Genomic DNA, 57,671 nt, shown 5'->3' with positions numbered 1-57,671 from the left:
TTCGCCGGTGTACCTGCAACATGGCTGAAGTATTCTGTTCTTAGGCCCGCTACAGACTGTGTACCTGCACCCTGACTTTTATGTAAACTTCTGCTCAATCCGGCAAGCTCTCCATAACCCATGCCGAGCTGTGCATCATATTGTCCTACATTTACCTTTAACTGATTTTCTGAAATTGTGTTTACCGAGCCAAAACGAAATGTATTCCAAAGCAGCCTTTTGGGCTGCCATACCTCTACATACTTCAACTGCCCTGGAAACTTATTTTTATCGGCCGCAGCTGCGAAAGCTTTCTCTGCCACCACAGCAGATGCTGCATGCTGGCCATGGCCCGCGGCGGCAGTTGGCGGGAACCTGCAAATGATCACATCCGGACGGAACTTGCGGATGACCCACACCACGTCGGCTGTGATGCTGTCAGCATCCCATTGTTTAAAAGTATCTGTCGTATTTTTAGAAAAACCAAAATCAATAGCCCTGGTGAAAAATTGTTGAGCACCATCCAGTTTTCTGGCTTCCAGTAATTCGTGTGTACGGATTAAGCCCAAAGCAGCCCCTTGTTCAGCGCCCAGGAGGTTTTGCCCACCGTCGCCCCTGGTTAACGATAAATATCCTGTTTCTACATTCTGGTTATTGATGAGCCAGGAAAGCAAACCCGTATTTTCATCATCGGGATGAGCTGCCAGATAGAGTACTTTAGGAAGGTGTTTTAAGGTTTTTAAATCCCTGTAAATTTCTGAAGATTTAGAGGGACGAAGCTGTTGAGCCGCACCATAAAAACCCCAAAACCCCATTAACATCACTAAGGTTAGCTTTTTAAACATAATATTTGCTTTGTACAGCAAATATGCTCAAAATGCTTTTATTTCCTGAGCTAAGAAACGAAAAAGGTACAAACAAAGAACAGCGATTTATCCTTAATATTGCAACATAAATTACCCCTATGAACGGTACAGTACTCATCATTGACGATGAAAAGAAAATTAGTAGTCTGCTTTCCAGAATTATCGGATTAGAAGGTTTTACCACTTTGCAGGCAGAAACCGGAAAAGAAGGTTTGAAGCTTTTAAAAAACAATGATATTGATATCGTAATCAGCGATGTGAAACTGCCGGATGTAAATGGCGTTGCTTTGGTTAAGGATATTAAAATAGCTAAGCCTTATGTAGAAGTCATCAACCTGACCGCATATGGCACCATTGCAGATGGAGTTCTCGCGATCAAAAACGGGGGATTTGATTATCTGGTAAAGGGCGATGACAATGATAAAATTATTCCGCTGCTTTACAAAGCGATGGAAAAAGCAATCCTGCAAAAACAAAAATTCAACACCCAGGATCAACCCGCCCAGAAACATCAGTTTAATACCATTATAGGCAAATCAAAGGCGTTGAGGGAAGCCATAGAACTGGCAAAAAAAGTAAGTCAAACTGACACCACTGTGCTGCTTCTGGGCGAAACAGGAACAGGAAAGGAGGTGTTCGCGCAGGCGATCCATTATGAAAGTGCGCGGGCAGCTAAGGCCTTTGTGGCTTTAAACTGCAGCGGCTTTAGTCCTGAATTGTTGGAGAGTGAGCTTTTTGGATATAAGGCCGGTGCCTTTACAGGTGCGAATAAAGATAAAAAAGGATTGCTTGAAGAAGCTAATGGTGGAACACTTTTTCTGGATGAAATCGGTGAGATGAATCTGGACCTACAGGCTAAATTACTCCGGGTGTTGGAAAACCAGAGCTTTATCAAAGTTGGCGATACCATTACAAACAAAGTGAATGTCCGCATCCTTGCGGCAACCAACAAAGATTTGAAGGCTGATGCCATTGCCGGAAAGTTCAGGCCTGATCTGTATTACAGACTTTCAGTATTTACCATCTTACTACCCCCATTGCGTGAACGCCAATCCGATATTCCTGCTTTGGCAACACATTACCTGAAGGCCTTTTCTGGAAAAATAAACAAACCGGAAATAAAAATCGATGAAAAAATGCTTGATATTTTTCAAAAATATAGCTGGAAGGGGAATATAAGAGAGCTCAAAAACATCATCGAACGACTGGTAATTTTATCAGATGGCGACTTCTTAAGTATTTCCGCACTCCCACCAGATTTTTTTGAACTGGCACCCTTAGAAAACAACTACAACCTCCAGCAGGTAGAAAAACAACATATTCAAAAAGTATTACACCATACTAAAGGAAATAAAACAGAGACATCAAGATTGCTGGGAATTGGGTTAACTACACTATACAGAAAAATTGAAGAGTACCAGATCAATGAAATTTAATTGGAAAAGCCGCGTTCCTAAATAAACAAGATCAATTTTATCACAATTTATTATCTTCAAAGAAAAAACATATGCATAAATCTATTCTAACCACACTGCTCTTTCTCTTCTCCCTTTCGGCTTTTGCACAACAAAGCTATTTTCAACAACACCTGACCTATGATATTGATGTTACTTTAAATGATAAGGATAAATCACTGAAAGGATTCGAAACCATTACTTATAAGAATAATTCCTCAACGCCTCTTGATTTTATCTGGTTTCACATCTGGCCGAACGCCTACAAAAATGAATCGACAGCTTTGTTTCAGCAAATCAAAAATGATACTTCCCGGAAGGAAAAACTTAAAAACATTGCCTATGGAAATATAGAGGGTCTGAACTTTAAGATAAACGGTAAAGTGGCCAAAACCGAAGCGCACCCTAATCCACAATACATTGATATCGTAAAAGTTGTACTTCCATCCGAACTAAAGCCCGGAGATTCGATCAGTATTTCCACAGATTTCACCGTTAAACTACCAAGCTATTTCTCCCGTTCAGGTTATGCTGAAACTGAATTCATGATTACCCAGTGGTATCCTAAACCGGCAGTTTTCGATAAAGATGGCTGGCATGAATTCCCTTACCTGGACATGGGTGAATTTTACAGTGAATATGCGAACTATAAAGTAAACATTACCTTGCCATCAGCTTATGTAGTGGGCGCAACCGGCACCCTGCAAAATGCAGATGAACTGTCAGCCTATAAATCCATTGGTGCAAAAAATACCGCAGACCGGAACAAGCCAACGATCTATAGTCCTATCAGCAAATCGGCAACTAAAACGTTGACCTACTCCATTAATAATGTTCCTGATTTTGCCTGGTTTGCAGATAAAGACCTGGTGATTCAATACGATACGGTAAAATTAACATCAGGCAAAGTGGTTGATGCTTTCAGCTATTACCACAATAAGAAAAATACGCTGTGGGCAAATAGCATCGATTATATTAAAGATGCCACCAAAAAATACAGTAGCTGGATTGGAGAATATGAATATCCGGTAGTTCAAGCCATCGAGGGTCCGAAAAACAATGCCAGTGGTGGCATGGAATATCCGACGATTACCTTAATTACCAGTCCTGATGCAAAGAAGGAGACGCTGGACGGGGTTATTACCCACGAAGTGGGACACAACTGGTTTATGAGCATGCTTGGAAGCAATGAGCGGATGCACACCTGGCAGGATGAGGGTTTTAACACTTTCTTCCAGTTTAGGTACGAAGCGGAGAAATACAAATCGAATTCTATTTTCGGGGATGCCATTCCGGCCAAGATTAAAGAGTTGCCTACTGATAAGTTCTTAGCCAGCGTATATGGCGCCTTATCAAACGTACCCATGCAGTCGGCCATTGAGACCCCTGCAGCCGACTTCAAAACTTCAGAAGAGTATGGATTGATTTCTTATGCCAAAACAGCGCTATGGCTCTATCTTTTGGAATCCCAGATTGGTCAGGAAAAGTTCGACAAAGCTTTTCAGGCCTATTTTGCGGAATGGAAAAACCGGCATCCAACTCCGGCCGACTTCAAGGCTTCAATGGAAAAATCCCTGGGTACTAATCTGGATAAATACTTTAATCTTTTAAATCAGCAGGGTAAATTTTAAAATATACCCCACGGTCAAATTATGGAGTCTTAGCCAATAGCTAAGCTCCGAACCTGATCCATTTATCTCCTTCATGGCCAAAAATAAAGGAGCCGGGATGGAGCATTTCTGCAACATCTTCAATCAATGCTACAGCATTTTCGGCGCTGCGTACACGGTTAACATCATCATTCAGTAAAATAATCCGATTATTTTTAACCGCCTGCCATTCGGCATTGAGCAGTGAAGGAACCTCCCTCATCAAATCGGTCAGTGTTTTTCCAGGTTCATAGTAAATAATAAATGCAGCGCCCAGAATATCTGCTTCCAGCATTCCTCCTGCTAAAGCGATTTCACCTGCCAGCACATAATTTGGGTTGTTTGCTGCATCCAGACAGGCAACAGGCATTTTATCCATAAACTTAATCTTGTGTTCTACCAAATCCAAACGTTCCTGAAATTCTTCCTGCTGAGCGGCATCAAGGCCAATAAATAAATCGTTTAAAAAAGACATCTGCATTAAATTTATTAATTTGTGCAAAAATAACATTCCTCCCCTCATGCAAGGCTCATTTAAATATATATTTTGGATTTTTTGCTGTAGCATCATCTTTTCGTGCAGGAAAAACGCAACGGATAATGGTAAGAAAGTATTTAATATCAATCTTGATCAGGGCTTAACTTCTATGGATCCGGCCTTTGCACGCAACCAGAATGCCATCTGGATGACCAATCAGATTTTTAACGGCCTGGTTCAGATTAATGATTCTTTACAAACCGTTCCTTGTATTGCAAAAAGCTGGCAGGTTTCTGAAGATGCCCAGACTTACACATTCAACCTTCGCCATGATGTTTATTTTCATGACGACCCCATCTTTAAACATGGAAAAGGGAGAAAAGTAACTGCAAAGGATTTCGTATATAGTTTCTACCGGCTCATCGACCCTAAAGTTGCATCCTCAGGTGGATGGATTTTTAGTGACAAAGTAAAAGATGCACATAGTTTCATTGCTATAAATGATTCTACTTTTCAGATCAAACTGGTGAAACCCTTTCCACCTTTCATGAGTCTGCTTACCACCCAATATTGTTCGGTAGTACCAAAAGAAGTGGTTGAACATTATGGAAAAGATTTTAGAAGTCACCCTGTCGGCACCGGTCCTTTCAGATTTAAATACTGGAAAGAGGGCGAAATTCTGGTATTATTGAAGAACGACCATTATTTTGAACGTGATGTTAAGGGAATGCAGTTACCTTATTTAGATGCGGTGAAAGCTACGTTTATTACCGATAAGCAAAGTGGTTTTATGAGCTTTCTGAAAAAGGATCTTGATTTTTATTATAACGTAGACGGTAGTTACCGCGACGACATTTTAACGAAAAGCGGGAAAATGAGTGCTAAGTACAAAGGGAAATTCACCCTTACCAAAAGTCCTTATCTGTGTACCGAATATGTGGGGATTCTGGTCGACACCAATTTATCCATTGTGAAGAACTCACCGCTTAAAATTAAAAAGATCCGCCAGGCCATAAACTATGCCATTGACCGCGATAAGCTAATCAAATACCTGCGGAATGGAATTGGAATCGCTGCAACGTCAGGTTTTGTTCCTAAGGGCATGCCTGGATTTGACAGTACAAAAGTCCACGGATACGTTTACGATCAAAAAAAAGCGGCCCGTTTGTTAACAGAAGCTGGCTTTCCCGATGGTAAGGGGCTACCGGAAATTACACTGAATACCACTACTACCTATAAAGACCTGATCGAATTTATTCAGGGTGAACTTACAGCGATTGGCATCAAGGTGAAAATAGATGTAAGCCCAAGTTCAAGCCTCAGAGAGTTAATGGCAAAAAATCATGTGAACTTCTTTCGGGGGTCCTGGCTTGCTGATTATGCTGACGGCGAAAACTTCTTGTCCATGTTTTATTCAAAAAACAAAGTACCCAACGGACCAAATTATTTCGCTTTTTACAATAAGGATTTTGACCGGTTATTTGAACAAAGTTACTACGAAGCTGACAATGATAAACGTTTTGAACTTTACCGTAAAATGGATCAGATGGTGATGGATTTTTCGCCGGTAGTGCCACTGTTTTATGATCAATCTGTAGTGATGCTTCAAAATAATATCAGCGGATACGCTTTTAATCCGTTGAGTTTAATGATTTTGAAAAGAATCAAAAAAGGTTAATTGCCAAACAGTTTACGTTTAAGAAATTCTGCTGTTGCTTCACTTACCTTCACCCCGTTTGAAAACTTCATCCAGTGATGAGTATCATCAGGAATCACGAGAGATTCAAACTCAAAGTTTTTATCCTCAAATCTTTTTGCCAGGTCCGCACTCTGGCTAAAGGAAACATTCCGGTCGTCATCTGCATGAATAATCAGTGTTGGGGAGGTCCAGGTTTTTAAATAATTTACCGGTGAAGACTCCTGTGCAATTTTAGCAGCCAGGGTGGCATCGGGTGCTAGCGCTTTAGCCTCAAGTGCATTGGCACTAAATCTGTTATTTACCCCATGAATATCAACCCCGGCAGCAAACAGCTTCGAATCTCTTCCTAATGCCAAAGCCGTGAGATAACCCCCGTATGATCCACCATATATCCCTATGCGTTTAGGATCAACATGAGCCTGAGCGGAGAGCCACTCTCCCGCAGCTTTAATATCCTGGTATTCTGAAGCACCCTGAGCACCTGCATTTAGCGGTTTATGGAAGTCGTAACCATAGCCTAGTCCCAATCTGTAGTTGACCGATAAAACTGTAAATCCCAGGCTCACCAGATATTGATTAACTCCGTAGTCTATTGAATAGTAGTCCATAGGACTCCAGCCCAGATACATCTGCCTTTGCGGACCACCGTGAACATATAGAATTGCGGGATGGCTTTTAGCTGGATTTTTAGGAGTAAACAACTGACCATAAACGAGCTGTCCATCAGCCGCCCGGAAACTGACATGCTTCGGAATAACCATATTTTTGAGTGGAAAATCAGCAGGAATCAATTCTTCGCCGATCAGTCTGATTTTCCCTCCATCCTGCAAAACAGCAGGCAACAATGGCCTTTGCGCAGTGGCACTCAAACAATAAACCTGCTTTCCATCGCCGGCAATTACCGGATAGGCCTCAATGCCCAGGCCATCACTCAAAGGTTTCATATCATTCTGATCAACAGAAACTTTATAAATATGCCTCCTGTCCAGATCATCTTTGTCTTTACCTGTGTTAGCCGCAAAAATGATTGTCTTTTTATCCGTGCTAAGCTTTACATTTTCAACAACGAAATCACCGGGAGTAAGCAGCATCCTGTTTTTTCCTTTGCTATCCATTGAATATAGATGAGGCCAGCCATCTTCGTAGGAACTGAAGATGATACGCCCAGCTGCCCAGGCTAAATTTGCGCCACCTTCAATAGACGGATAAGAACCTTTGATTGTTAGGGGGGCTTTCCAAATCTGCTTACCTTCACCCGTATTGACATTCACAGTCCAGATTGCCCAGGGCTGATGTTTTTTCGCCAGAATGGAATCAGTCTCCATTCCCGAACCCTGGGTTCTGATGAAAGTAATTTCTGAACCATCGGGCGACCAGGCTGGCGAATGATCCCTTGCAAATGATGGCAACAACCATTGAACGGGTGTTGACTGATCTTTATACACCCCGATAAACGAATGGTCAGTTCTATTGCAAACAAAAACTATTTTAGTGCCGTCAGGAGACCATTTATATCCTGAATTATTTCCTTTTGCGTAAAACAGATTCTTTGCTGGAGCAGATCCATCTATTGTTGCAATTTTTATCTGACCTCCGCTGGAAAATATTAAATCTTTACTATTTGGAGCAATCACCGGATAATCACCTTCTCCAATTGTAACCGGTTTTCCACCTGCAAAAGGAATACTTAACACCTGCATTTTCGGGGCAACCGGAGAAGAACCGGCATTTACGGGACCTCCATCCCTTCCTCCGTGGTCGCCACCCCTGACAAATACAATCCACTTTCCATCATCGGAAACAGATAAACTGGTTAATTCCTGCCCGTCATCTTCGTTATAGCTGGTTAGCTTTACTACCTGATAATCCGGGGCTGTTGCAGTATAAATATTTCGTTTACCCTGTTCATTTACTGCCCAGGCAATTTTTGATCCGGAGGGAGAAGTAATCAGTTGAGAGGGGAACGGATAACTCAATACAGATTTTATCGGGAACGATTGACAGAAACCACGAACTGAAAAAAAAATAACATACAGTAATATAATCGCGGCTTTGTTCATGAGTGATGATTTATAGAAAGTTATGAAAAAAGCCCTTACCAATAAAGGAAAGGGCTTTTTATAATTCATTTTAATAAAATTGTTACTGATCCCACCAAAGTTTGGTTGTCCTGGGCACTTCTGTAGGGACGTTTGCCGCATTTTTGCTTTTTTCTCCCTGAGGATAATCTAACCGTCTGATAAAGGTTGGCAACGCTGCATTTGCCGGCATACCAAAGTCTTTATATTTGTAATCGAAACGGCGGGCATCATTCCAGGCTTCAGGATTTAAATATGTGGCGATATATTTTTCTTTAAAAATTAAATCTCTGGTAAGCGCTGCAGCGCCAACGGCGACCGTAGGTTGCGCCAGGTACAATTCCTTATCCGCAGCTGCCACCTGAAACTTATCCATATTGGCTCTTATCGCTGCTAAATATGCATTATAAGATCTTGTCCTGTCTGTATCAAAAGCAGCTTCAGCTTCTATAAATTTAAGTTCCGCATAGGTTACCAAAAAAATCGGAGATGTATTTCCGCTCCAGGGCGAGTTTTGGGAAATGTAGCATTCATCCTTTCGGGTATTAGCGCCGGGTAATCTATTGCCCGCCCCGTTTACCGTACCAATATAAATTCCGTCAACCGTTTTATCGGTAATTTTTGGCAGACGAGGGTCTTCGATACCGGGATATGTTTTTCCATTTAAAGCGTCTATCAATTGCTCAGATAACCATCCTCCTAATGACTGGTTGGCGTTATTAAGTGCAACAGTTGCCCAAAAGTTTCTTTCCCTGAAAGTCTGCATCCTCGCATCTTCATCGTTACTGGCAAAGGATTTACTCACTGCATCCAATACAGCTGCAGGATTGTAGGTGCTCGTTTTACTTACTTTGTTTAATAAACGTGCTTTTAATGCGTAGGCCATTTTTAACCAGTTGGCTCTTTCTGTCGAGGTGTTCGTTCCATAAATTAAATCACTGGCAGCTGCAAGTTTAACCGTAGAAGTGGTTTTGGCCAACTCTACGATGGCTTCATCTACCAGTGCCATAGATGATGTATATACATTCTGTTGCCTGTCATACTTTGGAACAAGGTTATTAATGTTGAATGCCTCCGAAAATGGTGCATCACCCCACAAATCGTTTACCATGATCAAATTATATGCAATAAGCAAATCTGCTACCCCCTTATATTCACTCGAATTTTGCACGACAGCGAGTTTTTTCATTTCATTCGCGTCAGCCATTGCAAAATATAGCGCATCCCAGGTGGAACTGAAATCAATCGACTGGTAGGTATCTCCTGCTCCACTGGCAGCAGGATTAGCGGTGTATTGAACATAAGGTAAAATGATACTTGCGACATTGTAATTGTTAAATCCTGCCTTATAGGTTGACGTAGCCAGCAACGCATTTAGGGTTGGAGCGGTTACCTGGTTTGGATTATCAGCTACCTTATCGAAGTAACTATCTTTACAGCTCTGGAATCCAAGGGCGGTAATTAAAGCTGAAAACAAAGTGTTTTTTATAATCTTTTGCATCTTTATTCCTTTTTAAAATCCAACATTAAGTGTAAACATAATTGTGCGGGCAGAAGGATAGGTAAATCCTGCTGAACCATCATTATTGCTTCCCGAATCGTACGAACTCGATTCCGGATCTACACCATAGTATTTAGTCCATAGCCAAAGGTTATTACCTGTAACAGATAATGAGGCATTTTTAATGGTTTTACTTGGCAACCACCTCTCCGGAAATTTATAAGATAGGCTAGCTGAACGCAAACGTACCCAGGACGCATCAGTTACAAATGGTTCTGAAACATTTCTATAGTAAATACGGTAATAACCATCGCCATAATCAACTCCATCAGGTGCTATCCTTTGCCCAAGCCAAACTTGCTTGGTATTTGGGGTTCCATTAGCCAGATTGCCTTCAAAAACTTTGAAACTTCTCCTATCGGTGGTGTAATCAGGCAAACCGAATGCAGAGTAAAAATCTTCTAACCAATTATATTTTTCAAAACCAAGCCGTGCATCAAACAACACGTTCAAGCTAAAATTTTTGTAATTAAATGTGTTACCTAAACCGACGATATAATTTGGCTGTGAATTCCCTAATAACCTTTGTGTTCCGCCTGAAATGATTGGAAAACCGTTGGCTCCGATCAGCAGAGGAAGGTCTTTATCCAATACATTTGGATCCTGAGCAGTTGGCGAATATCTCTGAAAATAACTTCCATAAATGTTACCATAAGGTTGTCCCTGAATCAGTTTCATCGTTACACCTGCATTACCATATCCTCTGGCGGCACCGTACACAATTTCGCTAATACCATTTGGCATAGAAAGAACCTTATTCCTGTTTGCTGAAAGGTTCAGGTTCACAGTCCAGTTAAAGTCTTTGCTTACGATTGGCTTACCATTAATGACAAGCTCAATACCACGATTTCTAATATCACCGGCGTTAATTGATTTTGTAACATATCCGACAGCCGATGAAATTTGCGTCTGAACAATCTGATCCTTGCTTAATGAGTAATAATAAGTAAAGTCAAAACCCAGACGATTTTTTAGAAACGACATCTCTAAACCTGCTTCATAAGTATTTGTAAATTCAGGACGCAGATCAGTATTTCCTAAGTTCGGAGCTATAGTTAAGCCACCTGTTCCGGTAGGTAATGAAGTATAAGGTATGTAGCCCGTAAAAGTAGCATATTCTGATGCATCTTTTCCGATTCTGGCGTACGACAGCCTTAACTTGGCCTGACTAATTACAGCAGGAAGTTTGAACTGATCAGAAAACACGTAACTTAAACTTGCTGAAGGATAGAAGAAAGATCTGCTTTCCTTGGGCAGCGTCGACGTAATATCATTTCTGCCTGTTACAGTCAAAAACACAAAATTTTTGTAGTCGAAAGTCGCTTCCCCAAAGTAACCCACTAATCGCTTTTGTCTGATAGACTGACTAGGTGTAAGCACCCCTGCATTCGCAAGATTAAAGAAATTGTAAATACCTAAAATACTTCCAAGCGTTCCAATGTCTTTTATCTTTCGATCGTAAAGTTCTTGTCCGATTCTTAAGGTACCTGTAATATCATCAGTGAGTTTTGTGTTGAACGTTGCAACGAAAGTACTGTTGATTGTCCTGAACTTGGTATTATATTCACCGTAATATCCCTGATCGTTATCATACATTGCCTCACCTGTGTACATTGGACCTCTCGCAGTACGGACACGATTATCGTTATAAGTGTCCACCCCAAAACGATAAGAAAAATTTAACCACTTTGTTGGATCATAACTCAAACTTGCGCCGGCTATAAACCTATTCACATCGCCCTTCAGTTTATTATTAGCCGTTCCCCAAATGGGATTATTTGTACCAATGTATTTTTGTGATCCGTCTGCATTTTCGTAATCGGCAACATCATACCTCGGCGACCAGTAAGCCAGACTTTCGCCAAACCGGTCTGCGCTGTACGTGTAGCCTCCTGAATTTGTAAAGTTCATATTGACAGACGCTTTTAACTTGGGACTGATCTTAAGGTCTGTATTCAATCTTGCAGACAGGTTTTTGTTATCTGTGTTCGGCATCATTCCTTTTTGATACAATTGAGAAACAGAGGAGAAAAATCTGACAACCTCACTACCTCCGGCTACTGAGACTGAATTTTTCACTTGCTGGCCTGTTCCGAATGCTTGTTCATAGTTATCAAAAAGTTCATCAGGATGTGTTGGATCTTTCAGTTTTGCTTCTGCTATGGTTGGACCCCATGCAGGTCCAATCCCCGTAGGTGGATTAGTGTAATCACCCAAAACACCTTGAGTGTACTCCTTTTGCACCTTTGGACTAATCAGAACCTGATCAAAGCCATAACTACTATTCAAATCAATCTGTAAACCATTTTGCTTCCCCCTTTTTGTTGTAATTACTACAACACCATTTGCTCCCCTTAATCCATATAATGCAGTTGCAGCCCCCCCCTTGAGTATATTAATGGTCTCAATATCTTCAGGATTAATATCTGAAGCACGGTTGGTTACCCCTCGCGCACCATAAGCTGTACCTCCTGGATTGGCTCCAACGGTAGAGGTGGAATTATCAATCTGTACACCATCAATTACATAGAGCGGATCACCTGAGATATTCGGATCTATTGAATTTACACCCCTTACTCTGATACTGGCGCCCTGACCCGGGCCACCGCCAGTACTGGAGATCGTTGCGCCGGCTACCTTTCCCTGCAATGCATTTATAAGATTTGGCTGATGGTTGAAGTTCAAATCCTCAGACTTTACCGTTTGCGCGGAATATCCTAAAGATTTAGCCTGTCTGGTAATCCCCAATGCAGTGGAAATCGTTACCTCCTGTAATTGCTGTGCATCAGGCGGTAAGGCACTATTGATCTCTGTTCTATCACCAACGGTAATTTCCTGAGTCTTATATCCAATCAAACTAATCACAATTACGGCGTTAGCACCAGGTACCTGAAGTGTAAATCTGCCATTTGCATCTGTTGATGTCCCCGTACCGGAACCCTTAATTTTGATACTCGCTCCGGGTAATGCCCCCCCATCGTCTGAAGCTGTAATTCTTCCGGAAATCATTTTCACCTGAGCGGTGGAGGATAGGCCGGATAGTAAAACACACAGAAAAGAGAGCAATGTAAAGACTTTTTTCATATCTCTATTTGTTTAGGTTAGTGTATTAGTTATATGCAATATATGCTTTTTAAAAGCAAAACACTATCCTTTGGAGGTGACAACATGTCCAATGAGATAAAATTTTTACGTAGATTCAGATAGAAACCAGCTTTTTACTGGAATTGAGGTACTAAAACACCTAAACGCGGATGATTCTAAGAAATAAAGCTAATTCAAAAATGAAATACCATGAATTCAACAAGAAGCATTGATCATACATGAAAAAAGCTCCCGGTTTTCACCAGAAGCTTTAGCATTTATATATTATAATTGGGTTTTACTGCTGTAATCCTCCGCCCATTCCACCACCTTGTTGCTGGTCTTGTTTAATATCGTCATTTTTAATCTTTTTCTTTTCCGTAAATTTCAGCTTACCAAATGAGTAACTAAAGTTTACGCCAAATGAACGAAGCGGGTAGTAAACATTTGTACTCTGGTAAAGCGTGGTTACTTTATTACCTACTGTGGTAACAGAATTATTTACAGTCTTGATATGCAGATCACGCGTAAAAGGATTTAAGGTATTGATACCAATTGATCCCTTTTTATTCAGGATATCTTTTTTAAATGATGCACCATAAAACACCATGGCATCAGTTTTACCCTGATAGGTTCTTCTTGGAGAGTTAACTACACCAAACAATTCAAAATTATATCCTTTACCGAAACCATAAGCAGAGCGGCCGAAGATATTATAGTTTAAAAATGTCCCTGTGCTTAAGCCTGTTTGCTCATTACTTACCTCATAAGTATTAACACCTAAATTGGTCATCAAAGTCCATTTTGGTTTTGGATTGTATGATGCGAAAACGTTTGCACCGTAAGTTTGCGCTGTACCAACATTCAGATAGGTAGACAATGTTTTATCAATACCGTTCTCTCTTAAAGGGGTAATGGAACTTTCTATAACCCCACCTGTGCGACGGTAAAATACGGAAGCATTGATAACCGATCCTTTTATAAAAGTAGAATATCCCAATTCAAAATTATCACTTAATTCAGGACTTAAGCCCGGTTCTCCCTGCCTAACATTAAACTGATCACTTTCATTACGAAATGGATTTAAATAGGCTAGAGTTGGCCTTTGTACCCTGCGGTTGTAGCTTAACTTTAAAGTGGCATTACCTTTCAGTGTTTGAGAGATAATGGCACTTGGAAAAAGGTTAAAGTAATCATTTTTCTGGATACCTTGTTTTTGAGTGTTGAAATCAATGGTTGTATACTCTGATCGTAAACCACCTTTGAAATTCAGCTTTTTGCTTAATTTAAAACTGATTACGCCATAGGCTGAGGCCACATTCTGGTTATATTCAAAGTCCTGAGCGGCATCATTGGAGAATTCACTGTTAATATTTCTGAAAATCCCTTTAGCACCAACCTCAAGAATAGTTGTTTTACTGAATGGATAAGTGTAATCCGTTTGTGCAGTATACTCTTTATTTTTACCCGTATTGCTGTTATTCACCGGAGGGAAGGTACTGCCAACAATTTCATTTTCAAAGTCGGTTGTGTTCCGTCCTGAAGATAACTGACCGGAGATGGTAAATTCTTCACCCTCTTTTTTTGAGGTGTGTTTATAATCCACATTCCAGTCCAGGTTGTTAAATCCCATATCCATATTACTGATATTTTTCAATGGTACACCATTTAAAATGTAATCAGCTTTACCAGGTCCTCCGTTGGAGAAGTTATTGTATTTGATTGTTGAGCTCAGATTATTATAAGCATTAAAATCGTAATCGGCACCAAAGCTACCGTTGTACCCATTACGGCTCCACTTAGAAACCCCATCCTGACGAATCGAATTGATGCTGGTTTTTGTTAGTGAGTCTATCCTGGTATTGTTTTCAAATAAAACCCTTGAATCTTGTGCATAGGCCAAATTGGTTCCTAAGCTCGTATTTACACTTAGGCGTCCCGTTTTAGCTGTCAGGTTAAAAGCCCCGTTATTCTGGCGGGTTCCTGCTGAAGCATTCACCGTTCCGCTTACCCCCTGGGCATTTGATTTTTTAGTGATGATATTGATGATACCTCCTGAACCCTCAGCATCATATTTTGCAGAAGGACTGGTAATCACCTCAACACTTTTAATTTGCTCTGCAGGAATCATTTTCAGCGCATCAGCCACACTGCTGGCCATGGTGCCTGATGGTTTACCATTAATCAATACACGAACTGCTCCACCCCTTAACTGAACGTTTCCATCTACATCAACAGATAACATGGGAACCTTACGCATCACATCAGTGGCATCACCACCGGCATTTGTACCGTCAGCTTCAGCGTTGTAAACCATTCTATCGATCTTGTTTTCGATTACGGCTTTTGTTCCCTGAACCTGCACATCGGCCAAAGTGTTTTCATTTGATGAGATATAAACCGTTCCTAAATTCTGATCTGGCTTAGATGGCGTTGTGACCACCTGGACAGTTTTGGTTTTATAGCCCATAAATCCAATCATGAGTTTATAGGTATCGGGAGTAACGTTCTGCAAAGTAATTTTGCCTTTTGGATCAGTTACTCCGCCGTTCATCGATTTATTATCTTTTACCCTGAGCAAGGATATAGTGGCATAATCTATTGGTTGCTTTGTAGCAGAGTCTAAAATTACGGCAGAAATTCTTCCGGCAACTGTGGATTTTTGTGCGCCACCAAAGCCACCGCCAAACTGTGCCTGTGCTTTAAAGAAAATACCAATAATAAAAGTTAAAAGTAGAAGTCGTTTCATGCTAATTTGTTAGTCTATGTTTATTAGTCTGCGCAAATTGCAATTTGTTACAATAGTGTAGAATACTTTTCACGCGAGCCAGTTAATTTGGTCGGCAAAAGTGCGACTTTTTTCGGTAAAAAGAGTGCAAGATCGAAAATGTATGTTAGCAGGCAGATCAAAGCCCATAAAAAAATGGATAACAAGCAATGCGCCTATTATCTATTCGTTATTTGCCTCTTCTCAAATTTCACCTCTCCGATTACCTTTCGGTATTATTAGGCCTGGTATAAACCAGCTGCATCACATTGATGTTCCGCATGGCAAAAGCAGCTTCACAGTAATTGAGATAATAGTTCCACTTTCTGATAAAGGTTTCATCAAAACCCAAAGCCTTCACCTTATCAAGATGTTTATTGAAGGCTACAAACCATAAATGTAATGTTTTAGCGTAATCCAGTCCCATGTCTTTCAAATCGACCAGCGTCAAATCGCCTGTATTGTTAATGGCCTTATTGATTGCGGCTACCGAAGGCAGCAGCGAACCTGGGAATATATGCTTCTGAATCCAGTCTACCCCTCCACGCAGTTGCTCGTACCGGCTGTCAGGCGAGGTAATCACCTGAAAAGCAAAAATTCCGTCCTTTTTAAGTAGCGACTGGCATTTCCCGAAATAAGTCTCCAGATACTGATGCCCTACGGCTTCCAGCATTTCAATGGAAACAATTTTATCAAAAGTCCCTTCAATTTTGCGATAATCCTGAATAATGACTGAAACACGATCCTGGAGCCCTTCCTCCCTAACCCTTTCAACAGCTAGTTTCTGCTGTTCCCTGGAAATGGTAACAGAGGTAACCTTACAGCCATAATTCTTTGCAAGAAAAATTGCATTACCACCCCAGCCGCTACCAATTTCCAATACATGATCAGTTGCTTTTACTTTTAGCTGTTTGGCCAACCGATCATATTTGGCATATTGAGCGTCTTCCAGACTGGTATGCTCATCCAGAAAATAACCGCTGGAATAAGTCATCGTCTTATCCAGAAATGTAGCAAAGAAGTCGTTATTAAGATCGTAGTGCTCTGAGATATTTTTTTGAGAACCAGCCAGGGTATTCGCCCTTCTTACATGCGTAATTTTATTTACAAACTTAAATAGGTTAAGTGCAATTGATTTTACCTTGCTTCCCGTAACCGATGGCGCATTTTCCACGTTTAAAAGTACCCAGTTAATGACATGGGTGATGTTCGAAGTATCCCACAAACCAGCAGTATAGCCTTCTCCAAAACCGATATCTCCATAGAGAGCAATGGATTTAAAAAAATCAGGATGGTTGACCTGGATATCAGCAGAAATTTTACCCTCCCCGTTTCCAAAGGTCATCACTTCGCCGTTTGGCAATGCTAATTCCAGTTTCCCTAAAGTCATTTTGGACAGGGCACTTAATACCACTTTTTCAAAAAAACCTGTTGATGTTTTGGTAGCGACAAGCGTATTCATAAAATTAATCTATTATGGTTTGGGTTTATATGGTTTATATACGTTACGTTGCAGCTCAGGGTTTTCAGCTTTAGGATGAAAGGGTATTTTTTTAATCCACAATTTAAATGCCTGCCAGTGAATCATGCCCATTACCTGTAAAGGAATTAAAGGAATCGACAGAAAATATCTGATCATGCTGGCATTTGATAATGTTTTTTTATTTCCATTTAATGTACTGATAAAAAAACGGTTACCCTGTTTATCAATGTCGTCGATTTTAATTTCAAGCCTGGCATCGGGTACGGTCAGATTGAAATCGAATGAATCATCATGATCAATAAATGGCGAAACGTAAAAATACTTTGTCGTAATTTTTTCAAAAGTATTTCCGTTTAGTTCTTCTTGTCCGAAGAAAAACAATTTCATTTCACGGTAAGTATTGCTGATTTCTGCCACACAGCAAACCGGATGGTCATTTTCATCAAAGCAAAAGTAAAAAGACACGGGATTAAAATTATAACCTAACACATTCAGATTCGTCAGTAACCTGATTTTTAAATCTGAATGTTCCACTCCGTTTTGCTTTATAAAGTCCTCCAGGTGCTGACGGGTATTTTTCGTCGTGTCCGGATTGTCCTTTGGTAATTGTAAATGCTCGGCATCCCTGAATGAAAAAAGGTTAAATTTATTTCTGCTGAACCACCTCAGCTTTTTGGCCAGCACATCAATTTCATCCAGATCAATATAAAACATATACACCCTGTACCAGAAAGAATGCTTTTTTGGCGCGAGCCGGTGATGCATCACCTTGGCGGTATAAATGGATGAGCTGAAAGGCGAGCCGGTATCTTTAACTGACATGATTAACAAGTTACAAAAAATATCCGTTCAGTTTACTACAACTCAACGGGCGTTAAAAGGCACTATAAATTCTTACATAAATCAACGGCACTCTTGTAGGCATCCTCATGAAAGCCATACTTAAAGTAACTGCCGCAATAATAAACTGGCCCTGTTTCATTTAATTGATGAAGCTGTTCCTGAGCTTGCATTGCCGGCACATCAAATAAAGGATGATGGTAATCAATTTCTTTAATGATCTTATCAGGATTTAAAGTAGTTGTGGGATTAATCGAAACAAAATAATTTGTTTTTTCAGATACGCCCTGCAAGCTATTCATCCAGTAGATTGTGCTCGGAAGCAATTTGTCCCCCTGCATTTCCACGCGATAGTTCCAGCTGCTCCAGGCCAGTCTGGCTTTTGGCATCTGCGCCTCATCAGTATGTACCACGGCTTTATTCAGCTGGTATTTAAATTTCGAAAGCAATTGAGTTTCTAAGGCTGTTTTATCTTTTACCATTTCAAAAGTTTCATCTGCATGGCTGGCCATAATCACCTTATCAAATTCAAACTTTTCACCTTTGGAGTTTTCCACTTCCACCTTTCCGTTTTCCAGTCGCCTAACACTAATCACTGTATTATTGATTTTGATCCTGTCGCGAAAGGGGGCGATTAGTTTTTCACGATAGGCCTGACTACCATTTTGAAGGGTATACCATTGGTGCTGGGTATCTAAGCCCAAAAAGCCATGATTTTTAAAAAACCTGATTAGCGTAACGGCGGGGAAATCCAGAATCTGTTCCATAGGCGCACTCCAAACCGCAGCGCTCATTGGAATGAGGTATTGCCAGAGCATATCCTCACTGTATCCAAACTCTTTAAAAAACCTGCCTATAGAGTAATCCTGGTACTCAGGTTTATCCAGGATTTCAACACTCTGCTTATTGAACCGGTTAATCTGCATCAACATCCTGAGGTAAGATATCTTAAACAGGTTTTTACGCTGGGCGAACAAATGGTTTAAACTTGATCCGCTATATTCTAATTTCTTTGGTAAAAACTGAACACTGAATGACATGTCTGTTTTAATAACCGGTGCATCTATTTCAGCAAACATTTCCGTCAGGTTCGGATAAGTCTGGTAATTAAAAACCATAAAACCAGTATCAAGATAAATGGATTTTCCGTCTTCTTCCAGCGTAATGGTATTGGTATGCCCGCCGATGTAATCAGCCTTCTCAAAAAAGGTAATGTCGTATTTATGCTGCAGTTTATGGGCACAGCCCATTCCTGCTATTCCTGAGCCAATGATGGCGAGTGTTTTCATGATGGATGATATTATTTAACCTTTTCGAATAAATAGTGACAAACCATCCATTCGTTTCCTTTATTATAGTTAAACAATTCTGCGCAAGACATATAAAACAAACGCCAGTAAACCCACCATTTTACCGCCTGATCCTGGCCATAAGTGTTTTCCAGGATTGGCATGATTTCTTTCTTATGCTTATCCATATTACTCAGCCAGGCTTCAGAAGTTTTGCCGTAGTTTGTTCCGTTAACCACCCAGTGTTTATCGATCTTCAAATCATCATTAAAATAAAAAAACAGATGATTAGACGGCATAATTCCCCCGGTAAAAAAATACTTGCTCATCCAATCGGTTTCATCAATTACCTCAAACTTATACGCCAGGGTTTTGTGCGTAAAAATATGAACGAACAATTTACCGTCTGGTTTTAAAAATCCTGCAACTTTGTTGAGCAGAAATTTGTAGTTGCGCATGTGCTCAAACATTTCAACAGAAACAATCCGGTCAAAAGAATCTGCAATATTGAAGGTGTTCATATCGGCAGTCAGCACCGTCAGGTTTTGTATCCCTCGTTGTTTGGCGGTATCGTCAATAAAGATTTTTTGTGTAGCCGAGTTCGAAACTACGGTGAAAGTACTATCCGGGAATTTGGCTGCCATATACAGCGAGAGCGAACCCCAGCCACAACCCAGTTCCAGCACATTCTGGCCATTTTGCAATTCCGCTCTTTTGCAGGTTAGCGCAAGCATATCATCTTCCGAAGTGTCGATATCCTTAACACCGGGTTTCCAATAGCCGCTACTATACTTTAAGTTTTTGCCCAGGCAGTATTGAAAAAATTCTGTTGGAAGTTCATAGTGCTGCTCATTGGCCTCTGCAGTATTCACTGCAATTGGCGATTGCTTTAGTTCGGCAACCAGATCCATGAATTTTTCCTGCTGCAATTCTTCATCACCAAGCGTCTCATCGTCTAAACGTTGCTTGCAAAGTTTTCTGATTCCCAAACGCAGTGCGGTATCAGGAAGTTTGTCGTTTTCTAAAAGTTTATCGTACCACATGTTAAGGTAGAAGGTTGAGGGTTGAAAAATTAAGGGACTTAATGCGTTTATATGTTCTTAAACCACGGAAAAAAGGCACTCGTGGTTTGCTGATATTTTTTGTAGGCCTCCGGTTTGCTCCGAAGGTTTTGTTCTTCATTGTTCGGCACTCCGGTTACTTTGGTTAGCAGATATAAAATGATAGCCGGGCTGATGATGGCCACTATGCCCCATGGTGAAGCCAGCGCAAAAACAAAATAGGCCATCCAGGTTAACCATTCAAAGAAATAGTTGGGATGACGACTATAATACCATAATCCTGTATCACAAACCTTTCCTTTATTTTCCGGATCTTTTTTGAACGCAGCGAGCTGTCGGTCGGCAATCAGCTCACCAACAAATGCAATTAGCCATATAGCCAATCCAATATATTCTAAAACAGAAATTTCAGTAGCGGTATTTGCGGTGATGATGAAAAACGGAATGGCCAGCAGTACATTGGATATGGCCTGAAACTGGAAAAATATGAAAAAATTGCGGTCTGCCTGATCTCCCCATTCGCTGCGAAGCTGCTGGTACCGGCCTTCTTCCTCATCCAGATGTCCGATTACACGCTGCCATAAATGAATACCCAGCCTTAACTCTGCCAATAAAAAAACAGCGCAGATTAAAATATTCCTGGTTAGAAACCCTTCAGCAAGAAAGAAGGTAATGATCGTAATCACTGGGAAATTCAACGCCCAGAACACATCCACAACACCGGCATTTTTAATCTTTTTCGCCCAGAGCCAAACCAAAACCATAATGGTACAGCAGGCAATTAATGAAATGAGGGCAATAAAAAGCAGATGTTGATAATCCATCGTAGGGTTCGGGGCTTAGGGTTAAAGGCTCGCATCTGTCGGGTTTTTCCTCAACATGTTGCTTAAATCCTATTTTTTAGTCAGCAATTCTTTAACACCCTCTCCTGGTTTTAGTTTGAATAAATGAACCAAAACGTAGGCCAGAGTGGCTATACTACCTAAACATACGAACAAAATTGTAATAGAGATTTTAAGAATAATACTTTTTTCCTTGTAAAACATCCACAGCGTGATTATCAGTATGTTAGCATAAAAATCCCATAATGTGGCGCGCATCCAGGGGATGCTACCCAAAAAATCCCATTGTTCAAACAGGTTGCTTTCCAAAGAGGTAGAGATCACCTTATAGCACATGAAGACCAAAAGTGCAGCGAACAGGATTTTGAGAAAATTAATCATTGAGGTTGTATATTTTCATCAATATACGACAACAATCGTCAACAGGATGTTTTAAAATGAAATTGGCAGGTAACAACAAAGCCCGTTAAAATTAACGGGCTTTGCTTTACGAAGTTATAAGCGATTCAATATCACGCTACTTGATATTCGATACTTACTACTTATTAAACCTTCCTGATTTTTATAATCCTCATCCAGTGTAACACTTTCATTACCGGATAGGTTGGATCAAATTCCCACCATTTGGTTGCAAAATTAGGGCTATTGGGTTTCTTGTGGTGATTATTCTGAAACAATTCACCCATTAACAGGAAATCCCATGGCAATGAGTTTTTGCTGTGATCTTCATTATCATGATTGGAATAACCATATTTGTGGCCACACCAGTTCACAATCGCGCCGTGTAATGGTCCCATCAAAAAGTGAATTGGCAATAGAATGTACAACCACCAGTGGTTGGCAAACATGATGTAGAAACCAATATAAAATAAGCCACAACCGATTCTCCATAACCACGAATCGCCAATGCGGTCGACCAATGGCCACTCCGGATAGTTCCCTCTGAATGCAGGTTCAGGTTCAATCTTAAAGTGAAGATAATTCATGTACATGTTTTTGGTGGCAATCATCATCCCGAAAACATCTTTGAAAAAATGCGGTGAATGCGGGTCCTTTTCTGTATCACTGTAAGCATGGTGCATTCTGTGCAGAATAGCATAAGCACGTGGATTTAAAAATGATGACCCCTGAGAAAATAAAAGGATTAAATAGAAAAACCGCTCCCAGAAAGGTTCCATTTTAAACATCTTATGAGATGAATAACGGTGGAGAAAAAAGGTCTGGCTAAAGAGAGAAGAAAACCAATGGCAGAGAAAAAAAATAAGAATTATCATGAATGTGTATATGCTTTAATAAACGGAATTAATTGACTTTTAGTTTTTTGCTGGTTAGTGATGTCAAAGAATACCGATAAAGCGAATGGTGTTTTATTTGAAAAAAGGCACAAGTGTTCGTCCAGTCGTGCCCTTTTCCATCAGGTGTTGAATATTTATTATCTGCCAAAATCGTCCTGAACGCGAACGATATCGCTTTCATCCGATGGGTTTGAAGCATCAGTATGTTGCCAGATCTCTGCAACCACACCCCAGTCATCTAACCCGATTAAGCGGTGGCGTTCGCCTTGCTGCAATTTGATCTGATCTTTTGGTGCATATTTTTTTACTTCACCTTCCTCGTCGGTTTCGCTGGTTTTGATACCAACAGTACCTGTTACCACTTGCCATATCTCGGCTCTGCGGTGGTGATATTGCCATGAAAGGCGAGTGTTTGGGGCTACAATTAAAATTTTAGGACTTAATTTACCACCAATTTTTAAGCTTTCTACATCTAATCCGTCAAAATAGGTATCAGCAAACTGTTGAGCCTGTGCTTCATCAATCACAAAAAAACCACCCCATGGGCGTGTTTCATCGCGGTTTACTACATTAAAACCCTCAATCTTTAAACGTTGTGCAACGTTGTCGAATATTTCGCTTTTGTCGTTTTCCATAATTGCCGTAAAAATAGCGCTTTGAAATGAAAAAAGAAGTTTCGGACAGCTTATTTTTTGGCGGGTAGTTACAGGGGGGAGGTTATTTTTCCTGGTAATAACCTATAAGGCCATAAAACCCTCTCCTACGCCCTGCTCGTCCATCCCTACAAAAGAATAATGTCTGGGTAAAAACCAGCCGATGGTTTGCATCACCCCTCTGTAAGTATCCTCATCGCTAAAATCTTTAGGGGTTATATTAAAAACCAGATCCTGAGAAGTGCCCTGCCCGTCTTGTTGTTCCCTTACCATTAATAACACTTTAGGTTGCTTTACGCCATTCAATTCCAGGAATTCGGCAATCACCTTTCTGGTTTGCAGCGGCAAGAGCGACTCAGATGGTTGCCCGATCATAATCTGCTCATTCTCAGCAATGGTTTCATCCGTTACTTTTTTCGAAAAGGGCGTTTCTGTATCCGTGTAAAAGGTTTGATTCAAATGGTAATTCACAATATCGCCATAGGTAAGCACCCAGTCGGCATGTGTTGACGAAGGATTTATGACCACACCATAACCGGCATCCAGCAGAAAGTCGTCTTTCATCTGATCGATAACATAACACTGAAAACTTTTATTAGGTTCGGGTAAAAACAACTGAAAATAGGGAAAGCCATCCGGCCCGGTGATGATTTGAGGTTCACCGCAGCGGAAACTGGCCTGCGCAATGTTCCCTAAAAATGCATCTACCCAAGCTGCATCCCGTTGTTCAGGTGCTACCTGAGTCAATTCATACAGCACACCTGTCTTGCTTAAATCTCCAAGATAGGGTTCTTTTGTCTGGCTTGCTTTGCCAACTTCCCGAGGTTCAATTTCCTCTTCCTTTTTCTTTAAAAAATCAAATATGCCCATTGAAATGCCAAGGTAAAAATTATAAACTGTATTAATAAACCTAACCGGGAAGAATTAATCCTCGACTTCTTTTTCTATTTTTTCCTGTGCCAGCGCCATATCTGCTGTATCTGCTACAGGTTTTTCATTCTCAGCAACAGCAGCAGGACTATATTGCAATTCTACACACATCGGAAAATGATCAGAACCGCAACTGCTTAGCCGCGTAATGCCACCAAGGGCAAAATCCTGCGAGCAGAAAATATGGTCGAGGGGAAAACGGAGAAAAAAATATTTTGCATTGAAGCTATTAAAAAAGCCCCTTCCGCGACGAGGATCAAGTAAGCCACTCACTTTACCAAATAACTCGGTGGTATAACTCCAGGCCACATCATTCAAATCGCCCATTACCACAACCGGACCGGCAATTTCTTTCGCTTTAGCGCCTACCAGCAGTATTTCCTTGTCCCTTTCAGTCGACCGTGGATTCTCCTGTGGGACAGGGGGCTCCGGGTGGAGGCAAAATAATTGTACACGCTGACCGGAGGGAAGAATTACCGTGGCTTCAATAGAGGGAATGTCTTCTTTGACCAAAAATTTAACTGATCCATCCACAATATGGAGGCGGGAATAAAACAGCATACCGTAGGTATTTTCCAAAGGCATACTCAAATGATGAGGGTAACGGTTTAAAAGCGGATCCATTTGCTTAGCCCACCAGCCATTGGTTTCCACCATCAGGATGACATCCGGATCGCATTCTTCGATTAGTTTATGGTAAGCAGTGTCATTGCGGTTATCCTGGAATACATTGGCGATAAAAAGCCTCAACCTTTGCGATTCATCAGGATTTTTCACTCCAACAATCTGCTTTTTACCCAGTTTGGTAAAAGGAAAAACAAGGTAAATCAGGTAAATGAGATTGACGGACAGCGCAGCAAGAAGGGCTATATCCCAAATGGACCCATGGGCGTACAAAAGACCAAAACAAACCAAGACCAGAAAGTTGATGACCAGTTTCTGCAGTCGGGGATATTCAAAAACCCGGAATATCCAAAAATCATGTCGGATAAAAGGAATAAGGGTAGCCAGAAGTAAAAACAGTCCGAGGCCAAAAAGAACGTCGTGCAGCATAGTATCAATACAGGTTTGGTTGTAAAATGATGGATACGACAAACCCATTGATCATCATATTGGCCTTTCAGGGCACTCTTTTCTTGTCGTTGGGAAAGGAACACCAAACCAGATTAAATGTTTGCTTCGAAAGGAAACATTATTTCAAAGCATGTATTACTGTACTAATTATTCTTGATTGGCAAAGGTGCCGGTGCAGTTGTAGGAATCATTTTCTCCCGTTCGTTTTCCTTTGGCTTAGGTAACCCTGAGTAATGGTAAGATTTTTCCGGATCTTCACAAACCGTATAAAAAACAGGCTTTGGCAGAATGTTACTGGTGATCACCGTGCCATTGGTTTTGGTTAGCTCTTGTTTTTGGAACCTACGTAAATAACGGTCATCACTAAAAGGACTACTTAAAAAGTATTCATCATTCTCTGGAGCGGTTTTACTGGTATACAGGTAGGTTGCCTGATCAAAATGATAATCGCCCTCATTTCTCAAAAAGGTTTGATAGTGCTTATTCGCTAATACACCATTTTGCGTAGCGATTTTTGATTGATGATACTGCTCCTTCATCTCCAGAATTTCCATCCATTGCTTCTGCTCATCTTCGTCAGCCTTATTTTTGAAGTATCCGGTGTCACCGCCATAGTTAGATAATTTGATTACTGCCAGCTTACCCTCCTTTGTAATTATCCCATTAAAATCTTCATTCTCTTTCTGACCAGGACTATATGCCAGGATGAAGTCATTATATCCATCACGGTTCTGATAGGTATAAGCTACCTTGTGACTATCGAGGTCCCTATTTACCTGCCCGTAAAGCGTAATGGTTGTAGCTTGATGAGGTAACTGATAAACGAAAGGCCCGTCGAAACAATTTGCATCTTCATTGAAAACCTGATGAATGCCATGCTCCGCAAAACGAATAAAAGTTGGGCTACGCCCGTCGAAACCCACAAAGTTGATTTTTGTACTGTCGCCGATAGATTTGTTCAATGTAGCATATACTTCGAATAGTTCAGATCTATCGGGATAAAAGTTTAACTCATTCTTATTAAAGCTATAACGGCCGAACACCGCAGTTGCATAGCCGTATAACATAAATTCGCCATCCTCGAAGAGACAAATCCCCTCATTACTTCCATACCTTCCTGAAACCTCTTTATAATCCATTTCTTTGTTACTACTTTGTGCAAAAGACAATTTTATTGCCATCAAGGCAATAAAAGCGAAAGCAAATATTTTTTTCATACTTGATAAAGATCCTGTTTAAGATTGAATATCACACGAATATAAACAATTATATCACCGATCGGTGTACTGACTAACATACGATTCTATTGCCTAAACATTTCTCGGACAAATCTGATCTGTTTTGCACCATTTTAGCGTTACCTGGGTTGAGATTCGGCTCTTCATTTACAGGGCATTTACAGGGCATTTACAGGGCATCTACAGGGGGTTATCAGGGAATTGCCCCTACTAACCCCCTACTACTCCCCTGTCAATCCCGCATCAAGCCCCTGTTAAAATAACTCCCTGGCTAAAAAAAATTCTGATCCAAACTCTCTTAAATATTATTGGTACTGCTTTGGATTTTATGTCACTTTGAGATCACCATATCTGATGAACTGGATGCAGATACCGCTTTAATTGCGCCAGTGTTCCTTCAGCCATTTGTAGAAAACGCTATTGAACACGGGTCGCACGGGCAGATTATCTGGAACAGAATTCAACCCATCCAGACGTATCGCATTAAAAAGTCTGGAGTTCATAGAAATCGTTTTGATAGAAGATATTCTTTACTGCCAGAGCGACAAAGGTTATATCTGCTGGCCAAGGCAACAGTATGGGCAGCAACCGAAATTCAATGTGCCAACCAGGCCTTCAACATTTCCAATGCCGATCTGTTTCGGTGGAATGAGCTTTGGCCAAAAATAGCAGCATATTTTGGTCTGCAAGTTGCGCCCCCATTCCACAAGTCGTTACAGACGGTGATGGCAGACAAGGAATTGCTCTGGACAGAAATGTCCAAAAAATATAGCCTCAAAAGTACATATGGTACGCTATCTTCATGGCCATTCGGAGATGCAGTGTTCTCGTGGGATTATGATTTTTTTGCTGATGGTACCAAAGCACGTCGGTTCGGTTTTCAAGAATTCATTGATACAGAAAAGATTTTTTATAGTCTTTTTGATGGGATGAAAGCAAACAAAATTATTCCCTGATGATATTTGGCCTGCACAATTAATTGCCGAATAAAAAGGCCAGCTTAACGTTTGTGAGGCTGGCTTTCGCTGTTGACTTACCTCAACATCCCCAAGAGTAAATCCCCTATACAAAACAAATGCAGGCAACATCCGTCAACCTGCATTGTCATCACTAACTAGTATTTAATTACACTTTCTTACAATAAGTTTTCTTTTTTCAACCACCCATCAATTGTGGTAAAAACTTCGGGAGTAATTGCTTCTTTTATCTGGCTATATTCTTGCTGCTCACAGGTAATGCAATGTTGCAGCAAATGATTCATCCCCGCTATCTGCTTGATGGTGACGTCCTTGTTGCCACCTTTTAAAGGCAAGTTTTTCCAATTGTCCAGGTTTACTTCAGATCTGACCATTAAATCCTTATCACCGTTTATGGCCAGGATTGGCACCCGTACTTTCGGAAGAAAATTAACGGGATCAAACTTCAGGAAATACCTATACCAGGGCTTCACTGCGTTCATGACATAGCTGTAAACCGGAAACCGAAAATGGTCAAATTCAATATTCAGGGTCTTGAAATAAACATCGTCTTTTTTCTTCCACTCATTGTAGGTATCATTTAATTTCTGCTCCATGTTTGCAGAATCGACGTACTGATAAGCCGTTTTGAACATCAGATTATTGATCTCATTAGAACGCTTTTTATCCACGTCACTGATCTTCGCGCTTGCCACAAGATCTTCGTTTTGAAACTTCAGGGAAGATTGTCCATCTAATGCCAAACCGGCCAGGCTAATAATGAAAGCAACATCTTTTGACTTCGACGCGGCAATGGCGCTTGCAGCCCCACCTTCACTGTGTCCAACCAAACCAATGCGTTTTAACTTTAAATCCTTGCGCGATTTCAGATACGCAATTGCTGATAGTGCATCATCAGCAAAATCGGCAGTCGTGGCAAGATCATACTGCCCTGTGGTTTTACCTATTCCCCGGTCATCCATCCTCAATACCGTTAAACCCTTCGCATTAAAATAGTCGGCCAGTAATTTAAAATAAGGGTGGCCGGCCATTTTGCCGTCACGGTCCTGAACACCGCCGCCCGAAACAAGAACAACCGCATTTCCACTAGTATTTCCCTTTGGCAGGGATACCGTGGCCCCGATTGTAATACTTTTATCTGCATTCTTAAATAATACCTCTTCCTCTTGCGCAAACAAATTTACAGATGTTAACACCAGGGCAACCAGCAATAATTTTTTCATCTTATTCTCCTTTACGTGCCAGTTCCACCATCATACTGATTTCATCAACCAATTCAGAAGGACTACCCATGTAGCCTACTTCAGAAAAGCGCAGCATTCCGTCTTTATCAATTACCATTTTATGCGGAATAGCACCCACTCCGAAACTTTTCGAAAAGTTCGCATTTGCATCAAATAAAACATTGAAATCATAATTGTTGTCTTTCAGATATTTGGTTACATATGCTTCATAATCTTTAATCCTTTCCTGCGTATCAACAAAATAGAAAACCACATCTTTATCGTTTTTGTACTTCTCTACAGCCATTTTCATTCCTGGAAAAGCAGCTTTACAAGGTGCGCACCATGAAGCCCAAAAATCCAAAACAATTACCTTACCTTTCAGGTCGCTGAGTTTTACCATCTTTCCCTGATTGCTTTTCACGTTAAAACCTGGAACTGCCTTTTTAATCATCGACTTTCTTACTTTGTTCTCCAGTGCTGAATCAAGTTTCACATCTTTTAAACTAGCTAAATAGCTATCATAGCCATTTTCACTTTTGTTCACCGAAATGTAGTTTTTCTTCAACATCTCCAGCATGAGTGGAGTCATCTGATTTTTCTTCATGCTGCTTTCCAGTGTAAACTTTAATTTATCGGACTGTCCGTTTCGCTCCTGTAAAATCGCGGTGACTTCATTGAGCGGGGAATTTCCGAATTCATACTTCTGTTGCGCTGCGTTAGCGAAGCCTAAAGCGTCTTCATCCTTTTTCAAATGCATCAGTATGTCGGCATAAACTCCGGCATTGTTCATGTAAACATCCATGAAACCGTCTGGTTTCATTTCACTGAATTGCAGTAGTCTACCCATAATCGGCCTTGCGAATACATAGGCTTCCTGCGCATTAAAGGTTTTAAGGGATACATAAGGAACATACATGCTCTTATAAAAGATATTTGCCAGACTGGCAAATGGCGCCAGAGCTACATACTTTTTGAAGGTTACCGAATCTCTGTCAACTGATGCCATAATGGCGATCGAACTGTAAAATTTGGAGTAATCAATCCAGTTCGCCTGATCAAAGGCCCTGTCGGCTTTATCCATTGGGTAACGCTCAAGGAAACTGATCATCGCCGGCAACAATTTTTTATAATCCCGTTCGCCATTCAGTGCTTTAGCGGCCGCTAATTTTTCAGGATTGAGGCGCTTAATCGCCGCAGAATCAATCCCTGCAATTACCCTGGCCATGGAGTCTGCGGCGGTTCGGTTATTAAGAACTTCCGCATAAACCTTTTTCATATTATTCAGGTCTTTCAGATTCTTATCCGGCAGGGAATTTATCAATGCAATATCTTTAGCTGCTAACGCTTTTGCCTTTTCCTGATCTACCTCTTTCAACACTTTCGAATGCGCATAGAAGATATCCCGCTTGCTTGACGGGACATAACGCAGTTGCTGCTGCATCCAGTATACCACAACATCATTACCGATGAGAAATTTATCTTTTGTGAAATCCGGAAACATCTCAGGCACTGTAGCGTTTCTTAAAAAAGCCCATCCAGCATATGCACCAGGCATATTTTTCCCTTCTTTATCAAACAGCAGCCATGCATAGGGCATGGTTTGCCCAATATCTGCTGTTGACCCGCTTTTAAACCTGAATGCCACCAGTGCAGCATTTTTTGGCAGGTTATAGTTTGCGGTCCAAAGGCTGTCTTTCTTTTCTAAAGCAAGTTCATTTTTGATCCATTTATAATCGCAGAACTGATAAACTGTTGCGGTTACATTTTTCTTTCCCTCCAGTACAGTGCCTTTAGGATTATAACTAACCCCAACCTGTTCACCTGCTACCGGTTTCTCTGTGCTCAGTTTAAAGTTTTTGTCTTGTGCAAAAACCGAAGCAATATTGATTGCAAGCGCCAGGGCGCCCGCAATGATCATTTTTTTCATAGTGATAAAAGTGTATTGTATTTGTGTGTTAAAAATATTAAAGGTTATAAGTTACCTGCACCTCTTGGCTTGGCAGATACGTCTGTTATCTTGCCAAATCCATCAAACCTGTTCAATGGATTAGGGTTAATGACTGCAGTTGTCGGATTGATGGACAGCTCATATAAACGGCCCTGTGTTCCATCCCAGGTTGCTACATACAGTAACCTTCCGTCTGCATCAGTGAGGTTAAAATTGGGTGTCGGTTTATAGACTTTCATACAAGTAATGGTTTCCCCGGCAGGCACCTGAAATCCAACCGTTGGGGTATTCTGTGTAGTGTAATCATACAGATATACCTTCGATGCGGTAGCATAATAGCAGATATTTGATGATTTATTTGCCTGATAGAATAAGGCGTTAGAAATCTCAGGCAGGTTAGTCATATCATAGCGGCCCACACCCAGTAAACCATCGTCAGACTTATTGAAGTTGATTACATATAAAGACCTTCCGGTTCCGGTTTTATCCTTAAAAAAGGCAAGGGTATAATTGGTAATTCCCCTATCCATTCCAACCATATCTTTACCAATACTGGTCAGGTTAAATGGCTGTCCGGCGTTGGCTGGCACCCTGAAATCGGTTATGGTACCTGCAGTAGCAGAGGCAGGCCTGATGAAACGGCCGTTCTTTTGGTCGTATCCAACTGATATCAGCGAACCTGATGCACCGCTTACTGTGAACGGTGCAAGATAATAGTCTCCTGTCAGCGCAGCTGAGTAAGAGGCCACCAACTGATCAGAGGCATTGGTGATGTACATTTTTCCATCATTAATCAGCGTTTCATAGGAACTGAGATCGCTCAGGTTATGGGCTTGCGGATTAATAAGTGTTCCTGGTCTTAAAAAGAGCGATTCATTATCCCTTAAAAAGGTAAAGTCATTTCCACTTACCCGCTGTAACTGGGAACTGGTGCCCACGGTAACCCAATTGGTTACAATTGCTGTAAAACTGGTTCTTCTGCTCGCGCTGATAAATCTACCCTCACCAGCCAGCGGGCTTCCCGTTGCCGTTAGGTATAAGTTTTTCAATCTTTTTTCGGGTACGCTCGCAATCGGCACCGCATTCCTGGTTACCAAAAAGTCTACATCACTGGTGGCGCCTTTACTATGAAGTACAAGCAAACCATATTCCATTCCTGCAGATACGCTCAGGTTAAAAACAATATTCGCCTTTGCTGCATTCTTCTTATCCGTTACAATAAGTTCTACAAAGTACAAGCCTAAAGGATCACCGATCGACACATTCAGTCTCCTGAGGCTGGAAATTTCTCTTGGGGTGTTCACCTGCCCGGTGGCAACGGTCTGTTTATAAATAATCCATTTGTAGCTCAATGAAGTGGTATCAATACCATTCATTTTGATTTTCGGTTCAATAACCAGATTGGCGTATCGTTCAATGGAATAACTTGCAGCAACTTTGGTGGTATCCAAAACCGGGGTATTTACGATTGTATAATCATAGTTACCCAAATCCTTTTTACATGACACGACTAAAGCGAGCAAAAAGCCCACACATATAAATAAGTATACTCTAAATGTCTTCATCTTTGTATTCTGTTAATTTGGAAAAGTTACCAGCACACCATTTTCATCCGTTAATGGAGTGGCGTGGCTCGAGTTATATGCGGCCAAGGCATCCTTTACACGCAGCTTAATATCATTCATCATGCTGTTGCTATATTCACCAGGATTAAGGGGTACCCTGCCGCTTTGCTGTAATGGAAAGTCGGCAATGCCGGTAACGTCGATAATGAACCGGAATTTAGTTTTACTATAGGTTCCAAAATAAAACGTCAGGCTGATCAAGCCATCCCAGTTGGCGGGCTTTACAATGTCATCGCTCCAGTTAAGGGTGAAAGCCTGATCTTCTACTACTCCCACTTTAAAGTCCTGAGAATCGGCTATGGTCAGATTAAGGGTTAAGCTGGCAGACTTTATTTTTGCTGTACGATAGAGCACCACAGGAAGCAAACCCTCTACCTGTCCTGCTTTAATTTTACCGTCGATAAAAGCATAATCCGTACCTTCTACGGCAGTAGTACCCTGCTTAATTGTTGCGCCTCTGAACACCCGGTCGGTAGCTGTTGCCAGCCCCATCGTTTTTACTTTAATCTTTATGGTATCTGTAACGATTGAAGATGCCAACGGAACAAAAGAAAAAGATTTCGACGTAATTCTGGTTTGAAGCAAATCAGTCCCCCGTTCAAAGAAATACAATCTTGGATCATTGGTATAGGTATCTACCTCCTTTTCGCAGGAGCTGAATAAGATTGCCATCAACGTGACAATTAATATTGAAAATGTCTTGGATTTAGTCATTGTTATATGAGATTATCTGTTTCCATACTGAATTTCCTGATCTGGTTTAGGGAACACGTAAAGCGCATTATTCCCTATTGTATTGGTGTAGGCAATGGTGCTTGCATTCACTCTTTTGTAGTAGTAAAAAAGCTGACCTTCACAGATAAACTCCCTGCGGTATTCTTTGAATATTTCGTTCTGAATCTGGGCGGGGGTGCTTGAAGAGGCTATTACCGTTGTTTGCCCCCTATTTGTCCTCACGTAATTCAAATAATCTACAGACGCCTGGGGATTGCTTGCTTTCAGGCATTCTGCTGCGATGTAGTACATTTCCGATGCCCTGATAATGGGCATTTTATTGCCGTAGATTACTGGTGCATTCGCATTGGGGATTAATTTTGTAGGGAATAGAATCGAGGTTACATCAGCAGTTCCTGTTAAGTAGAGCAAACGATAATCTGTTGAGGAATTATCCATTTCTGCACTGTAATTAACAGCACTTTTTCCTAGTAAACTGGTTGCAGTTCTGGTAAAGTAATTACTGGCATTGGTGGCAAGGGTATTGATGTTTAATGAAAAAATAATTTCATCCTGGAATAACCTGTCGTTGCCATTAATGATGTTTGCAGACTGGGCAGCAGGATATCTTCCAGAATTGATGACCTCCCGGGCGCAAATCAGGGCATTGGCCTGATCGCCGGCATATAAATATACCCTTGCCTGAAGTGCTTTTACGGCATAATAATTAAATTTATATATCCGGTCTCTGAGGTATCCGGTTGACGTTTTTCCCTGTAAAATGGGGTCTACACTTTTTAACGCTTCTGCTGCCACATTTAAATCAAGCTGAATCTGAGCCAGCACTTCACTCACTGAGGAAGTTGGCGTTGCCTTTGGGTCTATCGTTTTAACATAAGGAATCGCTGCTGCATTTGCTCCACCGGCAGATGCAGGAGCTGGAGCATATAGCCTTAGTAAATCGAAGTGCAGAAATGCCCTTAATCCATAGGCTTCACCTCTGATGATGTTCCGTGTGGATCCGGCGAATATGGAAGGATCAGCGGTATCAATGTTGGTAATAAGGCTATTGGTATTGGCCACGGCAGAATACAATCCTGTCCAGAAGTTATCCAGTCTGGTTTTTAATTCGAGCTGTGCATAATTATAGTTATAGCCCTCAAAACTCGCGTAAGGAGTACCCGAAATATTGGTGTATTGTTTGGCAAGAACATCTAAAGTTCCAAATGTTAATTCCTGTCCGTAAAGGCTATTTCCTGTCAGTTGCAGATAAACGCCTGTAAGCGCATCTTTAAACCCTTGCTCATTTCTAAAAGCAACGGTCGATTCCACTTCTGTTTTTGGCTTAACATCAAGCCATTTTTTACAGGAAGAAACTGATAATAATGCAATAAGCATTAAAACCATATAAATATTTTTTATCATCTTCATAATCTAAATCTTAAAAATTAGCCTGGACAGACATTGATACCGTGCGTGCATAAGGGTAATCCAAACCCCGTTCTGTTTTAACTGTTGCAATCCTTGCAATATCATTCAGGTTTAGGGCAACGCTGATCCTGCTCTTATTTCCAGGTCCGAGAAACTTGAGTTTATTGAAGTCATAAGCGATACTCACGGATGAAAAATTCAGTTCACTCAGGTTCTGAACAAATCTGGAGGTTGGTTTGGTGGGGGTAATATCAGCGATATCTTTATAAATTGCTGCCTGACCAGGAACTGACCAGCGTTGTTGTAAAGCACGTATATCTACATTGTAAATGAAGTCGGCATTTTCAACTTTTTGTACCAGGCTGGTATTATAGGCCTGTCCGCCAAGTCTAAAGGCAAAGGCGAAATTTACAGTCAGGTCTTTATAGCGTACGTTACTTCCAAATGTACCGTTCATATAAGGGTTGGTATCCCCCCCAGCCACATAATCCGCCGCAGACCAGATGTAAGTTTGTGAGCCATCTCTTTTTAGAAAGATTTCCTTTCCGTTGGAAGGATCAATACCCAATGAGGGAACAACCCAAATGGTAGACATCGATTGACCTGGTACATAACGTGTTGAGGGATTTTGTCTTAAAGCGCGCTCTTCGGCATTGGTACCGGTATTCAGTTTATTGGCATCTTCTGCAGTGTTCAGTTGCTCCAGAGAGCTGGATACCTTTCTTATCTTATTGGTATTATGTGCTGCATTTACAAAAACATTAACAAATGTCCTGGAGGCAGTGTTATTGTATACCCTTAAATTGGCACCAATCTGGAATCCCTGATTCCTCACTTCGCCTATATTCTCTTTGTAACTTGTAAAACCTGTCGACAATGGCAAAATTTGATCAGACAACAGATTCTGCGTATCCTTGATATAAAAATCGAAGCGCAGGCTTAAGCGCTGAAAAATACCAAGGTCCAAGCCTACGTTCTTGTCCATTACTTTTTGCCAGCGCAAATCCGGATTGGCCAAAGAAATGAGGTTAAAACCAACATCGCCGTTATAATTTTGTGTGGTGTTGTAACGATATGAAGTTAAGGCTTCATAAGCACTGAAATTCTGCGTACCGGTACTTCCTATACTCGCTCTTAACTTAAGCATATCCACTTTGCCTTTCAGGTTTTTCAGGAAGGATTCATTATGCACATTCCATCCTAAACCTGCCGACCAGAAACTTCCCCAGCGGTTATTGGCACCAAACTGCGAGCTGGCATTTGCCCTGTAACTCAAGTCGGTTAAAAACCGGTTGTCATAAGCATAGTTCACAGCCGTGGTTACCGCCATTGTACGGGCAGTGTTTTCCGACCCTGTAGGTTTAGATCCCGCAGCAAATCCACCTCCTGCAGAGATAAAATCCAGATTATCGTTAGGAAAACCAACTGCTGTCATCCCATTGATGTTGGTAATGTTCTGCGTGATGGAATAAATGGCATTTGCAATCGCCTGATGCTTCCCCTTGTTCAGGGTGTATGCCGCACCAATATCACTGCTCACCCCAGAATTTCTGCCATTGGTAATGGTATACTGTCCCCTTTGCTGATACAAATCTGAGTTAACAGGGATGGAAGCATAACGGGTATTGTTAGCAGAAATGTAATTATCGGAGCTGTTATTCTGCAGATTAATCCCTACCCGACCCGTAAATCTCAGTACTGCTGATGGCCGCCATTCAGTATAAAAATTCTCTACAATATTCGTGTATTTGCTGTTGTCTTTAGAATTCAGTTCACCATTGTAAAGCGGGTTATATACTGTTGTCCCAAAATTGGTATAGGTAGGAATCAGTCGCCCAAATTCATCTCGGATTCTCCAGTATGGGTTCATTTTGGCATATTCGGCGAAAGATCCGTAAGGTGAATTATTGGCATTGTTACGATCTATCGTCAGGATATTATTAAAGGAAAACTTCTCTTTGACATAAGATAAATTAACCGAACCACTAATGGTTTCCCGGTTTGACCCCTTCATTACACCAATGTTATTGTTGTAACTCATGTTTGCTGAGTATCTCAATGACTGATCACCACCATCTACCATTACGCTGTGGCGTTGGCCATAACCATTCTGCAGAGGCTGGGAAAGCCAGTAAGAGTCCACTCCTTCCAGTGCAGCCTTCTGGTTGATGGCATACTGCGCTGTGAGGGTTGATTCATTGACCGGGTTCGCAGAGATATATCTTCCGGCGAGCGTTTCTGCCTGGATCTTCTCTGCTGAATTGGTGAGTTTATAACTGGATAAATCAGGAGCGGTAAAGTTCAAACTTCCAGAGTAAGATACCCGAAGCGCGCCGGGTTCAGGCTTTATGGTTTCTACGACTACCACACCATTACCAGCCTTCGACCCATAAATGGCTTTTGCAGAAGCATCTTTTAATAAGGTTACGCTTTTGATCAGGTTAATATTTAGGTCGTAGATTCTTTGTAAAGTCGTTTCGAAACCATCCAGGATAAAAAGCGGTAAATTTGGCGCATTCGCAAATTCGTCGCCCACGTTTGGAAAACCGGTTTGTCCGCGCATCTGCACATCTGGTAAATTATTGGGATTAGATCCGAGGTTATTATTTTCCACAATCACAAAAGACGGATCTAAAATGGCCAGACCCGCGATCAGGTTTTGATTGGTAACCACCTTTAGCTGAGCATTGTTAAAAGTAGACGTAGCCCCGGTCGAGGTTCCGACCTTGCGGTCGAATAGCCCGTTATTGATCACCACTTCATCCAGGTTTTGCTGGTCTACCTCCAGCTGGATAAATCTGAATCCACCAGACCGAACCGTTACCCGTCTGGTTTTATAGCCCACAAATCTGATTTCCAGCACTGCGTTCGAGTCTGGAACAATGAGTGAGAAATTTCCGACACTATTGGTCATCGAACTGATTTTTGTTCCGACAACCCAAACACTCGCGCCTGGAATTGCCACTTTCTTTTCATCAGTTACTTTACCCGAAATCTGGATCTCCTGGTTAGTAAATCCTGTAGGGACCATGGGATTAGCGTTGTTAAGCTGACCCGCCCTAACTGGTACTTTTTTAGTGATTACTATATGCCGGTCGATCTGTTTATAAGTTAAATTCGAGTTCGCCAACAGTGCCGATAGCAGCCTGTCGAGGGTAGTGGTGGTTTCACTTAAGTTCAATAATGGGATTTCACGAATTTCCTCATCGCGATAAATAAAATGGAAAGGTGTTTGTTTTTCTATTTTTTCGAGTGCCTGCGAAAGGCCCTCCCTGTTTAATTTCAGTTTTACGCGTACCTCTTCCATTTGCTGTCCTCTAACGGATGACGCAACCAGCATTTGTGCTGATATGGTGAGGACAAGGATGATAAACGAAGTGATACGCATAAAATCAATTAGTAGTTTTTTATGGATACATTGGACATAGCAGTCCCTGTACTTTACTGCAATTGCAGAAAAATTCATATATTCGAATGTTGGTGTGATTTAAATACCTTATGAGAATTACATTAAAACAGGCCTATCATCCAATCTGGGATGGCCTGGGAGGGTTCTGCACTAGTTCCATACAGCGAATATGTAACTAAAGCAGGGCCTTTTTACTTAAGAGGGTACAGGTTGGTTCATTTTAGTTTTTTGGTTTTATAGTTACAAGTTTGGTTGATTCGTTGAAAGTGTACTCAGCGTTATTAAAATCACAGATCAAGGTTAGGATCTCTGTTAGGTTCTGATTTTCAAAAAGTTTGGTTGTGAACTGCTGCTTGGCTAACTCCTCGTCTTTTACGATAATTTTGACATTGAACCGCTGCTGCAAGAAATTTGCTGCATGGCCAACTGTGATGTTTGTAAACACCAGGTCGCCATTACTCCATGAACTGGTTTTCTTTGCATTAATCTGATGGATGGTCGACTCATCTCTGGATTCATCATAAATAACCTGTTTGTCAGGCGTTAACATCCCGAGCTGTTTTCCATTCCTTGTTACCCCTACCTTTCCTCGGGCAACGGTCACAATGATTTTACCACCGTTCGCATTCACCTCGAATGCGGTTCCCAGCACCTGGGTGATAACAGACTGCGTTTTAACCCTGAAAGGGTGGTGATCAATATGTTTGACATCGAAAAAAGCCTTTCCTTTTAAATTCACCTCCCGAACAGGTACTTTACCTGGAATTGAGCGATAGGACATGGTACTTCCCGCGCTCAGAATTACCGTACTGCCATCTGGCAGCTGAATCAGTTCATTAGTATTGGTTGATGAGTGGTAGGTATAATTCGCGGCATTTTGAACAACCTGATGATTTACCCTGAAAAGCCAGAATGCAACAACCGCTACAACGAGTATCGCAGCAATGGAAGCTACCCATTTGAAATCAAACCGGAGTCGTTTAACGGGAACCGGAGCAGCAATGGATTGATCGATTGCGGCAAATAGTAATTTCCCACGGGCCTGTTCATCACCCATCTCCGTTTCATTCCATGTTTTGCTGGTTTGGAAAGAATTGAAATACCTGATATAAAGTGCCAGTTCCGCCTCATTGGCGGATCCATCCTTAATTTTGTCCGTTAGTTGAAAAAATTCCTCTTTTTGCATTTGAAAGCCGCTATAAACGATAACTAAATGAGCTTTAGTAACCGTCATTTAACATTAAGGCGTTCAATTACAGGCAAACCCCACAAACAAAGCAGGAAAAAGTTTTAAATATTTTATTTTTTTTCTCTGAAGCAAAGAAAAGACTAAAATAAAGCGATAAAAATATGGTATGAAGTACCTATTGACGACTTGAAACGCTTTAATGCTATAGTCATTTGTCTTTCTACAGCCTTTTCTGTTATACCTAACCGCAAAGCAATTTCTTTATTCGACAGGTGATGGTTTCTGCTTAAATCGAAAACTTCCCTGCATCTGTCGGGAAGATCGGCAATAAACTGGATGATAATTTTTCTGAGTTCCTTTACTTCGATGTCGCTGGTCACATTATCGAAAGATGCTTCAGCCTTCTCCAGGTGATCGAGAAACACCTTGCCAACTTTAACTTTACGGATAACATCAGTTACTTTGTATCTTACTGCCGAGATGAGGTACGATTTCAGTGATACAATCTTCAGCTCTCCCCTTTTGGTCCATAACCAGGTAAAAATATCCTGGTTAATATCCATACAGGCATCATGATCTTTAAGGATATTAAATGAGGCAACATACATTGCAGACCAGTGCCTACGGTATATTTCATCAAGCGCGGCTTTATCGCCATCGTTCAACAGGTCGATTAATTTTTCATCAGGAAAGTCTGTAAATAAGTTTGTCAAACCTTGCAATCAGTTATGGGAATCATCCCGGTTGATATCTTTCTACTGCTGAAGCGGGCACCGCGGATCGTATTCTCACTTCTTCTGCTAAACTAATAATAATTGTTAATAAATCATGCATTAGCCCCATTAGATCAGATATTATAGCTGAAAAGCACCTGTCTTTCCTGAGCATGCTACTGACAACCGGATCAGTTACCAGTAGCAAACACCAGGAGACATATTAATTTGCGGATGATTTTTTCGCTTTTTCGATACTGAAATCACCTTTGATCAGCATTTCGATAACCGGTTCAGTAATCATATCCGGAGAGGTTTGCCAAAGCAGCTTGTTTCCCTTTATTACGAAGGTTTGGGGTATAGCATTCACGCCTGCCGGCTTAATCCATTCCTGTTCAAAGGCACTGCCTTTTCCTCCGCCCAAGGCAACGTCAAAACTCATCATTTTATCATTGGCTTTCACGAAATCAAATACTTTTTGACGGTCATCTTCCATCACGTCTTGCGCTATAAACACTACTCCCCGGTTTTTAAACTTCGATGCCATAGCATTAAAATGGGGCATTGCGGCAATACAGGGCTTACACCATGTAGCCCAAAGATCTATAATGTATATTTTGGATGGATCAAACTTTATAACGGCATTTCCCTTAATCCATTCCACCTTTGGATAGGTGTTAATGGTATCTCCGACATCCAGATATTCCCGTTTTGGAGATTGGGCATATACATTCATGATCATAATTACCATAAATGCAATTATCAATATTACTTTTCTTTTCATTTTTATTTGATTAACTGCATAAGTTCCTGACCCAAACCGGTATCATTTAATTTAAGCTGGCTTGCCAGTATCTTACCATCCTCCCCAACAAGCAGTGCACTAGGCATGGTATAGTATGTCAAACCGTAAGCTTTTGCCGTTGGGCTCACACTTCCCGCATTGTTCACACCTCCGATATCATTCAGGTTCATCCAGTTAAAGTTCGATCTTTTTATTGTTTCCATCCAGTATGAATCCGGCCTGTCGTCATAACTATAATAAACAGTTACCATTACCGTATTTTTGTCTTTCAAGGCCCTATTAATACGGCCGAGGTTAAATGCAAAAGCATCATAGTTCATAAAATCAGGCGTATAAAAGCAAACGAATACATTCTTTCCCTGAAGTGAGGAAAGCGAAATTTCTTTGCCTGCTGTGTCCTTAAGTTTGAATTCAGGTGCAGGTTGTCCGGGCACAAGTTTTTTCGCTAAATCAAACTTCGCCTGTATCTCCTTACCGGCAAAGGTATTTCTAACCGCAGGGCTGAATTTTTGGAACTCTGGCTCAAAGTTAGAACGAAGGGTTCCCCGATGCTTTGATCTCCAGATGTCCAGGGAGAGAAAGCTGTTAGGGTTATCTTTAATGAAATTGCTGTCGATTTTCCCTGTTTTGGCGAATTCTGCATTCATCTCCAGTCTGGCAGCATCCATTGCTTTATTATCTCCTTTTTCCTTATAACCGGCGATCAATGTATTCAGTGAATCAACACGGGCCTGCACCGGCTTGTAAAGCTCGAACCTTCTCTGATAATCGGCCTGTGTTTTCCCGCCTTTGATGACAGCTGTTTTTGCGCCTGCAGATCCCGTGATCAGGATCTCGCCGGCATCGATAAAAAAGTCGCGAACGTCAAGACTCTTCACATTTTGCATGGTCGTCATGGCAGGTGGATCTACACTGATCCGCGCATAGGCCGGATCTCCGATCAGCCCCTTAAAAGTAAATTTACCCATTTCAGCTTTGGTGGAATCTTCTACACTTACGCCATTGTTCTTGTAGGATAGCAAAACTTTTTTACCATTAATCTCCGGCGAAAGCTGCCCTTTGATGGTAAATTTGTTCTGTGAAAAGGAAGCTACTGAAAACAGTAGCAAACTGAAGGTAATCGCTAAGCGCATATTAATTTTTAGAATATTCATGATCATGATTTAAGGATTATTGGTAAAGCCCGGATTGGCATTCATTACGATTGGCGGTAGCCTTAGCGTAAGCCTTTCCTTAGGCAGATTAAAACTGGTAATATTGCTAGAAGTCTCGTCATTATAAATGATATGAGAGAATGTCTCGCCTGAGAAAATAGGATCGATGGAGCAGCGTCGCATATCAAACCATCGGTATCCTTCCATTGCGAATTCCCTTGTACGCTCCTGGAAGATAAACCTGATCAGTGACTCTTTATTGGAAACAGCCTGAGCGGGAACACTGGCAACATTTACCGGCATTCGGTTTCTGCGAAGCAACTCCACATCAGAAACTGCGGCTGCAAGATTATTCAACCTCGCATTTGCTTCCGCCCTTAGCAGATATAATTCAGCCAGTTGCAATCCAAATTTTGAATAATTAACTGAATACTTGGATAGCCTGCCCGAAGGGTTAGGTGTGGAATACGGAAAAAATGCGCCATAAAAGTTCAGTCTCAAATCACCCGGAGCAAAAAGGGCCTGTGCCTTCGGAGATAGTACAACAAAATCATTCCCAAACTCGTTTCCACTATAAGGTCCATTGTAAAATGTTTTCGCCAGCACTGATTCTGTTACGTCGTCATAGTTTATCCCAGGAGAATTATTCGGGCCATTGTAGCCAATTGGATCAAACTTTCCGCCCGAAGCAAACTCCACATTATAATCGTAGAGTTTAGCAGGCACGGCCTGGGCGGAAGCATCAGTCAAAGCGGCATTAAACATTGCCAGGGCCTCCGCATTTCTACCCATGTAGAGATAAACCTTAGCCAGCATACCTTCCGCAGCGGGCCTTGAAAAACGCTGGGCGAATTTATTGTTCTGGGGCACTTTACCGATGGCGTCGTTGAAATCCTGAATGATAAACGCATAAACTTCAGCAACACTGTTTCTGACATGTCCACTTAAATTGATATCGGCTTCCCGTATGATCGGAAATCCAGGATCCTGTGCAGCGGTAGCCGGATTGTAAGGCTTTGCATATATATTGATAAGCTGGAAATAAATCCATGCCCGGTTAGCCAGCGCTTCTGCTTTCAATGCCATCTTCTGTTCGGCGCTACCCCCGGTAGATTCCCCGATCTCGTTTATCACCTTATTTACCGTATACAGGTTGCTGCTGTAAACTTTAAAATCAAAGGTATTATCCTGTGCCCTGAAAATATCTGCTTTATAATTGAATGCATTCTGGCTCATTGGTGAAGCTGATGAGAAGTAACTGCCTTCTGCAGCTACATCGTCGCCCATAAGCACCATCGATTGCCAGCCACCTGCAAAAGAGTAAAGATATAGATCCGGAGCGTTCATGATCTTCTCATAATCGTCGGTTGTGCGGGCCACTAACAGGCCTTTGGGAACTACCTCAAGAAAAGATTTTTTACATCCTGCTATCAAGATCAGCAACAGGAAGCAAGATATATATTGGTATATTTTCATCATCGTAAAATTAAAAGGTAAGGTTTGCACCGAAACTGAAACTGTGCTTAAAGGCAGGCATATTTCGTCCTCCCTGATTGAACGATTGGTATTCAGGATCTATACCGAAATCATTTGCTTTCCAGATCATGAAGTTTCCGGTCTGTGCGAAAAGCGATAAAGACGCTACATGCAGGCGGTTCAATAATTTTGGTCCCACCATGTAATTCAGCGTAACATCTCTGAGTTTGATATAAGATGCACTCACCACATTGATATCAGCATAGGTGTAATAATCAATATTTCTCCTGCTCACATTTACGCCTGCACTGGCCACATACGAGGGGATATTAGTCAGCAATTCATCCCCCGGTTTTTTCCATCTTTCCAGAAACTCCGGGCTCAGGTTACCTCCAAAACTACCAGTGCCGTAATCGATTCGTCCATAAAAATAACGGTTAACGTCCTTTCGCATCAAGTTGCCGAAATTATAGATCATGTTTGCGGTAAGTGAAAGGTTCTTATATCGAAAGCTATTACTCAATCCACCATTAAATTTTGGAATAGTAGTACCCATATATATCAGATCGTCGGCCGTAGCAACTTCAGGGTCTTTAGTTACGGTTCCATTTGCCAAACGGATTTGCGGATCACCAAGTGCGTCCAATCCGGCAAACTGGTAGGCAAACAAGGGTTGTATGCCGTAGCCAACTACATAATTACTATTAATTCTACCATTGGTGGTAAGCTGAGTAGGCTGGGGAGTTGAATAATTGAGCAGGCGATTTCTATTCAAACTGAAGGTTAATCCTGTAGTCCAGCTAAAATCTTTAAGCTGCAAATTTCTCGAATTCACAGCAACTTCCAATCCGCGGTTGTTCATGTTTCCAAGGTTACCACGAATGATAGATGCGCCGTTGACCGGATTGAGATCTACCTGCCCAAGAATATCAGTGGTTTTCTTATTATACAAATCAATACTTCCGCTAATCGCGTTCTGCAGCACACTAAAATCTACCCCAATGTTAACCGTCGCCGTTTTTTCAAAGGTAAGCTGGTTATTGGCCAGGCCGATCAGCGAGTAATAGTCACCAGTTACATTGTTGCGTCCAATCTGAATCACATCTCTCGATGAACCGGCACCGATGAATGGCGAATTACCAGTAATCCCATACGTGGTGCGAAGTGCCAGATTATTGATCCAGGTACGCTTCTCAAGGAAGCTTTCTTTACTGATCAGCCATTTAGTACCCACGCTGAAGGTTGGTTTACGTTGCTTGCCTTTTTCGGAACCAAACAGATTGCTGTAATCCCTCCTGATGCTGGCATCCAGCATGTACTTTTCGTTCAGGGTGTAATTAAATAATCCGAAAAAGGATTCATTCCGGTTAAGCTGCTCAAAAGTCTCAAATGGTTTTTCGTTAAAAGTACTTCTGAAAGATGATACTGCACCAAAAATTCCCTGGCTCAGGGCCAAATAGTTTACGCTCCCGGAAGTCAACAGATCAAGATCATAACCCCGGGCAATAGTTGTTTTGTTGGTTGCCAGTTGCTCGAGCGCTTCATGGCCGATCTGAACATTCATCCTGTCCCGTCTATCCCTTAGCGCCATTGTATAAATCAGCTGGTTTCGTAGCGTATAATTTCGCTGATCAATATTTACTGTTTTATAGGTTCCTCCAGACGTAGGTAAATAATATACGGGAACATCGTTCGCAGTCCTTGCAACAGTGAAGCCCAGCAGTTCCCTTCTGAGTTCGTAGGTTTTACTATCATTATAAAGGTGGCTTGTGGAGGGAGCTTTCTGATAGCTGTATGTACCGTCAAAGCTTAGTCCTTTCCAAATTTTTAAATTTACATTCCCGGTGAGATTCACTGATAGGGCATTTCCCTTTATAAATCCCATACTGACTTCGTCCAAAGGCGAGTAATCCAGATTGATCCGGCTTCTGGTCTGGTAATCTTTTCTTACCTCTGGTGAAAGTCCCTGAACATAATTCATTTGCAGGTTGTTCCCTGCGTCATTCTGAAAGAGCTGATAAGGAATAAAATTGCTTCCGATTACAATACTTTTATCGCTACTGGTTATGGTATTGTTTAATGCGGTGTTCAGACTAATCCGAAGGCTGCTGATGGGCATAAAAGTTTGGTTGATGTTTAGCCGATATGCACCATTCTGATCTCCCGGATGGCTACTGGTGGTATTAGTATAAGAACCAGAAGCATAGAAATTGTAGGCTGATGTCCCACCCGAGGCAGAAAGCGTATGGTTGGTGGTGAAAGCATTCCGAAACAACAAATCCCGTATCTGATCTTTGTTGTTAATATTGCTCAGACTATCCAGACTGCGCTGTGCCTGAGCCGCAGTGATCAAACCCCGGTTCTGGTTATAGAGGATTTGTTCGTGTGGTGCGATTACCGAGGTGCCAATGGCTGCATATGGAAACGCAGCGGGATTAAACAGCTCCCTTGCCGTTTGTATGTATTGAGCACTGTTCATCATTGGAACATACTCAAGATCCGGTTTACCGAACAGCGATATGTTGCCTGAATAGCTGATTTTTATGGGTGTGCCCGCAGAAGCCTTCTTCGTTGTAATTACGATTACACCGTTTGAAGCCTTTACGCCCCAGATCGAAGCTGCTGAGGCATCTTTCAATACCGAAATATCCTGCACGTCATCCGGATTGATCACCGACAGGTCAGTCACTGGCACCCCGTTCACCACGTAAAGCGGATCGGAATTTGCCTGAACAGTCGATCTACCCCTGATGATACTTTGTTGGGTGTTCCCGCCCCCAAACTGTCTGTTTCCTGTCACACCTTTCGGCCCGGCAATTACCGTTACTCCGGCAACTAACCCGTCCAGCCTGGAAACCAGGTCTTGCGTGGCCACCCTGTTCTGATAAATCTGCATATCCGGTTTTCCAAAAGATCCCGTTGCCCGTTCACGGGAAAGGGTTTGGTAACCGGTAGAAACAACGGAAACCTCATCTATCATGTTGATTTGCTGATTCAGCATGACTACAATTTCGGACGCTGACTTAACCGTCAGTGTATCAGACCTGTAACCGACATAGGAAACCACAACACTTGCATCCCTCGGAATCCTCGAAAACACGAACTCACCGTTCGTATCGGTAAATCCCATCAGGCCTGCCTCTTTTGAGGTTACACTGGCGCTGGGTAATACCCCGCCTTTTTGATCCTGTACCCGGATTTTAAGGTCAATTAAGAAGGCTTTATTTTCTGTTTTAACCCGGTTAATTACTACGATAATCCTGTTTTCTATGCTATAGTCGAACGGCTGACCGCGAAAACATTCATCCAGAACTGTTTTTAAACCGGCATCTTTAATCTGAATGTTTACCCGTTTCGAGCGCGCTACCTGCTCACGGTTGATCACAAAATCAAATCCAGTCTGCTTGCGGATGTCCCTTAGTACCTCACTCAGGGGAGCGTCTTTTTTTGATAAGCTTACACGCTCGTTCTGCGCAAAAGACCATGCCGGAAGCAGCAGAAAAATGAACAATAAACAATATAGCCAGGAAGATAAAGATCCCGGGGCTACGCCTGCATCATGACGGATCTTTTGAAATAAGGAACCTGACTGATGGACATGATTAGTTGGATCATACCCATTTCCATGGTATTTTTTATACATTTGTTTGGTTGGTTTTAGTTGATAATAGTGTTTGAACAATTACTCATCTGTACCGGCCTTAAACCGGGGGCGCCTCCAACGCTCCCGCTTTTTACCAGTCCAGGAATATTCCATTATGGCATAACAGTTACCCTCCTTCCTTCCAGTTTAAAGTGTATACCCTGATTCATGGTTAGCGCTTTCAATATTTCGGAAAGCTTTTTCCTTCTTGAGATGGTACTATAAAATGCTGCATTATCCTGCTCCCCATCATATACTACCTCTACGTCATACCACCTTGCTACCTGCCTCATTACTGTGTGCAGATCTTCGCCGTTAAATACAAAGTCATCATTTATCCAGGCATTTGCCTGTTCTTTATCAGCCTGCGAAACGGTAATTCCATTTGTATCAAAATCTGCCTGTTCTCCAGGTTTAAGTATTTTAGCAACTGTTGTATTGCCAGAGATGCGTACCGAACCCGATAATAGCGTTGTCCTGATGTGCTTTTCATTAGGATAGGCTTGAATATTGAAATGTGTTCCCAATACCTGCACAGTTTGCCTTTGAGAATTCACCAGAAACGGGTGTGCCTTATCGTGTGCCACTTCGAAATACCCCTCCCCTGATAAGGTCACTATACGTTTTTCTTTGTTCCTGAATGAGAGCGGATAGGTTAGCCTGGATGCTGCGTTAAGCCAGGCTTTTGTCCCATCAGGAAGAACGATCGAAAACTTCCCGCCATTTGGTGTTTCAAGTGTGTTGGTTGCATCCGTTGCCTCCCGACCCGCAGAAACTTTGTACACCACCATACCATTCGGCGATTTTGATATTTCAACGCCGGGCTGGGCAATACCGCCTTGTTGTAAATGATCCAGGCTAATCTTTTTCCCATCAGCAAGTGTGAGATAAGCCTTTTCCCCTCCAGGGTCGATATCATTCTTGTATACGCTTCCTACCTGACCGGAAAGGGGTGCCTTGTTCTGCATAAAATAGAGTCCACCCAACGCCAACAGTACGATTGCGGCAGCAGCAGCAATTTTAGCTTTCAGCGAAATAACCCGGGGTTTATTGGCTTGCAATGACGGCTCTACCTTACTCCATATCTCTTCTGAAATTTTTTCAAGATCGGCCGATGAGTACTTCCCGGCCGTTTCTGAGCGGTAGTAATAGAGCCAATAGCGAATGGCTTCCATTTCGGATGCATTGCAGGTTCCATTTTTAAACTTCTCAAACAATTCTTCAGCTTCGCTTTTTTGCATTCTCGTGTAATTCTATACCATACATTACACGTTACTTTGGGTAATCGGGTAGAGAAGGAGAAAAAAAATTAAAGATTGATGAAATAAACTGAAAAAATAGCAGCCCCAAGTCTTTTCCGAAGAATTTTTAATGCATTTTTCATCTGCGTAGCAACGGTATGCTCTGATAGATTAAGTTTTAAGGCAATTTCTTTGTTGCTTAAATACATTTTGCGCCGCAATTCAAAAACTTCCCGCATTTTATCAGGTAAGTTTGAAATTTCCATTTCTATCATTGCAGAAATATCTTTTTCGCGAATCAGATGGTCAGCAGAAAGATTGGATTGTCTGTTTAATGAATGCTGCAAAGAATTGATATATTCATCAGTGACGCCCTTTCCACGGAAAATGTTGAGCACTTTATTCAAAACTGACCGATATAGATAAGGCGCAAGGGGGGCACTTTCGATAAGTGTGGCCCTGTTGTTCCACAAGGAGATAAACACTTCCTGAACAATATCTTTCGAAGCTTCCTCATCCTGAAGCTTTTTCACCGCAAATAGAAAGAGTAGTGCTTGGTAACGACCATATATTTCCCCAAATGCTTCCTTACTATCCTGCTTCAGGAGTAAAACTAATTGCTGATCATTGTATGGAATATTTGCTGACATGTGTGGCGATGACGTGCGAATCTACAAAATAAATCAATCTGAAATATTAATTGGTTGGATTGAAAGGAATAGATAGACAATTTTAGCCGTATTATAAAGAAAAAAAGCAGATCAGCTTTTCCCCTCTGCATAAAATTTACCGATCATACTTGGCAGCACAATAAGCAGCAATGGCAAGGCTACGATAAAACCACCGATCACCGCAATTGCCAAAGGCTGATGGAGCTGTGCGCCAGCACCTATTCCCAATGCCAGTGGCATCAGGGCAATTATAGCACCCAGCGCAGTCATCAGTTTCGGCCTAAGCCGGGTGGAGATGGCAAAAGTAATGGAATCATCTACCGATTTATGTATGAGCGACTCTTTGAACTGCAGGAAAGTAAATATGGCGTTCTCGCCAATGATTCCTACAATCATGATCAGCCCGGTATAACTGCCTACATTTAGTGGCGTATTTGTTAGAAACATCGCCACATAGCTACCTGAAATACCCAAAACAGCAATCAGCAGGATCAGGAAAGCAATTTTAAAATCTTTAAAAAGAAATAGGATCACACTAAACACCAGCAAACTGGAAGCAATCAATATCGTCAGCAACTGAGAAAATGATTGCTGCTGTTCTTTATAAGCACCACCATATTCAATATGATAGCCTGAGGGCAGGTTTACTTTAGCGTTGACGGCGGCCTGGATGTCTTTCATCACACTGCCCAAATCCCGGTTATCCAGCCTGGCTGTAATGGCACCGATCGTTTGCAGATTCTCCCGTTCCACCTCTGCGCTGCCTTCTTTTAAATCTACTTTAGCCAGGTTGTGAATGGGGATTGCAGATCCGTTGGGCAAGAAAACCTTCTGTCTGGAAATGTCAGCAATACTAAACTTCCGGCTTCCAGGATAAACCATTCTGATGGATGAAAGCTGCTGCTTATCATAAAGATCCCCGATCAGGTTTCCCTGCATCGCCGTTTGCACCTGTAGTTGAAAAGAAGCCGGAGTGATCCCATATTGGGCAAGGAGGCTAAAATCAGGTTGTATATTTACCGTCGGACCTGAAAGTACGATGCCATCAAAAACATCGGCCGTGCCACTTACTTTGGACACCAAATCTGCTACCTGCCTGGACAGGCCTTGTAGTTTCGTTTGGTCGTTTCCAAAAATCTTGATCTCAATGGGTTGGGTAGCACTCATCAAATCACCCAGCATATCGCCTATCACCTGACCAAAATCAACTACTAGTGCTGGTTGCGTGCTTTCGATATGTGTTCTGATATCCGCAATCACCTCATCTGTCGTTTTCTTTCTGTCTGGTTTTAATTGGATCAGGTAATCTCCGGTATTCGGTTCCGTGATAAAGAAGCCCATCTGTGTGCCGGTTCTCCTTGAATACGCCTGAACGTCGGGAATCTTCACTATTTCTTTTTCTACCTCCTTCAACATCCTGTCGGTCTCTTCCAGTGAGGTTCCCGGCGGAGAAGCATAGTCGAGCACAATGCTGCCCTCATCCATTTCAGGCAGAAAGCCGGTTTGTAAGCGAGGCAAGACCAGGAAAATGGAGGCAATGAGCACCAGGATAAAGATTAAACTGATATACGGCCGTTGAATAAAGTAACGAACCCAATTTTGGGGCTTTACTTCATGCACAAGTGCTTGTTTTCCTGATGCGTTTTTGTGCGCATCCCTGGTGAGAAGCAAGTAGATCACGGGAAGTCCGATCCAGGTGACAAAAAATGAGCAGACCAGGGTAATGATCATGGTATTGGTCATCACCTGAAAATAGGAACCCGCAACGCCTGTCATCAATATGAAAGGCACAAAGATCACAATGGTACTGATTGATGAGCCAAGCATAGCTGGAAAAAGGTAGTGAATTGCCCTGCCAAGTAAAGGCACAGTAGGCTCATCAGGATGCTCTTCATGTATTCGGTGAATCTGCTCCACCACTACAATGGCATCATCAATAATTAACCCTATCGCAGCAGCAATGGCACCCAGCGTCATAATATTCAGCGAATAACCAATAAAGTAAAGCACGATTACCGTTAAACACAGCGTTACAGGGATGGTGAGGAGAATTGTTGCACTGGCTTTAAAAGACTTTAAGAAGATAATGGCCACGATAATCGCAAGCACAAGCCCGATCCACAGGCTATCGCGAACGCTTTTCACCGATTCATTTACAAAATCTGCCTGAACGTAGTAAGGCTTAACAGCTACACCTGCAGGAAGAATAGCGGCAAGCTGTTTTACTTTTGCTGCCATTTGACTTGAAAGGTCGACCAGGTTGGCGTTAGGCTGTTTAATAACGGCGATCAGAATACCATCCCTTCCATTGGCATTGATTCTGGTGTATTCTACGCTTTGCTGAATACTCACCTTAGCCACATCACTTACTTTTACCGTACGGTTCCCCTTTCTGGCCAAAACCAGTTCTTCCAGATCAGCCTTAGTTTTTACTGTTGCATCTGTAACCGATAGATACAGATAATTGTGATCTGATAAGTAGCCATTTGATTTTATAAAGTTGGTTTGCGAAAGTACAGCACTGATCTGATCGGGAGTAATGCCCAGTGTTTGCATTTTCTCAACATCGGGTTCCAGCCAGTATTCTTTATTTTTTCCACCGATTACCCGGATTTCCGACACGCCCTCCACCTGAGAAAGGAAAGGCTTAACGGTATAGGTCGCTATCTTTTTCAACTCTGCAGCCGAATAGTTATGACTTTCCAAACTGTATCCACTTACGGGCAATATGGAAGGATTCATTTTTTCGACCGATATATTTACCCCTGCCGGAAGCGTAGCACTAATTTTCGCAATCTGCGCTTCTATCCGCTGCTGGCTCAGATTGATGTCGGCACCAGGATTCATGTAAGCAGAGAGTTCGCAACTTCCCCTGCTGGTGGTACTTCGAACCAATTTCAGATCGGGCACCTGTTTCACTGCATTTTCAAGTGGACGCGTTACCGTAACCACCATTTTATCAACGGGCTGAAGTTCAGCGTCGGCAATAATCTTGATCTTCGGAAAGGTGATTTCGGGAAATAATCCCGTTTTCAACTGCTGAAAAGAATACATGCCGCCTGCCAGGATAATCACCAGTACCGCGAGGATCGGGTTTCGATGGGAAATGAAAAAATTCTTCATTGCTATTGCTGTATTTTAACCTTTGCAGTATCCGCAATCCCGTAGTTTCCGGAAGTGATAATCCGGTCTGATTTTGAAAATCTGGGGCTTAAAACTTCAGTTATCCTGCTGTTCTCAATACCTTTTTTAACCTTTACTTTTACTGCCGTTGAATCGTTGATAAGCTTCATTACCCAGAATTCATCTTCAGTCTCATTGGCAAGAATGGCAGATTTCGGCAGTACCTGGGCATTGGAATGGCTAAGCTTGCTTAGCGTTACTTTCGCAATCAATCCTTCGGGGATATCCTTTCCAGCAGGCACTTTGATAATATAACGTTGGGTCTGTGCTAACGAATCCACTGCTGGCATCGTGCCTGATACTGCGCCAGGAAGCGAAGTTCCATCCGGCAGCATCACGGTTAGGTTTCCATTCTGTTTAATGATCTGGTTTAGCTCATAAGGAAGATCCAATAAAAACACAAGGCTATTGCGGTTACTGATGGTGGCAAGGGCTTCACCATCCTGTACATAGTCCCCTTTCTGGTGATTCACCTGAACGATAATTCCGCCCTGTTCTGCCCTGATGATCGAGATTCCGGAAAACTTAAAGCCCGGGTCGAGCTTATTCACAGTATTGCCTATTGACCTTGCTTCTTTGGTAATCAAGGTAAAGAGTTTTTGACCGCCACCTACTTTTTGCCCTGTAGTTGTATTGGCCTTTTCGATGTACCCATTGATATTGGCCTTAACAAAACTCTTTTCCAGATAGGCAGATACTGCCGAAAGTTCCACATATTCTGATAGCGAACTGTCAGCAACATGGGTTACCTGCACCGGCGTAACCGGTGATGGGACATCCGTTTCTGCGTCCGGATCGGCGTTGCAGGAAGTAAGGGTGATCAGGGCAGCCAGGCCACCATAAATCAATTTGAAATATTTATTCATTATCGGTTCCAGTAGTTGAATTGATTGATCAGTTTTAACCGGTTGATGGTGGTTTGCCTGAGCAGATTCTGAGCAGACATATAGTTGTTGATGGCGATTACGAAATCAGCAACACGCAAATCTCCGGTATGCATCAGTCTGGCATCCACATCGATAAGTCCTTTGCTGAAACGGATCTGGTCATTAATCTTCGCAAATAGCGCATCGGTTTGGGTAATCTGTTGACTAATCAGAATAAGCTGTTGTGTTTGTTGCCGCCTAAAAAAGTCGCGGTAATTATTTATCGTCTGTGATGCCAGATCAAGTTTACTGTACTGCATCTTTTTTTGATGTCCATCGTATATGGGAACGGAGAAGGTAAAGCCTACGCTAGCCCCGAAATTCTTGTAAGGCTGCAATACCAGTGAAGAACTATAGCCTCCATTCGCGTACACGCCTAGTTTTGGTTTATAATTCAGGTCTATTGCACTTCGCTGGTTTTCGTTTTTTAAACTGTCGAGCTCAAATTTCCGCTTAAAAAAACTGGTTTGCGCATATAGGCCATCCGCATCAAGCTTAGGCTGATCCAGCCTAACCGATGAAGTATCGGAAATGCCAGCAAGATAATTTAATGTGGCAAGATCATTTTTAAACTGTAAAGAGGCCTGTTTCAGGCTCAATTCCTGCTGCTGCAGGGTAACCAGAAAGGTTAAATAATCAGATTGCCTATAAACATTACTTCTGGTCAGGGTTTTGAGTATGGTTTCTTCCTTTTGCAGTAGTTTAACCACCTCGCTATTAAAGTCTACCTGATCCTGACTGGCAAAAGCCAGAATATATTGATCTGCTATAGAACGGTTTAAATCAAAAGTCGATAGCTGTGTAGCGTACCTGATGGAATCAACCTGGATTTTAACGGCTTGTAACTGATTTTGTATCCGCTTTTTGTTCAACAGATCGTAGTTCACGTTCAATAATGCATCCAGCGATTGTCCATTGGTTATCACCTCATCATAACCATAACCGTGAATGATGGGTGCGTACAAGCCACTTGAGCTTCCGGTTATTTGCGGTTTGGCTGTGGCCTTCACCATCATGCTGTCTATAACCGCAGTCTTGCGTTGGTTTTCCAGGTCTTTTAGCAGCGGACTGGAAATTTTTGCCTGGCGCAAATAGAAATCGAGGCTTCTCCCTGGCTCCTGCGCCAACGCCAGTGTAGCCAGACAGCTCAACGGAAGCAACAGACAGTATTTTAAGATGGTATTCATTTAACATTAATTTCCGTACCGGATGCCGGTTCGATAGGTGATCATGAGACTAAAAACGTCCGGAAAGCATTAGTCCTGATGCTCCTGACTGATAATAGGGCATTAAGGTGAACTTGCTGTCTTGCTTTTTATTGAATAGCTGTTTCATATAAGGATAGATCAGATAGGCAATTTTTGTGGATGCGATACCAAAGCCCGCTCCGGCTACTACGTCGCTAAACCAATGTTTATTGTTATACATTCTGAGTGTGCCCGTTGCGGTTGCCACAAAATAACCGGCATAACCGATCCATGGATTTACATCCTTATACTCCTGATGTAGAAATTCGGCAGCCATAAATGCCGATGCGGTATGGCCAGAAGGGAATGAATTATTTGCCGAAAGATTAGGCCGCATTCTAGCTACACCCTGCTTTACGAAATGAGTTGAAACCCCCATAATTGCTGCCGAGGTAACATACAGCAAAGATGCATCGAAGAGATTATGTTTGCCTTTTATTCCTGAAAGGTTTAAAGCATAAACCGCAGCAGCGGGAGCAAATTGAACATAGTCGTCAACGTGTGCAGCAAACAAGGGATGATCTTCCTGCAGCTCATCTTTGGTGCTTAAATCGAGTTGTTTCAAAGCGCCTTTATCGTAAACCGCGGCAAATCCATACCCCATCAAAACGGCGGGAGCAATAAATACCACAGGCCTGAACTTATTTTTAGGGATTGTTTTAGCTGAATACCACCGGCCTGTGGAATCAGTTTTACCGCCCACATCAGCCGAATCTATACGTTGAGCGAAAGTGCTTAATGATGCTGTTACGAGCAGCATGATCAACGTAAATAAGCTGCCGAACGCCAATAAGAAACGTCCTAAAATCTGTTTCATAGTCTTTTTTTTATCAAAACTATAATCCAATTATGTAGGAATTCTGTAGTTCGGTGTTCGTACTAAAAAGAGATCGAAAAATAATGCAATTCAGCTTCCTGCTTATAATCAATCTGATATCCATAGAGATTGCATACCTGCTTGGTAATGGCCAAACCTAACCCCATCCCTTCAGATTCGGATGATTTGGAGAAACGCTCGAATAGCCTTGCTGTATCGTCATTAGCCCTCCCTGTATTGGAGATTACGAGCCGGGTTGGGGAAAGGTCTACAACAATATTTCCTCCCTTGATATTGTGCCTAACGGCATTGCTGAACAAATTGTTCAATAGTATATCGGCAAGATATCTGCTCATGTCGATTGTTTTTTCCTCAAGGCTGATTTTTACAGTTAGTCCATCACGTTCGAAAATTTCCTGAAACTGTTTTACCTTCTGCATAATCAGCTCTTTTAAATCAACCTGTTGCATATCAGCAATCAGGTTATTCTCTATTTTAGCGAGTAAGAGTAAAGACTGGTGAAGTCTGGACAACCTTCCGGTCGCCTGGTAGATATCTTCCAGAAGCGCGCCCTGCTCCACGGTGAAGTCTTCTGTCTGAAGCAACGAATCAAGCTTTGAATTGATCACCGCCAATGGCGTCATCATCTCATGCGAGGCATTATCGGTAAAACTTTTTAGTTCCTTATAATCTTGCCTTACCCGTTCAGCCATGGCATTGGCCGATTGATTGAGCTCCTCGAACTCGTCAATACGGCTCGGTTCCGGACCCACAAGCTCCATCCTGGTCACCTCGAAGTTCTTCATTCTTTTAAGGATATTATAAAAAGGTTGCCAGAGCCTTTTGAGGAAAAGCCTGTTGATCAAAAAAAGCGTTCCCAATAGCACTACGGTAATCACCAGCGTAATCAACAGGATTACCCGTACCAAATCTTCTGACTCTACTCTCGATTTGATAATCGTGACCAATATGGTTTTCCCTTTAAGCTTAACCGTGGTCAGCAACATTCTTCCCGGCTCCTCTTCTTTCTCCTTGGAATTGTAGTATGTGGTATAGCTAAAATCCCGGATCGCGGCACTATCCTGCGTTGCAGGACGGTAGGATACCTGCTGATCAAAATAAGTTGCAGGCAGGGGAAGTTTCTTGAAAGTATTGGTATACTGACGGATTTCATTTTCTTCCACCGCAAGGTCTTTATCCAGTTTATTGGTGAGGATGAGGTGTATAAAAATATAATAGATTATCCCGGTGATCACCAAGATGATCATGGAAGTGAGGATATTTACCCTGTTGTAGTGCGCTGATAACTTCATGTGTCAGAAAACTTATACCCAATTCCATACACAGAGCGCAAATAATCACCCGCTCCAGCTTCTGCAAGCTTCTTCTTCAGGTTTTTAACATGGGTATAGATAAAATCAAAGTCATCTGACAAATCCATTTCATCTCCCCACAGGTGCTCTACCATAGCATTCTTTGTAACTACCTTATTTTTATTGGATAGAAAGTAGATCAACAGATCAAATTCCTTCTTTGTTAGCACGACAGGCTTTTCATTAGCAGTAATTTTCATTGCTGCTACATCAATTTTTAATTCATTGAAAATGATGATATTACCTCCGTCAAAATTCTTGCGACGAACGATAGCGCTTACCCTGGATTTAAGCTCCGAAAGGTGGAATGGCTTGACCAGATAATCATCTGCTCCCATATCCAGGCCTGATAGCCTGTCATCAAGAGAGTGCCGTGCGGAAATAATCAGCACCCCGTCCTTTTTATTCAGTTCCTTTATTCTTGAAAGCAATTGCAGCCCATCACCTCCTGGTAACCCAAGATCTAACAGAATGCAGTCATAAGTATACAGTTCGATTTTTTCGGTTGCAGAATCGAAGTTAGCTGCATGTTCGCAAACATTCCCCTCTCCCTTAAAATACGACAAAATACTTTCTGCCAATGCAGGTTCATCTTCTATAACTAAAATTTTCATTTATGCTAAATGTTCAGTTCAAAAATAGGTAATAATTACTTTTGTAAAGCTATTAGGTTTTCAGCTTTTAGTATTCAGCTCTTTTTTTGCCTGGAATATGTTCTTACCAAAATCATCGTAGCATTCATTAATGGAAAGCATTTGTGAATTTAATTTGGTAATCCATAGTTTATTTAATTTCACGACAATAGTAAACTTCAATTCTGGAGAAAATCTGTAGCTAACTGGCTAAATTATTTGTGAACACAAATTATGCGCAACGTTGTAATGATTACATTACAATTGGTGATGATACCTGGGCTAAACCCTTCTTCAGTTTTGCAACAGAATCATGGCGGATATTTGCCATATTCATTTAATCCGATTACATGCGTTATTTTTCGATTTTATTCTTAGTATTTTTTTTCTACCTATCTGCCCAGGCCCAATTGCCAGGTGGAAAGGCAAAGTGACCGGAACGGTTCTCGATATTTCGACAAAAGAACCTGTAGATTTCGCAACCATTACCCTTTTCAAACCCGGCACCAAAACAGTTGTAGGAGGAATCAGCTCAGATGCCAAGGGAAACTTTACCATTAGCGGAATTCCGGCAGGCACGTACAAAATCACCATAGATTTTATTGGTTACAAACAAAAGGTTTTCGAGCCTGTAATTTTATCCTCCTCAACGGTAAAACTCGGAACCATTATGCTCGAATCTAACGTAGATCAGTTGCAGTCGGTTACAGTTACCGCGAGACCCCCGATTATTGAGAATAAGATTGATAAAACAATTTACCGGAAGGCTTAGGATGTAATTAGAATTTCAGTGTTAAGTTTCCGGTGAATCTGGCAGGTGCCTGCGGTGTTAACCTCACCGACCATGCCTTTTCACTGGTTAGGTTATCTACCTTGAAACCGATGCGGAACTTTTCATTATCATAAAACAGGCTGGCATCGAAGATCTTGTATTCAGGGATGATGAATTTG

At 41.8% G+C, this 57,671-nt stretch carries 43 protein-coding genes (2 of these 43 cut by a window edge); 5 read left to right on the top strand and 38 right to left on the bottom strand.

Annotation, left to right across the window (positions count from 1 at the left end; translation table 11 throughout):
* On the bottom strand, positions 1 to 824 hold the beginning of the coding sequence (locus R2Q80_RS00700; protein ID WP_316797744.1) for a PIG-L family deacetylase. 1,645 nt of this gene lie to the left of the window's left edge; only the first 824 of its 2,469 coding nucleotides appear in the window; the start codon lies at positions 822 to 824; its stop codon lies off the left edge, out of view.
* 119 nt (positions 825 to 943) lie between these two features.
* On the opposite strand from R2Q80_RS00700, the gene R2Q80_RS00695 reads away from it, so the two are divergent.
* Both R2Q80_RS00695 and R2Q80_RS00690 read left to right on the top strand, forming a co-directional pair.
* Positions 944 to 2,281, top strand: a complete 1,338-nt coding sequence (locus R2Q80_RS00695; protein ID WP_316797743.1) for a sigma-54 dependent transcriptional regulator — start codon at positions 944 to 946, stop codon at positions 2,279 to 2,281.
* A 71-nt stretch (positions 2,282 to 2,352) separates the two neighbouring features.
* Positions 2,353 to 3,930 (top strand): M1 family metallopeptidase, encoded by a 1,578-nt coding sequence (locus tag R2Q80_RS00690; protein ID WP_316797742.1) that lies wholly within the window; start codon positions 2,353 to 2,355, stop codon positions 3,928 to 3,930.
* A gap of 40 nt (positions 3,931 to 3,970) precedes the next feature.
* Here R2Q80_RS00690 and R2Q80_RS00685 read toward each other — a convergent pair whose 3' ends face one another.
* The gene (locus R2Q80_RS00685) at positions 3,971 to 4,423 is read right to left on the bottom strand and encodes a hypothetical protein (protein WP_316797741.1); all 453 of its coding nucleotides are present in this window, start codon (positions 4,421 to 4,423) and stop codon (positions 3,971 to 3,973) included.
* Positions 4,424 to 4,469: 46 nt separating this feature from the next.
* Between R2Q80_RS00685 and R2Q80_RS00680 the strand changes: the two genes are divergently transcribed.
* Positions 4,470 to 6,104: an ABC transporter substrate-binding protein gene (locus R2Q80_RS00680; protein ID WP_316797740.1), complete on the top strand. Its 1,635-nt coding sequence runs from the start codon at positions 4,470 to 4,472 to the stop codon at positions 6,102 to 6,104.
* On the opposite strand, the gene R2Q80_RS00675 is transcribed toward R2Q80_RS00680, so the two are convergent.
* From R2Q80_RS00675 to R2Q80_RS00605, 15 genes are all read right to left on the bottom strand, one after another.
* Complete coding sequence (locus tag R2Q80_RS00675) at positions 6,101 to 8,185, bottom strand: S9 family peptidase (protein ID WP_316797739.1); 2,085 nt, start codon at positions 8,183 to 8,185, stop codon at positions 6,101 to 6,103. The two genes, R2Q80_RS00680 and R2Q80_RS00675, sit on opposite strands and share 4 nt — an antisense overlap.
* 82 nt (positions 8,186 to 8,267) lie before the next feature.
* Complete coding sequence (locus R2Q80_RS00670; protein WP_316797738.1) at positions 8,268 to 9,704, bottom strand: SusD/RagB family nutrient-binding outer membrane lipoprotein; 1,437 nt, start codon at positions 9,702 to 9,704, stop codon at positions 8,268 to 8,270.
* Between the two features lie 12 nt (positions 9,705 to 9,716).
* Positions 9,717 to 12,848 carry a SusC/RagA family TonB-linked outer membrane protein gene (locus R2Q80_RS00665; protein ID WP_316797737.1) on the bottom strand — a complete coding sequence of 1,044 codons (3,132 nt, stop codon included), beginning with the start codon at positions 12,846 to 12,848 and terminating at the stop codon, positions 9,717 to 9,719.
* A gap of 298 nt (positions 12,849 to 13,146) precedes the next feature.
* Positions 13,147 to 15,597, bottom strand: a complete 2,451-nt coding sequence (locus R2Q80_RS00660) for a TonB-dependent receptor domain-containing protein (protein WP_316797736.1) — start codon at positions 15,595 to 15,597, stop codon at positions 13,147 to 13,149.
* A 241-nt stretch (positions 15,598 to 15,838) separates the two neighbouring features.
* Positions 15,839 to 17,077: a cyclopropane-fatty-acyl-phospholipid synthase family protein gene (locus tag R2Q80_RS00655; RefSeq protein ID WP_316797735.1), complete on the bottom strand. Its 1,239-nt coding sequence runs from the start codon at positions 17,075 to 17,077 to the stop codon at positions 15,839 to 15,841.
* A gap of 12 nt (positions 17,078 to 17,089) precedes the next feature.
* Positions 17,090 to 17,920, bottom strand: a complete 831-nt coding sequence (locus R2Q80_RS00650; protein ID WP_316797734.1) for a DUF1365 domain-containing protein — start codon at positions 17,918 to 17,920, stop codon at positions 17,090 to 17,092.
* Positions 17,921 to 17,982: 62 nt separating this feature from the next.
* The gene (locus R2Q80_RS00645; protein WP_316797733.1) at positions 17,983 to 19,227 is read right to left on the bottom strand and encodes an NAD(P)/FAD-dependent oxidoreductase; all 1,245 of its coding nucleotides are present in this window, start codon (positions 19,225 to 19,227) and stop codon (positions 17,983 to 17,985) included.
* Positions 19,228 to 19,238: 11 nt separating this feature from the next.
* Positions 19,239 to 20,270 carry a cyclopropane-fatty-acyl-phospholipid synthase family protein gene (locus R2Q80_RS00640; RefSeq protein WP_316797732.1) on the bottom strand — a complete coding sequence of 344 codons (1,032 nt, stop codon included), beginning with the start codon at positions 20,268 to 20,270 and terminating at the stop codon, positions 19,239 to 19,241.
* A 47-nt stretch (positions 20,271 to 20,317) separates the two neighbouring features.
* A complete protein-coding gene (locus tag R2Q80_RS00635; RefSeq protein ID WP_316797731.1) occupies positions 20,318 to 21,112 on the bottom strand; it encodes a DUF1295 domain-containing protein in 795 nt (264 codons plus the stop codon).
* Positions 21,113 to 21,181: 69 nt separating this feature from the next.
* Positions 21,182 to 21,511, bottom strand: a complete 330-nt coding sequence (locus tag R2Q80_RS00630) for a DUF1475 family protein (protein ID WP_316797730.1) — start codon at positions 21,509 to 21,511, stop codon at positions 21,182 to 21,184.
* Between the two features lie 164 nt (positions 21,512 to 21,675).
* Positions 21,676 to 22,404: an acyl-CoA desaturase gene (locus R2Q80_RS00625; protein ID WP_316797729.1), complete on the bottom strand. Its 729-nt coding sequence runs from the start codon at positions 22,402 to 22,404 to the stop codon at positions 21,676 to 21,678.
* A 158-nt stretch (positions 22,405 to 22,562) separates the two neighbouring features.
* Positions 22,563 to 23,060 carry a phosphoheptose isomerase gene (locus tag R2Q80_RS00620; protein ID WP_047798369.1) on the bottom strand — a complete coding sequence of 166 codons (498 nt, stop codon included), beginning with the start codon at positions 23,058 to 23,060 and terminating at the stop codon, positions 22,563 to 22,565.
* A gap of 102 nt (positions 23,061 to 23,162) precedes the next feature.
* Positions 23,163 to 23,948: a hypothetical protein gene (locus tag R2Q80_RS00615; protein ID WP_316797728.1), complete on the bottom strand. Its 786-nt coding sequence runs from the start codon at positions 23,946 to 23,948 to the stop codon at positions 23,163 to 23,165.
* A gap of 54 nt (positions 23,949 to 24,002) precedes the next feature.
* Complete coding sequence (locus R2Q80_RS00610; RefSeq protein WP_316797727.1) at positions 24,003 to 25,061, bottom strand: endonuclease/exonuclease/phosphatase family protein; 1,059 nt, start codon at positions 25,059 to 25,061, stop codon at positions 24,003 to 24,005.
* A gap of 164 nt (positions 25,062 to 25,225) precedes the next feature.
* Positions 25,226 to 26,299, bottom strand: a complete 1,074-nt coding sequence (locus R2Q80_RS00605; RefSeq protein WP_316797726.1) for a preprotein translocase subunit SecD — start codon at positions 26,297 to 26,299, stop codon at positions 25,226 to 25,228.
* 329 nt (positions 26,300 to 26,628) lie between these two features.
* Between R2Q80_RS00605 and R2Q80_RS00600 the strand changes: the two genes are divergently transcribed.
* Positions 26,629 to 27,276: a hypothetical protein gene (locus R2Q80_RS00600; RefSeq protein WP_316797725.1), complete on the top strand. Its 648-nt coding sequence runs from the start codon at positions 26,629 to 26,631 to the stop codon at positions 27,274 to 27,276.
* A 179-nt stretch (positions 27,277 to 27,455) separates the two neighbouring features.
* Here R2Q80_RS00600 and R2Q80_RS00595 read toward each other — a convergent pair whose 3' ends face one another.
* From R2Q80_RS00595 to R2Q80_RS00500, 20 genes are all read right to left on the bottom strand, one after another.
* Complete coding sequence (locus R2Q80_RS00595; protein ID WP_316797724.1) at positions 27,456 to 28,520, bottom strand: alpha/beta hydrolase; 1,065 nt, start codon at positions 28,518 to 28,520, stop codon at positions 27,456 to 27,458.
* Between the two features lies 1 nt (position 28,521).
* Complete coding sequence (locus R2Q80_RS00590; RefSeq protein ID WP_316797723.1) at positions 28,522 to 30,450, bottom strand: TlpA disulfide reductase family protein; 1,929 nt, start codon at positions 30,448 to 30,450, stop codon at positions 28,522 to 28,524.
* A gap of 44 nt (positions 30,451 to 30,494) precedes the next feature.
* Positions 30,495 to 32,036 (bottom strand): PKD-like family lipoprotein, encoded by a 1,542-nt coding sequence (locus R2Q80_RS00585; RefSeq protein WP_316797722.1) that lies wholly within the window; start codon positions 32,034 to 32,036, stop codon positions 30,495 to 30,497.
* A 12-nt stretch (positions 32,037 to 32,048) separates the two neighbouring features.
* Positions 32,049 to 32,768: a DUF4843 domain-containing protein gene (locus R2Q80_RS00580; RefSeq protein WP_316797721.1), complete on the bottom strand. Its 720-nt coding sequence runs from the start codon at positions 32,766 to 32,768 to the stop codon at positions 32,049 to 32,051.
* Between the two features lie 54 nt (positions 32,769 to 32,822).
* Positions 32,823 to 34,241, bottom strand: coding sequence for a RagB/SusD family nutrient uptake outer membrane protein (locus tag R2Q80_RS00575; RefSeq protein WP_316797720.1), 1,419 nt, complete (start codon positions 34,239 to 34,241; stop codon positions 32,823 to 32,825).
* A 10-nt stretch (positions 34,242 to 34,251) separates the two neighbouring features.
* On the bottom strand, positions 34,252 to 37,707 hold the full coding sequence (locus tag R2Q80_RS00570; protein WP_316797719.1) for a SusC/RagA family TonB-linked outer membrane protein: 3,456 nt from the start codon (positions 37,705 to 37,707) through the stop codon (positions 34,252 to 34,254).
* Between the two features lie 163 nt (positions 37,708 to 37,870).
* Entirely contained in the window at positions 37,871 to 38,836 is a 966-nt protein-coding gene (locus tag R2Q80_RS00565; RefSeq protein WP_316797718.1) for a FecR family protein, read from the bottom strand.
* 143 nt (positions 38,837 to 38,979) lie between these two features.
* Positions 38,980 to 39,552 (bottom strand): sigma-70 family RNA polymerase sigma factor, encoded by a 573-nt coding sequence (locus tag R2Q80_RS00560; protein WP_316797717.1) that lies wholly within the window; start codon positions 39,550 to 39,552, stop codon positions 38,980 to 38,982.
* Positions 39,553 to 39,775: 223 nt separating this feature from the next.
* Positions 39,776 to 40,336, bottom strand: coding sequence for a TlpA family protein disulfide reductase (locus R2Q80_RS00555; RefSeq protein ID WP_316797716.1), 561 nt, complete (start codon positions 40,334 to 40,336; stop codon positions 39,776 to 39,778).
* A 2-nt stretch (positions 40,337 to 40,338) separates the two neighbouring features.
* The gene (locus R2Q80_RS00550) at positions 40,339 to 41,511 is read right to left on the bottom strand and encodes a DUF4369 domain-containing protein (protein WP_316797715.1); all 1,173 of its coding nucleotides are present in this window, start codon (positions 41,509 to 41,511) and stop codon (positions 40,339 to 40,341) included.
* A gap of 9 nt (positions 41,512 to 41,520) precedes the next feature.
* On the bottom strand, positions 41,521 to 42,990 hold the full coding sequence (locus R2Q80_RS00545) for a RagB/SusD family nutrient uptake outer membrane protein (protein WP_316797714.1): 1,470 nt from the start codon (positions 42,988 to 42,990) through the stop codon (positions 41,521 to 41,523).
* 7 nt (positions 42,991 to 42,997) lie between these two features.
* Positions 42,998 to 46,630, bottom strand: coding sequence for a SusC/RagA family TonB-linked outer membrane protein (locus R2Q80_RS00540; RefSeq protein ID WP_316797713.1), 3,633 nt, complete (start codon positions 46,628 to 46,630; stop codon positions 42,998 to 43,000).
* A 113-nt stretch (positions 46,631 to 46,743) separates the two neighbouring features.
* Positions 46,744 to 47,871 carry a FecR family protein gene (locus R2Q80_RS00535; protein ID WP_316797712.1) on the bottom strand — a complete coding sequence of 376 codons (1,128 nt, stop codon included), beginning with the start codon at positions 47,869 to 47,871 and terminating at the stop codon, positions 46,744 to 46,746.
* Positions 47,872 to 47,939: 68 nt separating this feature from the next.
* The gene (locus R2Q80_RS00530; protein WP_316797711.1) at positions 47,940 to 48,521 is read right to left on the bottom strand and encodes an RNA polymerase sigma-70 factor; all 582 of its coding nucleotides are present in this window, start codon (positions 48,519 to 48,521) and stop codon (positions 47,940 to 47,942) included.
* A gap of 111 nt (positions 48,522 to 48,632) precedes the next feature.
* The gene (locus R2Q80_RS00525) at positions 48,633 to 51,665 is read right to left on the bottom strand and encodes an efflux RND transporter permease subunit (RefSeq protein ID WP_316797710.1); all 3,033 of its coding nucleotides are present in this window, start codon (positions 51,663 to 51,665) and stop codon (positions 48,633 to 48,635) included.
* A 2-nt stretch (positions 51,666 to 51,667) separates the two neighbouring features.
* A complete protein-coding gene (locus R2Q80_RS00520) occupies positions 51,668 to 52,591 on the bottom strand; it encodes an HlyD family efflux transporter periplasmic adaptor subunit (RefSeq protein WP_316797709.1) in 924 nt (307 codons plus the stop codon).
* A complete protein-coding gene (locus tag R2Q80_RS00515; RefSeq protein ID WP_316797708.1) occupies positions 52,591 to 53,838 on the bottom strand; it encodes a TolC family protein in 1,248 nt (415 codons plus the stop codon). Before R2Q80_RS00515 ends, R2Q80_RS00520 begins: the two co-directional genes overlap by 1 nt.
* A gap of 49 nt (positions 53,839 to 53,887) precedes the next feature.
* Positions 53,888 to 54,715 carry a phosphatase PAP2 family protein gene (locus R2Q80_RS00510; protein ID WP_316797707.1) on the bottom strand — a complete coding sequence of 276 codons (828 nt, stop codon included), beginning with the start codon at positions 54,713 to 54,715 and terminating at the stop codon, positions 53,888 to 53,890.
* A gap of 62 nt (positions 54,716 to 54,777) precedes the next feature.
* Positions 54,778 to 56,028, bottom strand: a complete 1,251-nt coding sequence (locus tag R2Q80_RS00505) for a HAMP domain-containing sensor histidine kinase (protein WP_316797706.1) — start codon at positions 56,026 to 56,028, stop codon at positions 54,778 to 54,780.
* Positions 56,025 to 56,702, bottom strand: coding sequence for a response regulator transcription factor (locus R2Q80_RS00500; protein WP_316797705.1), 678 nt, complete (start codon positions 56,700 to 56,702; stop codon positions 56,025 to 56,027). The genes R2Q80_RS00505 and R2Q80_RS00500 overlap by 4 nt, the downstream gene beginning before the upstream one ends.
* Before the next feature lie 331 nt (positions 56,703 to 57,033).
* Between R2Q80_RS00500 and R2Q80_RS00495 the strand changes: the two genes are divergently transcribed.
* A complete protein-coding gene (locus tag R2Q80_RS00495; protein ID WP_316797704.1) occupies positions 57,034 to 57,492 on the top strand; it encodes a carboxypeptidase-like regulatory domain-containing protein in 459 nt (152 codons plus the stop codon).
* Positions 57,493 to 57,499: 7 nt separating this feature from the next.
* Here R2Q80_RS00495 and R2Q80_RS00490 read toward each other — a convergent pair whose 3' ends face one another.
* Positions 57,500 to 57,671, bottom strand: partial view of a TonB-dependent receptor gene (locus tag R2Q80_RS00490; protein WP_316797703.1) — the final stretch only. The gene runs 2,225 nt beyond the window's last position; 172 of the gene's 2,397 nt are visible here — the last part of the coding sequence; its start codon lies beyond the right edge, outside the window; its stop codon occupies positions 57,500 to 57,502.

The sequence above is a fragment of the Pedobacter frigidisoli genome, from assembly GCF_032678525.1.
GTDB lineage: Bacteria > Bacteroidota > Bacteroidia > Sphingobacteriales > Sphingobacteriaceae > Pedobacter > Pedobacter frigidisoli_A.
This window is presented reverse-complemented; position numbering and strand designations above follow the sequence as displayed.

What these genes read in the sequence shown, in the direction of transcription:
- R2Q80_RS00695 (WP_316797743.1), top strand. Translation starts at nt 944, where the DNA reads ATGAACGGTACAGTACTCATCATTGACGATGAAAAGAAAATTAGTAGT.
- R2Q80_RS00690 (WP_316797742.1), top strand. Translation starts at nt 2,353, where the DNA reads ATGCATAAATCTATTCTAACCACACTGCTCTTTCTCTTCTCCCTTTCG.
- R2Q80_RS00685 (WP_316797741.1), bottom strand. Translation starts at nt 4,423, where the DNA reads ATGTCTTTTTTAAACGATTTATTTATTGGCCTTGATGCCGCTCAGCAG.
- R2Q80_RS00680 (WP_316797740.1), top strand. Translation starts at nt 4,470, where the DNA reads ATGCAAGGCTCATTTAAATATATATTTTGGATTTTTTGCTGTAGCATC.
- R2Q80_RS00675 (WP_316797739.1), bottom strand. Translation starts at nt 8,185, where the DNA reads ATGAACAAAGCCGCGATTATATTACTGTATGTTATTTTTTTTTCAGTT.
- R2Q80_RS00670 (WP_316797738.1), bottom strand. Translation starts at nt 9,704, where the DNA reads ATGCAAAAGATTATAAAAAACACTTTGTTTTCAGCTTTAATTACCGCC.
- R2Q80_RS00665 (WP_316797737.1), bottom strand. Translation starts at nt 12,848, where the DNA reads ATGAAAAAAGTCTTTACATTGCTCTCTTTTCTGTGTGTTTTACTATCC.
- R2Q80_RS00660 (WP_316797736.1), bottom strand. Translation starts at nt 15,597, where the DNA reads ATGAAACGACTTCTACTTTTAACTTTTATTATTGGTATTTTCTTTAAA.
- R2Q80_RS00655 (WP_316797735.1), bottom strand. Translation starts at nt 17,077, where the DNA reads ATGAATACGCTTGTCGCTACCAAAACATCAACAGGTTTTTTTGAAAAA.
- R2Q80_RS00650 (WP_316797734.1), bottom strand. Translation starts at nt 17,920, where the DNA reads ATGTCAGTTAAAGATACCGGCTCGCCTTTCAGCTCATCCATTTATACC.
- R2Q80_RS00645 (WP_316797733.1), bottom strand. Translation starts at nt 19,227, where the DNA reads ATGAAAACACTCGCCATCATTGGCTCAGGAATAGCAGGAATGGGCTGT.
- R2Q80_RS00640 (WP_316797732.1), bottom strand. Translation starts at nt 20,270, where the DNA reads ATGTGGTACGATAAACTTTTAGAAAACGACAAACTTCCTGATACCGCA.
- R2Q80_RS00635 (WP_316797731.1), bottom strand. Translation starts at nt 21,112, where the DNA reads ATGGATTATCAACATCTGCTTTTTATTGCCCTCATTTCATTAATTGCC.
- R2Q80_RS00630 (WP_316797730.1), bottom strand. Translation starts at nt 21,511, where the DNA reads ATGATTAATTTTCTCAAAATCCTGTTCGCTGCACTTTTGGTCTTCATG.
- R2Q80_RS00625 (WP_316797729.1), bottom strand. Translation starts at nt 22,404, where the DNA reads ATGATAATTCTTATTTTTTTTCTCTGCCATTGGTTTTCTTCTCTCTTT.
- R2Q80_RS00620 (WP_047798369.1), bottom strand. Translation starts at nt 23,060, where the DNA reads ATGGAAAACGACAAAAGCGAAATATTCGACAACGTTGCACAACGTTTA.
- R2Q80_RS00615 (WP_316797728.1), bottom strand. Translation starts at nt 23,948, where the DNA reads ATGGGCATATTTGATTTTTTAAAGAAAAAGGAAGAGGAAATTGAACCT.
- R2Q80_RS00610 (WP_316797727.1), bottom strand. Translation starts at nt 25,061, where the DNA reads ATGCTGCACGACGTTCTTTTTGGCCTCGGACTGTTTTTACTTCTGGCT.
- R2Q80_RS00605 (WP_316797726.1), bottom strand. Translation starts at nt 26,299, where the DNA reads ATGAAAAAAATATTTGCTTTCGCTTTTATTGCCTTGATGGCAATAAAA.
- R2Q80_RS00595 (WP_316797724.1), bottom strand. Translation starts at nt 28,520, where the DNA reads ATGAAAAAATTATTGCTGGTTGCCCTGGTGTTAACATCTGTAAATTTG.
- R2Q80_RS00590 (WP_316797723.1), bottom strand. Translation starts at nt 30,450, where the DNA reads ATGAAAAAAATGATCATTGCGGGCGCCCTGGCGCTTGCAATCAATATT.
- R2Q80_RS00585 (WP_316797722.1), bottom strand. Translation starts at nt 32,036, where the DNA reads ATGAAGACATTTAGAGTATACTTATTTATATGTGTGGGCTTTTTGCTC.
- R2Q80_RS00580 (WP_316797721.1), bottom strand. Translation starts at nt 32,768, where the DNA reads ATGGCAATCTTATTCAGCTCCTGCGAAAAGGAGGTAGATACCTATACC.
- R2Q80_RS00575 (WP_316797720.1), bottom strand. Translation starts at nt 34,241, where the DNA reads ATGAAGATGATAAAAAATATTTATATGGTTTTAATGCTTATTGCATTA.
- R2Q80_RS00570 (WP_316797719.1), bottom strand. Translation starts at nt 37,707, where the DNA reads ATGAATTTTTCTGCAATTGCAGTAAAGTACAGGGACTGCTATGTCCAA.
- R2Q80_RS00565 (WP_316797718.1), bottom strand. Translation starts at nt 38,836, where the DNA reads ATGCAAAAAGAGGAATTTTTTCAACTAACGGACAAAATTAAGGATGGA.
- R2Q80_RS00555 (WP_316797716.1), bottom strand. Translation starts at nt 40,336, where the DNA reads ATGAAAAGAAAAGTAATATTGATAATTGCATTTATGGTAATTATGATC.
- R2Q80_RS00550 (WP_316797715.1), bottom strand. Translation starts at nt 41,511, where the DNA reads ATGAATATTCTAAAAATTAATATGCGCTTAGCGATTACCTTCAGTTTG.
- R2Q80_RS00545 (WP_316797714.1), bottom strand. Translation starts at nt 42,990, where the DNA reads ATGATGAAAATATACCAATATATATCTTGCTTCCTGTTGCTGATCTTG.
- R2Q80_RS00540 (WP_316797713.1), bottom strand. Translation starts at nt 46,630, where the DNA reads ATGTATAAAAAATACCATGGAAATGGGTATGATCCAACTAATCATGTC.
- R2Q80_RS00535 (WP_316797712.1), bottom strand. Translation starts at nt 47,871, where the DNA reads ATGCAAAAAAGCGAAGCTGAAGAATTGTTTGAGAAGTTTAAAAATGGA.
- R2Q80_RS00530 (WP_316797711.1), bottom strand. Translation starts at nt 48,521, where the DNA reads ATGTCAGCAAATATTCCATACAATGATCAGCAATTAGTTTTACTCCTG.
- R2Q80_RS00525 (WP_316797710.1), bottom strand. Translation starts at nt 51,665, where the DNA reads ATGAAGAATTTTTTCATTTCCCATCGAAACCCGATCCTCGCGGTACTG.
- R2Q80_RS00520 (WP_316797709.1), bottom strand. Translation starts at nt 52,591, where the DNA reads ATGAATAAATATTTCAAATTGATTTATGGTGGCCTGGCTGCCCTGATC.
- R2Q80_RS00515 (WP_316797708.1), bottom strand. Translation starts at nt 53,838, where the DNA reads ATGAATACCATCTTAAAATACTGTCTGTTGCTTCCGTTGAGCTGTCTG.
- R2Q80_RS00510 (WP_316797707.1), bottom strand. Translation starts at nt 54,715, where the DNA reads ATGAAACAGATTTTAGGACGTTTCTTATTGGCGTTCGGCAGCTTATTT.
- R2Q80_RS00505 (WP_316797706.1), bottom strand. Translation starts at nt 56,028, where the DNA reads ATGAAGTTATCAGCGCACTACAACAGGGTAAATATCCTCACTTCCATG.
- R2Q80_RS00500 (WP_316797705.1), bottom strand. Translation starts at nt 56,702, where the DNA reads ATGAAAATTTTAGTTATAGAAGATGAACCTGCATTGGCAGAAAGTATT.
- R2Q80_RS00495 (WP_316797704.1), top strand. Translation starts at nt 57,034, where the DNA reads ATGGCGGATATTTGCCATATTCATTTAATCCGATTACATGCGTTATTT.